Source organism: Roseibium aggregatum IAM 12614 (assembly GCF_000168975.1).
Classification (GTDB): domain Bacteria; phylum Pseudomonadota; class Alphaproteobacteria; order Rhizobiales; family Stappiaceae; genus Roseibium; species Roseibium aggregatum.
This window is the reverse complement of record NZ_AAUW01000023.1, coordinates 60,172-117,842: the sequence shown is the minus strand read 5'-3', so window position 1 is coordinate 117,842 and position 57,671 is coordinate 60,172. Positions and strand designations below refer to the sequence as shown.

Sequence of the window (57,671 nt, the reverse complement as noted above, 5' to 3'; positions counted from 1 at the left end):
TATACCGTGGTGACTGCCGAAGGCGGTATCACCGGCAGCTTCGGCAGCGTGACCGACAATTTTGTCTTTCTCGACTCCTATCTCGGTTACGACGCCACAAACGTCTATCTGACGCTTCGGCGAAACAATGTCGATTTCGTCGATGAGGCAAGAACGCCAAACCAGAAGGCGACGGCGGAAGGGCTGGACAGCCTGTCGCAGGACACCGCGCTTTATCGGACGATTCTTGGGCTTTACGAAAATGAAGCGCCGGAGATATTCGATGCGCTGTCCGGCGAAATCCATGCATCCGCCAATACCGTTTTGCGGGATGAGCCGAGACAGGTCGAGAGGGTAATCCTCTCCCGGATTGATGCCGCCTTTGCCGCGGGCGCGGCGCAGGAGGCTGCGCCAAACGGCGACGCCTTGGCGACGGGTGGGGTATTGTCGGTCTGGTTCGATGCTCTGGGCGGGTTCGGGAGCTATCGGGGCGATGGCAATGCACACACTGTAGACACTTCCGGCGGTGGAGCACTGTTGGGCGTTGACGCCCGCGTCGGTCAGGACTGGCTGTTCGGCCTTGCCGCAGGTTACATGAATTCCTCGATTGGCGAAAAGGGGTTCACGGCTTCAGCCGATACCGACAGCTACTATATCGGCGGATATGGCAGCACACAGACAGGTCCGTGCAGCCTCAGCTTCGGTGGCTCCTACGGCCATCACGCTATCTCCACCAAGCGCGCGGTTTCCTTTGTTGGGTTGAGCGAACAGCTGAACGCGGATTATGGCGCCCGCACGCTGCAGGCCTTCGCCGAGACAGGTTGGCGGTTCGGAGACGAGGATGGATATCTGCAACCGTTCGCCGCGGCATCCTATGTCAACCTGAAGACCGACGGTTTCTCCGAAACAGGCGGCATGGCAGCGCTGCACGCGGCATCGCAAACACAGGATATGTGGACCACGACGCTTGGGCTTCGCGCCAGCCGCGACATCCTGCTGGGCGAAACGGCGGCACGTCTTTCCGGCCACGCCGGCTGGCAGCATGCCTATGGCGATCTCACCGGAACCTCGGTGATGGCGTTCAATGGCGGCAGCGATTTCAGTATCGCCGGTGTTCCAACAGCCCGCGACGCTGCCCTGCTCGGTGTCGGACTGTCCTTCGCAGTCAGCGACGATGCAAGCCTCTCGCTTGGCTATGACGGACAGCTTGCCGAGGGCGTGAAAGATCATGACTTCAGCATGCGCTTCGACCTTCGCTTCTAGGTGTTCAGTCCCGGCCTTTGTCTCACGCTCCTGCAAGGGATGCCCGGCGCCGGAAGCGAAGCAGCAGGATCAGTGCAAGCAGCGCCAGGACAGGAGCGGACACAGCAGCCAGACCCGTCCAGCCTATCCCCGCAAACAGCATGCCGGAAAGAAGCGAGGCTCCGGAGGATGAAACCGCAAGAAGCGTATCGTTGACACCTTGCACCAGCGGCCTTTCCTCGTCGCTCAAGGCCGCCTGAAGCAAATGCGTTCCCCCGATGAAGCCGAAATTCCAACCCACACCCAACAGGACGAGCGCGCCGTAGAATTCGAGCAGGCCGATGCCGGACCATGCAGTCAGCGCGGAAGCGAACAGGAGAACGAGCCCCAGGACGGCGATCCTGGTTCCGCCGAAGCGGCGGATCAGAAACCCCGTAAAGAAACCGGGCGCGAACATTGCGACCACGTGCCAGCGAATGACATCCGCGGCCTGGCCTTCGGCAAAACCGCAACCGATCATCGCCAAGGGTGTCGGTGTCATCAAAAGAACCATTATCGCCTGTGATAAAGCCGCTAGCCCGATCGCTCCTGCTGCCCTGGGATTGCGGCTCAGGATTCGGACCGCGCTGTCCGCTCGCCTGTGGGCGGTCTTTCGCGGCGATGCTGGCATCTTTAACAACCAGACCGGCAACGCCCCCAGAACTCCCAGCGCGGCGATTGCAAGATATGCGCCTGCCAGCGGTGTTGGCGCCAGAGCATCCTTTGCTTCATTGAACAGTTGCGGCCCCAGCAACGCAGCCACCAGTCCGGAAGCCAGCGTGAAGGAAATCGCCTGAGCGCGATGTTCTGCGGAAACAGCCTCGGACGCGGCAAACCGGAAATAGTTCACGCTGATCAATGCAGCCCCAAGAGCCGCATGCGCCAGGCAGAGCAGGATGAAATTCTGCAGAACAAGCGCCAATGCCGCTACGATACCGCCGAAGCACAGCATAGCCGCGCCAAGCAGGAAACCTGCCCGCCTGCCGAACCGTCCCATGAAGAGAGATACCGGTGTTGCCACGATGATGCCAACCAGCATCTGCGTTGACGGTGGCGCGGTTGCGAGCCACACGTGGGGAGCCAGCCAGCCACCCGCCAGACCGCCCAGAATAATCAGCATCGGCATTGCCGAGCCGAGTACGATATTCGCAAGGAGGATGAGCAGAAAGTTTCTCGTGAGCATGAGGTCGTCCGTACCGGTTACGTGAGGGTGTAGATCCAAGGATCGCTCATGTTTACCGGTTGAACCGCTTGTCTATAATGACATAGTATCGTCAATTATGGACAAACCACCTCGCCAGATCGACATCCTGCTTTTCGACGGCCTGAACATCCTGGATGTGGCAGGTCCCGTGCAGGTTTTCAGTTCCGCAAATGAGGACGGCACCGAACGCTACCGGTTGCGCTTCGTGTCCATGGACGGGATGGGTGTCACCTCTTCCTGCGGGCTCAGACTGCAAGCGGATGTGGTTGCTTCGACAGACGGGGGACGGGACCTCCTGATACCGGGCGGGACCGGTGTCGATCACGCGATGCATGACCGGATGATCCTGGATTTTCTTGCAACATGGCCTTCGGAAATGGAGGACAGACGGGTTATCTCGATCTGCTCCGGTGCGCTGGTCCTGGCCAATGCGGGCCTTTTGAACGGCCGGAAAGCCACGACCCACTGGCGGCGCGCCCGACAGGTGCAGCAGCAATTTCCGCAGGTGCGCTGGTCCACCGACGAGCTGTATCACATCGACGGCAAGGTGATGACTTCCGCCGGCGTGGCCTCGGGCATCGATCTGGCGCTGGAAATCATCAAGAGGGACCATGGCGGAGCCCTGGCTCTTGCCGTTGCCCGCGAGTTGGTCGTCTATCTGAAAAGAGCCGGTGGCCAGACCCAGTTCGCCGACTTGCTTGAAGCGCAGTTTTCCGGCGACCGCGAACTTAGCCGGCTGCTTGACGCCTTGCAGGACAATCCTGGACGCGACTGGACACTGGAGTTGATGGCTGAGGTTGCCGGTCTAACCCCGCGGACCTTGAGCCGGCGGTTTTCGGCAAGCGCGGGACTAACGCCCGTGAAATATCTGGAACGCTACAGGCTCAAGCGGGCAGCGGATGTCCTGTCTGGCGGCGCGCCGGTGGGAAGCGCCATCCGCGTTTCCGGTTTTACCGATTTTCAGCAGATGCAGCGGGCGTTCAAGAGACATCTCAACACCACCGTCGGCGAGTACCGGGAAAAGTTTGCAGACAGCTGAGACCCCGTGGCAGCAAATCGCGGGTCGCCCCTGCCGGGCCTCAGCCGAGGAGGGCATCCGGAGCGCAGCAACAAGCGCCCCGGATGCTGTTCGCGTCAGACGAACAGGTTGACCAGGCTTTCCAGGTATTCCTGCTTCCCGGATTTCGGCTGCGGTTCCAGGTCGGCCTTGTGAACGCGCTCGGCCAGAGCCTCGAGCGAAGAGCCGCCCTTGAGGATGTCGGCGTTTTCCGGTTTCTGCCAGCCGGCGTAGCGGTCGTCGACGAAGCCTTTGAGACGGCCGTCCTCGATCATGGCGGCCGCAGCCTTCAGGCCGCGGGCAATCGCATCGGCGGAGCCGACATGCGCCTGGATCAGATCGACCGGATCGAGCGACTGACGGCGCAGCTTGGCGTCGAAGTTGGTGCCGCCGGTGGTGAAGCCACCTGCCATCAGGATCTCGTAATAGGCGAGCGCCAGTTCCGGCACGTTCATGCCGAAGTGGTCGGTATCCCAGCCGCACTGGTAGTCGTTGCGGTTCATGTCGACCGACCCGAAGATGCCGAGCGAACGGGCCATATGCAGCTCGTGCTCGAACGAGTGACCGGCCAGGATGGCGTGGCCCTGCTCGATGTTCATCTTGACGTCGTTTTCCAGCCCGTAGGCCTTCAGGAAGCCATAGACGGTGGCAACATCGTAGTCATACTGGTGCTTGGACGGTTCCTGCGGCTTCGGCTCGATCAGGATCGTGCCCTTGAAGCCGATCTTGTGCTTGTATTCGACCACCATGTTGAGGAAACGGCCGAACTGGTCCAGCTCCTGTTTGACATTGGTGTTGAGCAGGGTCTCATAACCTTCGCGGCCACCCCAGAGCACATAGTTCTCACCGCCGAGGCGATAGGTGACGTCCATCGCGTTCTTCACCTGTGCGGCGGCATAGGCAAAGACGTCCGGATCCGGGTTGGTGGCAGCCCCCGCCATGAAGCGGCGGTTGGAGAACATGTTGGCCGTGCCCCACAAGAGCTTGATGCCGGTATCGGCCATCTTCTTTTCGAAGATGTCGGCAATCGCGTTGACGTTGGCATTGCTTTCGGCAAGCGTCCGGCCTTCCGGCGCAATGTCGCGGTCGTGGAAGGTGAAGAACGGCATGCCCAGGATCTGGAACATCTCGAAGGCGACATCCGCTTTCAGTTTCGCCTGTTCCATCGGGTCGCCACCGGCAGCCATCCAGGAGCGGTTGAAGGTCTCGCCACCGAACGGGTCGGAACCCGGCCAGCAGAAGCTGTGCCAGTAACACACGGCAAGACGCAGGTGGTCTTCCATACGCTTGCCGAGCACAACTTCGTCCTTGTTGTAGTGTCGGTAGCTCAGCGGCTCGGTGCTGGAAGGACCGGCGTATTGGATCGGCTGCAGATCGCCGAAGAAACCAGTGCTCATATTGTCATCTCCTTGAAAGTGTTTTCTAAAAGCCGGCTTGTTTCAGCGCCGGATACAGCTTGCGCCAGCGCTCGTACCCTTCGGCATATCTTTGTGTGAGGGCCGGAACGGGATCGATGCTGGTCTTGAGAGCGGGTTTTGAGAAGATCCCCTCCGTGGTGCCGAGTGCAGCGGCTTGGCCGAGGCGTGCCGCCCCCAGCGAGCCCCCGAAATCGCCGTCGACCGGAACGTCGACCGGCACATTGAGCAGGCTGGCGATGATCTCCAGCCAGACCGTCGAACGCGATCCGCCGCCGACCGCCAGAACACGCTCGATCCTGGTGCCGGCAACGCTGAGCGCTTCCAGACAGTCCTTGAGCGCAAAGGCGACACCGTCCAGAACCGCGTGACAGAGTTCGGCATCGTCGGTTGCGTGCGAAATGCCGAAGAAACCGGCGCGGATGTCGACATCGTTGTGCGGTGTCCGTTCGCCGCCGAGATAGGGCATGAAGGACACCGGCGAAGGCCCTTCGACCTTGCCGACCAGACCCGTGAGTTCGCCCGGTCTGCGCTTCAGCACCTTTGCCAGCCAGTTGAGACTGTCCGTGGCCGACAGGATAACGCCCATCTGGTGCCATGTGTCCGGCACGGCATGGCAGAAGGCATGCACCGCGCTGTCCACGTTGGGCGAGAAACGATCGTTGGTCACGAACAGCACACCGGAGGTGCCGAGAGAGACGAAGGCCGACCCCGGATCGACCGCGCCGACACCGCAGGCCGAGGCGGCATTGTCGCCGCCACCGCCTGCCACCACCGGCGCGGCATCGAAGCCCCAGCGGCCGCAGAGTTCTGCCTTGAGCGTGCCCGAGCTTTCGGAGCCCTCGACAAGGCGCGGCATGTTCTGACGGGTCAGGCCGGTGGCGGCCAGAAGCGCGTCGCTCCAGTCGCGCCTGGCGACATCCAGCCACAGCGTTCCGGCGGCATCCGACATTTCGCCGACGTATTCGCCGGTCAGCTTGAAGCGGACGTAGTCCTTGGGCAGCAGGACCATTTTAGTCCTGGCGAAGATATCCGGCTCGTTTTCGCGCACCCATTGCAGCTTGGGCGCAGTGAACCCGGGCATGACCCGGTTGCCGCCGAGCGTCAGGAATTTCGGTTCGGCTGCTTCCAGCTCCGAGCACTGCTTGCCCGATCTGCCGTCGTTCCACAGGATGCACGGGCGCAGCGGCGTACCGGCCGCATCCAGAAGCGTGGCGCCGTGCATGTGGCCGGACAGGCCGATGCCGCGCACAGCCGCCATGGCTTTCGGCGCTTCCGCCTTCAGGGCATCAAGAACGGTTTCGCAAGCGCGCCACCAACTGTCGGGATCCTGCTCCGACCACCCCGGATGAGGCCGCTCGACCGTCAGTTCCGCGGTTGCCGATGCGATCAGGGACTGGTCCTCGCCTAGCAGAATGGCTTTGACCGAACTCGTACCGATATCGAGACCGATATACATGAGGTGCGTTCCTCAAAATGAACCAAAAAGAATGCCGATGACCCCTGAACGGGCTTCGGCATGAGGTTCCACACCGTCAGAACAGGGGCCAGGCCATCTGTTCAAACCATGAGGAAGCCCCGCGGGCAAGAGCCCGCGGGTCCGGCCGGTTTATCCGACCACGGTATCGTCCACAAGGGCACCTGGACCCGGGATCGCCCCTTCCGGGCATTTACCCAGGATGATCATGCCGAGCACGTCGTCGTCGGTGACGTCGGTCGTGCGGGCGGTGCCGACAAGCTGACCGTTCTTCATCACCGCGATACGGTCGCAAAGCTGGAAGACGTCGTGAATGTCGTGGCTGATCAGGAAGATGCCGAGACCCTGTTTCTTCAGTTCCTGGATGAGTTCGGCCACCATCTGCGTTTCATGCACGCCAAGCGCGGCGGTCGGTTCGTCCATGATCAGGATCTTGGCATTGAAGTAGACCGCGCGGGCAATGGCCACCGACTGGCGCTGACCGCCCGACAGGGCTTTCACCGGCGCATGGAACTTTTTGAAGTTCGGATTGAGCCGGCCCATGATCTTGCGAGTTTCCGCTTCCATGGCATCGTCGTCGACAAAGCCGAGCGGCGAGGTCAGTTCACGGCCGAGGAACAGGTTGGACGCCGCGTCGAGATTGTCCGCCAGAGCAAGCGTCTGGTAGATTGTCTCGATGTTCTGCGCCCGCGCGTCGCGCGGCGAGTGAATGTGCACTTCCTTGCCGTTGATGCGGATTTCGCCGCTGTCGGCCTTGTAGGCGCCGGAGAGGATCTTGATCAAGGTCGACTTGCCGGCGCCATTGTGGCCAAGCAGGCCCACAACTTCACCCGGGTAAAGATCGACCGAGACATGATCCACGGCCTGCACCCCGCCGAAGGAGATGCACATGTCTTTCATTTCTACGAGAGGCGCGTCCATGTCTCAGTCTCCCGTGCGCTTGCGATAGATGATGTCGACGAGGACGGCGATGACGAGCACCGTGCCGACGACGATGTTCTGCAACGGAGCGTCAACACCGACCATGGCCATGCCCGACTGCAGCGACTGCATGATCAGCGCGCCCAGGATAGCGCCGTAGATCGTGCCGACACCACCGGCAAGCGCCGTGCCGCCGATGACCGCCGCGGCGATGACCCTGAGTTCGTCCAGCGTGCCGATGTCGTTGGTCGAAAAGCCGAGGCGTGCGGCTGCGACAGCCGCAGCGAGCGCGCTGAGGCCGCCCATGATGGCAAACACCTTGACCGTCAGGAAACGAGTGTTGATGCCGGACAGTTCGGCTGCATCCGGATTGCCGCCGGTTGCGAAGATGTAGCGTCCGAGGCGGGTACGGCGGGCAACGATGGTCATGATCACGGTGACCACGATCAGAAGCAGCACCGAATAGGGAATGCCGTAGCCCATGACCAGGCCTTCCGGCATGGTTTCACCGCGGGCCTCGAAAATGCGTTCAAGGCGCGCTGAGGGAATGTCGTAGGCGTTCAGCACCCAGACGAACGCGAGAATGGCTGCAGTCGTGATGACACCCATGGTGACTTCCGCCCAGCCGGGTTTGACCGGGAAGCCGTGCGCGGCCTTGCGGCGACGCGAGGAGACCTGCAGCCAGAGAGCTGCTGCCACCGCCAGAACACCGAAGATCCAGGAGCCCGTTTCGCCCATGGTGCCGCCGATGCCACCGATCATGGTGAAGGTTTCATCGAGCGGGCCGATGGTCTGGCCGGAGGTGATGAACCAGGCAACGTTGCGCCAGACCAGGAGGCCACCGAGCGTTACGATGAAAGCGGGAATGCCGAGGTAACCGATCATCCAGCCCTGGAACGCGCCGATCAGCACACCGACGACCACGCCAACCAGAATGGCAAGGATCCAGATGAACGGATTGCCGAGGCCCAGAAGCGGCGGCAGGACATCGGTCTGGACAACCGCCATGACGGCCGCAACAGTCGCCAGCACGGAGCCGACCGACAGATCGATGTGGCGGGTGACGATGACGAACACCATGCCCGTGGCCATGATGGCGACGGAGACGGTCTGGATCGTGAGGTTGAAGATGTTGCGCGGCGTCAGGAACCGGCCATCCGTGAACACATTGAACACCAGGCACAGAACGATGAACGCCCCGATCATGCCGAGAAGCCGGGTGTCGAGCTGCAATGCGGCAAACAAGTTTCGTGCTGTCGGGCTTTTGGGCCCTGACAGTGCGGTGTCAGACATAGAGGTTACTCCTGCTTGGAGACCATTACGCTTACGCATCGGGTGGCCCATCCCGGGGTGCGGCTTCTTCAGCAGCTGTCCCTGTTATTACGGCCCCGGTTAAGAATAACCGGGGCCGTACATTAAGCGTAGTGTTATTAGTTACAGGGAGCCGGGCCGTTTTCAACGCCCTGGCACAGATCTGCCTTGGAGATCCAGCCTGCATCCACAACAGCGGTCAGGTTGTCCTTGGTAACCGGAAGCGGTGCCAGGAACTTGGCGGTCAGCTCGGTGCCGGACGGAGACGTCCAGGCTGCTGCGCCATCGACGCCGGACAGTTCGGTGCCACCAGCCAGGGTAACGGCGATTTCGCCGGCCGCCTTGCCGAGTTCACGTGCGTCTTTCCAGACGGAAACGGTCTGGGTGCCCTTTGCGACACGGTTCAGAGCGGCATGGTCGCCGTCCTGACCGGACACCGGAATGCCGTCCATGCCCTGCGCGGTCAGAGCGGCAACAACACCGCCTGCCGTGCCGTCGTTGGAGGCAACAACCGCGTCGACCTTGTTGTCGTTTGCGGTCAGAATCTGTTCCATGTTGCGCTGTGCGTTCGCCGGCAGCCAGCCATCGGTGTAGGCTTCGCCAACGATCTTGATGTCACCCGCGTCGATTGCGGACTGCAGGACTTCCTGCTGACCACCGCGGAGGAAGTCCGCGTTCGGGTCGGTCGGCGAGCCCTTGATCATGACGTAGTTGCCCTTCGGCGCGGCTTCCAGAACGGCACGGGCCTGCATGCGACCGACTTCGACGTTGTCGAAGGTCAGGTAGAAGGCGCGCGGATCGTCGATGAGACGGTCGTAACCGACGACCGGAATACCTTCGTCAGCGGCAGCCTGCACAGCCGGGCCGATTGCCTGGGAATCCTGAGCCAGGATGATAAGGGCGTTCGCACCCTGTGCGATCAGCGCCTCAACGTCGGAAAGCTGTTTTGCGGACGAGCTCTGGGCATCGGCGGAAATATACTTCGCGCCGGCAGCTTCCAGTGCGCCCTTGATGGCGGCTTCGTCGGTCTTCCAGCGTTCTTCCTGGAAGTTGGACCAGCTTACGCCGACAACGATGTCTTCTGCATGGGCAAGGTTCAGTGCGGTTGCGGACAGCAGGACGCCCGCCAGCAGAGTGGTGATTTTACGCATTGCGATGTTTCCTCCAGTTGGCACATCCCACGTCGGACGGGTGCGCCTGAAATGCGTCAGTGTCGAAGCGCCTTTTCGAGACGCCTTCAGATAGGACAGCCTTATTGTTATTTTTTTTAGTGTCCGAAAAAAAGTTGCAGGAAAGCGCTGCTCCTGTCAACATGGTTTTGCAAAACACTGTTCCGCGGGGTTTGAAACACCCGGTGAGAAGCAGGAAAACCGGGAGAAACCCGGGACAGAGGAAACACCTTGGGAAGAGCTGAGCGAGCATGACACGCAAGGCGGACCGGGATCAGATCCGGCGGCAAAACAGAAGTATTGTTCTACAGGCCCTGCGCCGGAACGGCCCTATGGCGCGGATAGATCTCGGCCAGATGACACGGCTGAGTCCGGCGACGGTGACGGCCATCACCTCCGATCTTCTGGACCAGGAATTGATCCTGAGCCTGGAAAGCGAGGAGCCGAAAGCACCGCAGGCGCGCGGACGGCCACGCACCCTTTTGAAACTTAATCCCGACGCGGTTTACACGATTGGCGTGCGTCTTTCGGTCAACAACATCGACCTTGCCCTGGTGAATTTCGCCGGCGAGGTGGTGCGCAGCGAGCGTAGCCATTTCGACAGTGCGACCGAAGATGCCGCAAGCTTTCCCGAAACGCTGATTGGCACGATCCGGCAGTTCCTCAATGACGCCGGAATTGTTCCGTCGCGGGTCCGGGAGATCGGCGTCGCGGCGCAGGGTGTCGTCGAAACGGAAACAGGTGTCGTGGCCTGGAGCCCCGCCTTTGCCGGGCGCAAGATTCCGATCGTCGGACCATTGCACGATGCCTTCGGGGCGGATTGCTACATTTCCAACGACACCAACATGATCACCGAAGCGCTGCACTGGTCGGACCCGAACCGCTACAGCGGAACCTTCGCCGTTATCATGCTCGATTATGGTGTCGGCATGGGGCTCTACCTCGACAACCGACTGTTTTCCGGCGCAAGCGGCACGGCCGCGGAATTCGGCCATGCCAACCATCTGCCCGGCGGGGCGCTCTGCCGCTGCGGCAAGAAAGGGTGTCTTGAGGCCTATCTGTCCGACTACGCGCTGGTGCGGGCCGCCTCGCACCTGCCGGAAAACACGGATCCGAGCACCATCAAGGCAGGGGTTGGCGGCCTTGCCCGGCTGATTGAACTCGCCGGCTCCGGAGACAAGGACGCCTGCAACGCCTTTCATGAGGCCGGCCGGGTTCTTGGCTACGGCCTTGCCCGGGTGATCGCGATGATCGACCCCAAGCGCATTGTGCTGACGGGTGCTGCCATGCGGGCCTTCTCCTTCATGGAAAAGGGCATGTGGGAAGGTCTGGAGGAAGCCCTGGTCGCCGACCTGAGAAACAATTTCTCCCTGGACGTGATGCCGTGGAATGAGGACTTCATCCGCAGCGGCCTGATCGCCCAGTCCATGGAGCGCCTCGACAAGGACTTTCTGGGCAACGCGACAGCGCCGTCAAGCCGCATCGCCCGGCTTGAGCGCAAGGAGGCGACCGCATGACCAGCCTGTTCCGCGCGGCGGTTTCCACCATTGCCCTCAGCCTTTCCCTGGGTCTCGCCCTGCCCGTCGCCACGCTCGCCGATCCGGCGCCGTGGAGTGAGCGGGCGATCAGGGAAGATGTCGATATCGACGCTCTGGCACAGTCCGGCGACGACGTGATCCCGGTGCTGCAGCCGATCGGCAAGGAGCTTTTCAAGGCCAAGTTCACCACATTGGATGGCGCGGGCCGTCCGGAGGCGACACGGGCCATCGTACCGACCAAGGTGCGCCGCAAGTCGCCACTGGCCTTCCAGCGCCTGGCGGGCATGGACGCCAATGCCTGCGCGTCATGCCACAACGAGCCAATCATCGGCGGCTCCGGCGCGTTCACCGCCAATGTGTTCGTGTCCGAGGGGTTTGAAAGCGCCGACTTCGACACGACCGATCCGCAGTTTTCCAACGAGCGCAACACGGTCGCGCTTCAGGGCGCCGGGCTGATCGAGCTGCTCGCCCGGGAAATGACCTCGGATCTGCGCCGCCAACGGACGGATCTGCTGGCCCGGGCAAGGGCGAGCGGCCAGGAAGAGACCGTCGACCTGAAGACGAAGGGTGTTTCCTTCGGCAGGCTGACCGCGTTTGCCGACGGAACGCTGGACGTTTCCCGCCTCGAGGGGATAGATGACGACCTGACCGTGCGGCCTTTCAGCCAGAAGGGTGTCTTTGCCTCCCTTCGCCAGTTCACCGTGAACGCCAGCAACGATCATCATGGCATGCAGGCCGCCGAGCGGTTCGGGGCCGTTTGGACAGGCACGGACGATTTCGACGGTGACGGCCACACGAACGAAATAACGCCCGGCCAGATCTCGGCCCTGGTTGCCTTTCAGGCGACCCTTCCCGCGCCGACCCGAAAACAGGACCTGCCGGACGTCTGGCAGGAGGCCGCGGCAAAGGGAGAGCAGCTCTTCGGTACGATCGGCTGCAGCGCCTGCCACATTCCAGAACTGCCGCTCGAAAGCCTGATCTTTCAGGATCCGGGCCCGTTCGACACCGCTGGAACCCTGCGCCAGAGCGACGTGACAGCGCCGCTTGAACTCGATCTCGGCACACTGGACTGGGTCAAGGCCCTGCCGCGGGACGACCAGGGACGTGTGCTGGTTCCGCTTTATGGCGACCTGAAGCGTCACACGATTGCCGACGCGGCCAACGACACCTTCGGCAACGAACTGCTCGCCCAACGCTTCGTTGCCCGGGACGTGTTCATCACCTCCGAGCTTTGGGGCATCGGCAGCACGGCGCCCTATGGGCACCGGGGGGATATCACCACGCTGGAAGAAGCCATTCTCGCCCATGGTGGCGCGGCGACCGACAGCCGCAAGGCCTATGCCGATCTGACGGAAACCGAGCAGCAGACAATCATCGCCTTCCTGCGCAGTCTGGAGATCGCGGAATGAACCGGTTCGCTCTTTCCGTATCCGGCGTGTTGCTGGGCGTGGCCTTTGCTGCGCCCGCCTTGGCAGAGGACACGCGGCAGGCATCCGTTGCGCCCGTCCCCACGTTCGTGGAGGAAGCCGCTGCCGCGGGCATCGAACACAGCTATGACGGCGCCTGGGAATTCTTCGTCGGTGGCGGCACCGCGATCTTCGATTGCGACGGCGACCGCAAGCCGGATCTGTTCTTTGCCGGAGGCAAGAACCCGGCGCAGCTTTACCGCAATGAAAGCCGCGTCGCGGGGCCGCTGAAGTTCACCGCGCTGGACACCGGTCTCAGCGACAAGCAGGCAACAGGCGTGCTTGGCGCCTATCCTCTGGACATCAACAACGACGGTCATATGGATCTTGTCGTCCTGCGTCTGGGGGAAAACCTGATCCTGGAAGGCAAGGGCGCCTGCACCTTCGAGGTTGCCAACCGCGCGCTCGGCTTTGACGGCGGCCGCGAGTGGAGCACGGCCTTTTCTGCAACCTATGAACCCGGCCTCGATTACCCCACGCTGGCCTTCGGCAATTATGTCGACCGCTCCGCTCCCGGCTCGCCCTGGGGCACCTGCCACGACAACTTCCTGTTCCGGCCGGAAACGGCGGAAGACGGCAGCGTGCGTTATCCTGAGGCCACCCGCCTCTCACCCGGCTATTGCAGCTTGTCGATGCTGTTTACCGACTGGAACCGGTCCGGCGAGCCGGCGCTTCGGATCTCCAACGACCGGCAATATTATCGTGGCGGCGAAGAGCAGCTCTGGGCCGTTCCACCCGGCCGCCCGCCCCGCCCCTATCGCAAGTCCGACGGCTGGCAACACCTGAAGATCTGGGGCATGGGCATTGCCTCCATCGACCTGGATGTGGATGGATTTCCCGAATATGCGCTTACCAGCATGGGCGACACAAAACTGCAGAAGCTCGATCCGGAATCGGACGAGACGGTGCCGGTCTATCAGGACATTGCCTTCGATCTCGGCGTGACCGCGCACAGGCCCTATGCGGGGGAAGACCTGAAACCTTCCACCGGCTGGCATTCGGAGTTTCAGGACGTCAACAACGACGGCCTCTGGGATCTGTTCATCGCCAAGGGCAACGTGGAAGCCATGCCCGATTTTGCCGCCTATGACCCTGACAATCTGCTGCTCGGCCAATGGGATGGCCGGTTTGTGGAGACGGGCGACACGGCCGGGATCGCGCTGAACCGGCGTGGCCGGGGCGCGGGCCTGGCGGACTTCAACGCCGACGGGCTGATGGATCTGGTGGTCGTGAACCGCTCCGGTCCGGTCAGCCTGTTCCGGAATGTTGGCCAGGGCACGGCTGAAACGCCAAAACAGCTCGGCAACTGGCTGGCTGTCGAAGTGCGCCAGCCGGGCAAGCCGAATGCCCGCGCGGTGGGTGCCAAGATCAGCGTGAAGACGGGCAACCGCACCGTGGTGAAAGACATCCAGGTGGGCGCCGGACACGCCTCCGGTCAGATGGGCTTTGTGCATTTCGGCCTCGGCGTGGCGGAACGCGCCAATGTGCGCATCAAGTGGCCAGACGGCGACTGGAGTCACGGCTACCGCGTCTTTGCCAACGGGCACGTGATCATCGAGCGCGGTGCGGAAAAGGCGAAGCTCTGGTATCCGGAATAGGTCCCGTGAGGAGATCTATCCGGTGCCCCGAAGGCTGAGACGCACGATCATCGCAAACTCAGAAAAGCTGCATTTTTTCAATGACTTTCCGGCCTTTTTGCCGGAACATGCATGACAAGATGCAACTTCCGGAGTTTCCGCGATCATGGCCGGTCCTACCGACAAGAAACCCTTCAATCCGTCTTCCGTGCGCACGCCCTTCGGGCAGTATAATCACGGCCTTTACGTGCCGCCGGGCGCCAGCCTGCTGGTGACCTCCGGCCAACTCGGCATCAGGCCGGACGATTCGATCCCGCCGGATGTGACCGGTCAGGCTGAAATCTGCTTCGAGGCCATTGCCGCCATCCTGAAGGAAGCGGACATGTGCTTTGACGATGTCATCCGCATTTCCGGCTTCGTCACACGGCGGGAAGATTTCGCGGACTATATGGCTGTCCGCGACCGCTACACCGGAACGCTGAAACCGGTCTCGACCCTTTTGGTGGTCGGCGGCTTCACGCGTCCGGAATTCCTGGTGGAAGTGGAAGTGACCGCGGCGAAGGTGTTCTAGCCCAGCCAGCCTGGAGCGGTGTCAGAACCGCTCCATTTCCCGGCCGACCTTTTCCAGAAAGGCGCCTGTCGAGGCCGGGGTGCAGTTGTTCATGTCGTAATGGGCCAGATATTTCACTGGCGCGCCGATCTTGATCTGGGCCCGGATAACCCGGTTGACGATCTTGCGCGGCGGATCGCCGACCAGAAACGCCCGCCATCGGCTGCCGCCATAGGTCATGACGGCCGCCATCTTGCGGATGTGGCGCAGGGTCGGCGTCAGGACGCCGTCCTCCAGACGAAACGAAACACCCGGCAGCCAGACCCGGTCGAAGTAGCCCTTCAGCATGGCGGGAAAGCCGAAGTTCCAGACCGGCGTGCAGATGACCAGACCTTCGGCCGCCAGCAGGCGCTCGCAGTAGCTGTCGACCAGCGCCCGGTTGTCGGGGACTGTGTGATAGATGTCCCTGTCGCGCGCGGAGAGAACCGGGTCGAAGCCTTCCTCATAGAGATTGCAGCCGTCGACCTCGTGCCCCGCCCTGGCAAGGCTTTCGCACGTCTTGTGATAAAGCGCCCGGCCGAAGCTCTGCTCCTGCGGATGGGAATGAAGAACCAGTACGCGCATCGGATCAGGCCTCGGCAAAGGCCTGGAGGCCCGGAAACAGGTAGTTCTTGCCCGCGTCGAAGTCGAAGTCCGGATTGTCCCAGGCGATCATCTTGCCCGGATTGAGCAGCCCCTTGGGATCTGTCTCCTTCTTGAAGGCAAGCTGAACCTGGTCGGTCTGCTTCATGCCGCCCTCTTCCAGCGTATAGCGGTGCGGGTTGAAGACCCTGCAGCCGTTTTCCTCGTGCAGGCGGATGATCTCGTCCAGCCGTTCTTCCGTCGTGTAGCGGACCAGCGGCAGGCCGGAACACTGGACCTGACCGTCAAAGCGCAGAAACTCCAGATGGCCGAAGATCTCGCCCGGGAACATTTCGGTGGTCTTGCGCACCAGCTCCACATGGTTCGGCCCCGGATACTGGGTCTGCAGATAGGTGAAGGAGCTGTCGAACTTCAGCGCCCGAAGCGTCGTGTGGTTCCAGGCAAGCTCGTAGGCATGGGGAATGCCCTTCATGTTGTCCACTTCGTCCGACCGGAAGCGGACTTCGCCCTTCATCCGTTCGGCAAGGGCAAGCATCGCCGACATGGAATGCGGTGCCACCATCAGCACGGTGACAGCCTCGCCTTCCTTCAGCCAGGGCTTGTGGCGGGTGAAATAGTCGAACGGGATCGGCGCGGCAATCGGCGCCACTTCCTTCAGGAGAAGCCCGTTGCTGCGCGCCAGCTTGTCGGAAAAGACCACCGCATCCATGAAGGTTTCATGGCCGACAATCACATCCACCCAGTCATGGGCCGTGGTCAGCGGCATTTCGACTTCGGTGATGATGCCGTTGGTGCCATAGGCATGGCTGACTTTCTGCAGGTCCCAGGTGGACAGTTCGATCACCCGAGGCTCCGCCTCCATGGTGACGATCCGCAGGCGCAGGATGTTGCCGAGATCACGCAAGCCGCCCCAGTGAACCGAACCGACACCGCCCGACCCGCCGGCGATGAAGCCGCCGATGGTCGCGGTTTGCGCGGTTGAAGGATGGAAGCGCAGTTCCTGGCCGGAATGCTCCCTGGTGATCTTGTCGAGCTTGGCAATGACGATGCCCGGACCGCAGACGACCCGGCCCGGTGCGATTTCCTTGACCTCGTCCATCTTCGACATGTCGAGAACGATGCCCCCGGAGAGCGGCATCGCCTGGCCGTAGTTGCCCGTGCCCGCGCCGCGCGGCGTGACCGGCACACCATGGGCGAACGCCGTCTTCAGGACCTTTATGACTTCGGCCTCGTTTTTCGGCGAGACCAGAAGATCGCCGGTGACATTGTCGAGTTGCGCCTTCAGGACCGGCGAATACCAGTAGAAATCGCGGCTCTTGGCCTGAACCAGACGCGGATTGTCCTCAACCGCAATGCCATCAAGTTCAGCCTTGATTGTCTCGTAATCGGCCATCGTCAGCCTTTCGTCAGAGGGTCAAGTTCAGAATAATCCGGCAGGCGGCGGTCGATGCCCATGCCATTCCGCATCACGATGCGGTCCGCCTGCGGACGGGACAGAAATTCGCTCCACGTGCGAGCATTGAAGATGACGAGATCGGCGCCCAGTCCCTCGGCAATGCGCCCGGCTTCGGGAACTTTCAGAATATCCGCCGGAAGGCTGGTGACCACCTTGGCGGCATCATCGAGCGGATGGTCCAGATGCGCAATGCGCACCGCTTCGCGGAACACTTCCACCATGTCGAGATCCCCATAGGCGTAGAAGGGATCGCGGGTATTGTCCGATGAAACGGCCACAGGCACACCTGCGGCGCGCAATTCATGCAGAAGGGTGACACCGCGTGAGCGCGGTGTGCGGCCCGGATGGCGGTCCTGCAGATACATGTTGCACATGGGCAGGGAAACGACGGACAGGCCCGCCTCGCGAACCTTGTCGATCGTCGCCTTGGCCTTGTCGTCATCCTGACGCGCCAGGGAACAGCAGTGGCCGACCGTGACGGCGCCTTCAAAGCCGTTGCGCAGCTTGGCCTCTGCGATGGAGAGAAGCGTCAGGACACTGGCATCCTGGGTTTCATCCACATGCAGGTCGATATCAAGGCCATGGTCGGCGGCCGTGCGAAACAGGATATCGAGCCTGCGGTCGAGATCCGGCAGCGGGAAGGTCACGCCGCCCAGCAGGCCGCGGCTTGCCACGACGACTTCCACCAGGTCGATGAAATAAGCTTCATCGTCGATGGCATCTATCGGAAACAGGGCCGCCGCCTGGAGGGTGATCCGGTCTTTCCAGCGCTCGCGCATGTCGGCGAAAACCTCGAAGGATATCCGGTGCTGCGGCGCCAGACTGTCGAGGTGAGTGCGCAGAAGGCTGGTGCCGTGGGCGTAGGCGCAGCGCAGGGAAAAGTCCATGCGCGTTTCCACGTCGCTTGCCGACCAGTTCGCTTCCCGGTCGGCCCGGACGGCGTTGAGCGCACCGTCGAAATTCCCGGTCGGGTTGGGTTGCCGGTCCCAGATGTGGCCCTTGTCGATGTGCGTGTGCATGTCGGCAAAACACGGCCAGACCATGCGTCTTTGCAGATCGACGCCTTCGATATCCGCAGGCGCTGAACCTGCTGGAAGAATGGCCTCGATCCGGCCGTCTGCAATGATCAGATCGGCCGAAGACAGGCCCTCGCGCGCAGGAAGCGCCGACCCCGGCGTGACTGCGGCGGGCAGGGTTGCGGTGCGCAGCGCGAACCGGCCGGCTTTGGGAAGATTGAGCGTCATCAGTTTTCCCGCTTCAGGCTGCTTTCGTGCCAGCGATGCAGCGTCCACCAGGAGATGAAGGACGTCAAAGCGAAGATCAGCACACCCAGGCTGGCAAGCAGGAACAGCGCCGCGAACAGACGCGAAATATTGAGCCGGAACTGGCTTTCCAGAAGACGGAAGGCAAGGCCCGAGCCGGCCCCCGCCGATCCGGCCGCGAATTCCGCAACGACCGCCGCAATCAGCGCCAGGCCGCCGCCGATGCGAAGACCGGTCATGAAATACGGCAGGGAGGCGGGCAGCTTCAGATAGATCAGCGTCTGCCAGCGCGAGGCGCCATAAAGCTCGAACAGGTTCAGGAGGTTATGATCGACGCTCTTCAGGCCCTGAACCATGTTGGACAGGATCGGGAAGAAAGCGACGACAAAGGCGCAAATCAGAAGCGCTGCCTGCGTCGACGGCGCGTAGATCAGGATCAGCGGCGCGATGGCGATGATCGGCGTAACCTGCAGAATGACCGTGATCGGATAAAGCGCCGTCTCGATCCAGCGGGACTGCACGAGCAGAATTGCCATGCCGCCACCGCCGATCAGCGCCAGAGCAAGGGAGGCAAGGGTGATCTTGGTCGTCACCCAGAGGGCAGGCAGAAGGACGTGCCAGTCCGACAGCAGCGATTGAACCACCAGTCCCGGGCCGGGAAGGATGTAGTGAGGAATATCATTCACGGTGACCATGATCTGCCAGAGGGCGATCAGGGTGGCGATGACGCAGATCGGCACCAGCACCGTCAGGGTGCGCTCCCGGCGTTTGGATGCTGCGGCGCTTTCCTTTGTCGGCAGTTTGACTGCTGATGACCGCCTTTTGCGGGAGGGCGGCGTTGAACCGTCCGTTTCCTGCGGCAGGTCGGCGGATGCCAGCGTTTCATTTGCCGTTGTGGTCATCAGTGCTCCTCGCCTCCCATGGCTTCCAGCAGCATGGCGGAAACTTCCGCGCAGGCCTGCCTGTATTCCTCGGAGGTGCGGTATTGCGCGTCCCGCTCCAGGCTGGTGTGCAGGGGGAAATCCGAATGAACGCGGCCTGGCCGCGCCTTCATCACCACGATGCGGTTTGCCAGATAGGCGGATTCATAGACGGAATGGGTCACGAAGATCACCGTGATGCCGGTGGCTTTCCAGAGCGCCAGCACGTCGTCATTGAGCTTCTGGCGCGTAATCTCGTCAAGGGCTGCGAAGGGTTCGTCCATCAGCAGCAGCTTGGGCTCCGTCACCAGCGCACGGGCAATGGAGACACGCATCTTCATGCCGCCGGAAAGTTCGCGCGGATAGGCGTCGGCAAAATCCTGAAGACCCACGCTTTCCAGTGCGGTCAGGATCCGCTCCGAGGCTACCTTTTTCGATACGCCCTTGAGGCGCAAGGGCAAATAGACGTTTCCGAACACTGTCTGCCAGGGCATCAGCGTCGGTTCCTGAAACACGAAGCTGATGTCGCCGTCCGGAAGGCCTCTGGAGTTGATCCGGAAACTCGGCCAGTCGATTTCGCCTTCAGAAACGTCACCAAGGCCCGCGATGATCCGGAGCGCGGTCGACTTGCCGCAACCGGACGGACCCAACAGGCTGATGAACTCTCCCGGGCGAACCGTCATCGACATGCCGGACAAGGCCAGCGTCCCGTTGGAGAAAACCTTCGAAACATTGTCCATCGCCACCAGCGGGCGAGACGATTTCAGACTGCGGGCCGACGGCGTCTTCGATTCTGCGCTGCCCTGTTCGGCGATGACCATACTCAACTCTGCATCTGGAGGCGGCCGCTCCGCACGGGGCCGTGCGAAGCGGAATGGATGAGCCGGAACCGGCTTATTTCTTCAGATCGAGGCCGACGCCCTTGCACACGAACTCGGTGGTGTAGGACTGCTTGTAATCAAGAGAGGCCTCCACAACGTCGATCGACGCGAGCGTATCGAAGAATTCCTTGAAATGCGCGTCCGTCATGCAGCCGATGCCTTTTTCTTCCGTGTCACCGGAATCGACGATCCCGTATTCCTTCATCTTCGCAAGGGAATAGGCGAGCTGACCGTCGGTCATCTCCGGATTGTCCTTCTTGATCAGCTCGTTTGCCGCGGCGTTGTCCCCGTAGAGGTAGTTGTACCAGCCTTCGATGGAGGCATCGACGAAGCGCTGAACCAGATCCGGGTTTTCCTCGACCAGCGCCTTGGAGGTGGTGATCATGGTCGAATAGGGCGTCCAGCCTTCATCTGCCAGAAGGAACACTTTCGGCGCCCATCCGGCCTGGTTTTCGATCTCGTACGGCTCGGAGGTCAGGTAGCCCTGCTGCGCGGACTTGGGGTCGACGATGAAGGGGGCCGGGTTGAAGGTGTAGGGCTTGAACTGAGCATCGGAGAAGCCCTCGAAGTTCTTCTTCATCCACTCGAAATAGGTGACGTAGCCGTCCTTGCCCATGTAGATGGTTTCGAGCTTGGCAAGGTCGGCGAACGTGTCGATGCCCTGGTCCGGATGGGCGACCAGGATCTGCGGATCCTTCTGGAAGATGCTGGCGACGTTGATCAGCGGAATGCCTTCCTTGACGTAGTCGAAGCCTTTCAGCGTTCCGCCCATGTAGAAATCGATCTTGCCCGAGATCAGCAGCGCATCGTTGGCAGCCTGCGGGCCGCCCGGCGCGATGGTGACCTTCAGGCCGTATTTCTCGTAGGTGCCGTCAGCCACGGCCTGGTAGAAGCCGCCGTGCTCCGCCTGGGCCAGCCAGTTGGTGCCGTAGCTCACCTCATCCAGCGCCAAAGCCTGGTGCGTGGCGGTTCCGGTGAGAAGAACCGCCGCGAGAAGCGTCTTCGCAGATGGGAAAACTGTCATTTCGTACCCTCCAGTAAAACAAAACTGCCGTGAAACCGCACATTTCCGGAAATATTTGAGCCCTTGCAGCGCACGTTGAAAAGCATCAAAATTCGCCTGCAGCGATGCCTTATTGTCATCGCTCGCATTTATGGCGATCAATTGTGCCGCATGCACAAAAAGGAGGCACAAGTTGGCCCAGCTGCATTCCCGCAAACTGCTGTATCTGGATGAAATCGCGCGCTGTGGGTCCATCCGGAAGGCGGCTGACCGGCTCAACGTCTCGTCTTCCGCCATCAACCGGCAAATCCTTGCCCTGGAAGAGGAATTCGGCGTGCCGCTGTTCGAGCGACTGCCGCGTGGACTGCGGCTGACCGCGGCCGGAGAGCTGTGCGTGGAACATATCCGCGGCGTCCTGAAAGACTATGCCCGGCTTGAAACCAGGATCAGGGCGCTGAAGATGCCGCAGGCCGGCCAGGTCTCGCTGGTGACGACTGTCGGCCTTGCCTCCGGGCCCTTGTCGGAGATCATTGCCAAGTTCATCGAGAAGAACCCGCGCGTTCACATCAAGCTGCGCAGCGATGGCGGCACGACCACGATCAATCCGGTCCTGACGGGCGAAGTCGACATCGGCCTCGGCTTCAACATCGCCGCAACGCCGGGTCTGAGGACGCTGGCCACCTTCGACATTCCCATTGGGGCGGTGGTTCCGCCCGACCACAAGCTGGCGCAGGAAACCGGGCCGGTCGATCTGGTGGATGTGGTTCAGGAGCGGCTGGTGCTGGCCCAGTCGGGCACAAGCCTGCGGGACGTGATCAATCTGGTGCTGTCATCCGTGCCGATCCCGGTCGAGCCGATCCTGGAAACGAATTCCTCGGAGACGGTTCGCCAGCTTGTCCGGCGCGGTATCGGCATCAGCCTGCTCAATCCGCTCGATGTCCTTGCCGAATGCAGGCGGGGCGAGCTTGTCTTCCGCCCGCTGAACGTCGCGCGAACGCACCATCAGCCGATGAAGCTGTTCACCCGGGCAAGAGCCTCGATGGACGCGGCAACGAGCCTTTTTGTCGAGTTCCTGCTTCAGGAACTCGTTGCACAGGTGGAGGAATTGCAGCGGGAAGGCAACCTGCCGGTTTAAGATCTCAAGATCGTTATGGCTTATACAGGTTGGCCAGCGGATAGGCGGCGAAGTCGCGCAGCATCTCAATGAAACCGGCGGCTTGATGGGCGCTGATCGCCGCCCCTTTTTCCGCCGTTCCCTTTGAGGCATCGCCGACAACGCCTGCCGGGTTGAGATCATGCGCGATCCAGGCCAGGGCGTGAGGCGGCGTCGGCTGGATGTACTTCGAGTTCTCCAGCATTTCTTCTGCCCTGGAGACGAAGTTCTCGGCCTTGTCCATACGCACAAGCTCTGGCCGGAAGTGCAGCATCAACGAGGTTTCAACCTCGCCTCCGTGGATGCCGAATTTGGACTCATGCGCGGAAATCATGCCTTCCGGGTGGCCGAAGCGGCTCCAATGGGTCACAAGGACAGCCATCTCGTAGCGGACGCGCAGTTCACGCGAGACAATGCTGATGATGTCGGTGTTGCCGCCATGAGAATTGACGATCACCATCTTGCGGATGCCGGCTTCCGAGACCTTCTGCCCAATGGCGGTCCAGACCGGTATCAGCAGCTCGGCGCCGAGGGAGAGCGTTCCCGGGCCGTAAATGTGCTCATTCGCCTTGCCGATCTCCTGCACAGGCAGAACCAGGATATCGACATCGTCCGGCAACTGTTTGCGCGTTTCGGCCAGCATGCCCACTGCAATGACGACATCGGTCGCTATCGGCAGATGCGGCCCATGCTGCTCTGTCGAGGCGGTCGGCAGAATGGCAATGACCCGGTCGGGATCGAGCGCCGCAAAATCGGAGGCATTCAATTCGTTCCAGAAGAAATGCTTGGCCATCGGCGCTGCCCCAATTCTGTTGCCGTGATGCGTTCCATTTTGGGTAGGCAAGTCCGCTGCACTTGAAAAGCATCATTATGTCTTCAGCCCGCTGCCTTTTTGTGTGCAGTGGGCCTGCACTTCCTTGCCCACCTACCAAGACGCATGCCCGTCGTTATTGGCCTGTTCGCCCCGAAAGCGCAGACCGGGCATCGTTATCTCCACAGATCTACCCACAGGCGTCACTCGCGATGCGGCGGTGGCATGAAGGGACGTATCGCCACTGCTCCAAGAACCAAGACTTGAGAAAAATCAGATGATTAAGCCTGTTTTCAAGCGCGTTGCACGCCTGACTAACATGTCCACCCCGTTCAAAACGCCAAAAGTTTGAGCAAAGTTTTATCTACCCAGAGGCGAGGTCGCCACATTTACACCAAATATTTACCCTGTGATGTAGGCGGTAGGACGCTGCATTGAGGCTCGGGATGCGGCATTGGGTTAATGTTAAGGTGGGTAACCGACATGTATCTCCTGTTCTTCTTTGGAGCCATCGTTTATGGTGCCATCACGCTGTTGTTTCTGATCCTGTCGTCTTCGGAACTGCTCGATAGCGGCGTGAGCACACCCGGCAGGCTGTTCGGGGTTCTCGTAACTTCAGTCTTCTGGCCGGCGACCCTGATTGCAGTCAGCCTCGCGCTCGGTTTCCAGAATGTGTCTGGACGTCTTCACGGCACCCGGCAGACCGTGCCGCTGCGCCTGTCGCATCGGTCGCACTGAACCGGACACCGTTCGCGAAATACTGGATTTCAGTCCACTCGGCTGACACTTCAGCCCCGGCGCATGCCTATGCGCCGGGGCTTTTTGCGCGTGCACTCCCGTTGATCCGCTCACCTGTTTTCCCGTGGCGCCACCGTAGGTCTCGGCGAACAGGCCGGATTATGCGCCATGGCGAAAATTTCATCACAGGCCGTTTTTCACCTTAAGCTGCTGTTTTCCCGGTAATTTTATTGCTGATTTTTTAGCTCAAGTTTTTAATCATTCCAAAAAAAATTTGACTAACTGTTCAAATTTTCTTCCAATGCATTCCTGAGCCTCCTCACCAAACGAAGGAAGCCGCCTTGAAAACGATCGCCAACCTTCCGGAGATCTCCATGACCCAGACCAAAGCCAGCCCGGACATCGCCGCCGGGCGCTTGCCTGAGGACGCATACGCTGAGAATTTCAGCGACCTGCACCCGCTGCTGGACCAGCACGAAGCGCAGGTCGAGGCCGACCGCTGCTATTTCTGCTACGACGCTCCTTGCATGCAGGCCTGCCCGACCAGTATCGACATACCCCAGTTCATTCGCCAGATCTCGACCGGGAACCCGACCGGGGCGGCGAAGACCATTTTCGCGCAGAATATTCTGGGCGGCATGTGCGCCCGCGTCTGCCCGACCGAGACCTTGTGCGAACAGGTCTGCGTGCGCGAGGTTGCCGAAGGCAAGCCGGTGAAGATCGGCCAGCTTCAGCGGTATTCGACAGATCACTTCATGTCGGAATTCAGCTCGACGCCGTTCACGCGCGCTGCCGCAACCGGCAAGAAGGTTGCCGTCGTCGGCGCCGGACCTGCCGGCCTTTCCTGCGCACACCGGCTGGCAGTGCATGGGCACGAGGTTACCCTGTTCGACGCCCGCGAGAAGGCCGGCGGCCTGAACGAATACGGCATTGCCTCCTACAAGTCGGTCGACGACTTCGCCGCAAAGGAAGTGGATTTCATCCTGTCCATCGGCGGCATCGAAGTGCGCACCGGCACGCGGCTTGGTACCAATCTGGATCTGGCCAGCCTGCGCGCCGAATATGATGCCGTTTTCCTCGGCATCGGACTTGGCGGGGTCAACGCGCTTGGCATTGAAGGCGAGGACAAGAGCGGCGCTATCGACGCTGTCGACTACATTGCCGACCTGCGCCAGGCGAAAGATCTTTCCAAACTGCCGGTGGGCCGGCGCATCATCGTGATCGGCGGCGGCATGACCGCGGTCGACATCGCGGTCCAGACCAAGCTGCTGGGTGCGGAAGACGTCACGATCGCCTATCGCCGCGGCCAGGACCGTATGAATGCCTCCGAATACGAACAGCAACTGGCCCAGACCAGTGGTGTCCGCATCATGACCTGGGCCCAGCCCAAGGGGCTTGTCGGAGAAAATGGTGCGATAACCGCGATTGAACTGGAACGGACCCAGGAGCAAAATGGTGCCCTGACCGGCACCGGCGAGGTCATCACCCTGCCTGCGGACATGGTGTTCAAGGCCGTCGGACAGACGCTGGTGCAAGCGGATCTCGGCGATGCCCTGACCCTGGAAAGGGGCCGGATCGTGGTCGATGCGGACCGCAAGACCAGCCTTGCCGATGTGTGGGCGGGCGGCGACTGCGTGCTGGGCGGCGAAGACCTGACGGTCGCAGCCGTCGAGGACGGCAAGATTGCCGCCGAGAGCATCAACGCTGCCCTGACCGCCTGAGGACTTGCGCGCCTGAGACCTGCGCGCCCGAGACCTTCGCACCTGAAAGGGGCAGACGCTCGGCGCCACCGATTTGAGGGAGAGCCACCATGGCTGACTTGCGTACTGATTTTATCGGCATCAAATCGCCGAACCCGTTCTGGCTGGCGTCCGCGCCGCCGACGGACAAGGAATACAACGTCGTGCGGGCCTTCAAGGCCGGTTGGGGCGGTGTCGTCTGGAAGACGCTTGGGGAAGACCCGGCAGTGGTCAACGTCAACGGTCCGCGCTACGGCGCGATCCACGGCAAGGACCGGCAGCTGATCGGCCTCAACAACATCGAACTGATCACCGACCGTCCGCTGGAAGTGAACCTGCGCGAAATCAAGCAGGTGAAGCGCGACTGGCCGGACCGGGCGCTTGTCGTTTCGCTGATGGTGCCCTGCGAAGAGCAGAACTGGATCGACATCCTGAAGAAGGTCGAAGAGACCGAAGCCGATGGTGTCGAGCTGAACTTCGGCTGCCCGCACGGCATGAGCGAACGCGGCATGGGCTCCGCCGTCGGCCAGGTGCCGGAATATATCGAGATGGTCACCCGCTGGGTGAAGCAGCATTCGCGCATGCCCTGTATCGTCAAGCTGACGCCGAACATCACCGATGTCCGCAAGCCGGCACAGGCCGCCAAGGCGGGCGGTGCTGACGCCGTTTCGCTGATCAACACCATCAACTCGATCATGGGTGTCGATCTCGACATCATGTCGCCGTCCCCCTCCGTCGACGGCAAGGGAGCTCATGGCGGCTATTGCGGCCCGGCGGTCAAGCCGATCGCGCTCAACATGGTCGCCGAAATCGCCCGCGACCCGGCAACCCACGGCCTGCCGATCTCCGGCATCGGCGGCGTGACCACCTGGCGTGACGCGGCCGAGTTCATGGCGCTCGGCGCAGGCTCGGTGCAGGTCTGCACTGCCGCAATGACCTACGGCTTCCGGGTTGTCGAGGACATGATCGAAGGCCTCAGCGACTGGATGGACACCAAGGGCTATACGTCCGTCGACCAGTTCGTCGGCAGCGCGGTGCCGAATGTGTCCGACTGGCAGTATCTCAACCTCAACTACATCGCCAAGGCCAAGATCGATCAGGATCTGTGCATCGAATGCGGCCGCTGTCACATCGCCTGCGAGGATACCTCTCACCAGGCGATCACCAACATGGTGGACGGCGTGCGCAAGTTCGAGGTGATCGACGAGGAATGCGTCGGCTGCAATCTGTGCGTCAATGTCTGCCCGATCGAGGGCTGCATCACCATGGAGCCCATGGCCGCCGGCAGCATCGACCCGCGGACCAAGAAGCCGGTCGAAAAGGACTACGCCAACTGGACCACGCATCCGAACAACCCGATGGCCGTCAAGGAAGCAGCCGAATAGGCAAGCCTCCGGCGGTCACCTTCAACGCGGGCAGGATCCTCCCCTGCCCGCGTTTTTTTGTTCAGGGGGGCCTTGCAAGGCGCCGCGCCAAGACGCGGCTCAGCCTCCTGCGGAGCGCATCGCCTTTGGCAGCCGCAAGGACTCCGGCGGCGACAACTCCGAAAGGGGCAGCGGTCTGTCGAACAGATAGCCCTGGAGAAAGTCGCAGCCCGCTTCCACCAGGAAATCCCGCTGCGCTTCCGTTTCCACGCCCTCGCCGACACTTTGCATGCGCATCACCCTGGCAAGGCTTAGCATCGAGCGGACCACCATATCGGCCTCTTCATCCTCGCCAATGCGGGAGATGAAACTGCGGTCGATCTTCATCTTGTCGAAGCTGTATTTGTGCAGGTAGCTCAGGCTGGAAAAGCCGGTGCCGAAATCGTCTATGGCAAGGCCGACCCCCAGGTCGCGCAGCCTGACAATGGTCTCCCGTGTCTGCGCGCTTTCTTCCAGCATCAGGTCTTCCGTGATTTCCAGAATGAGGCGGTCCGGCGGAAAATCGTATTCCTGCAACAGCAAGCTGACCTTCTTCGCAAACCCCGGCATCTGGATCTGGCTTGAACAGACATTGACGGACACGCCGGTCTGCATCCAACTGCAGGCATCGCACAGCGCCCGCTCCAGTACCCAGGCCCCGATTGCAGGCATAAGCCCGGCGTCCTGGGCAATCGGCAGGAACAGGTCCGGCGGCACCAGCCCCCGGAACGGATGCCGCCAGCGGATCAGGGCCTCGTAGAATGCCAATTGACCTGACCGGGCATCGATGATCGGCTGGTAAAACAGGTCGAACTGCGCTTCGCGCAGCGCTGAATCGAGCTCCACCCGGATTTCGCGCCTCTGGCGCAGATGATCGTCCATCCGCTTGTCGTAAATACGAAACGAGCTTTTCTGCTCCATCTTGCAGCGCTGAAGGGCGATGTCGGCAGCCCGGATGAGACCCGTCAAGGCCTGGCCGTGATCCGGGAAGCGGGCAATCCCCGCGCTGACGGACGTCTCGATGCGCTTGCCTTCATAGTCGAACGGCTGACTCAGCTTTTCGAACAGCTTCTCGGCTTCCCGCACAGCTTGTTCCGGCGTTTCCCAGCGATCCGTCAAGATCAGGAATTCGTCGCCACCGCTGCGCGCAACAAGATCGGAAGGGCCGATGACGGATCTGATGCGTTCCGCCTGCGCAACCACCAGACTGTCACCGACGGTATGACCGTGAATGTCGTTCACCTGCTTGAGATTGTCGACATCGAGATAAACCAGCCAGGCATCACGCTGCTGGTGCGCGCGCAAGATCAGCCTTTTCGTGGCAGTGGTGTGGAAAAATCCCCGTGTGACGAAGCCCGTCAGAGAATCGTGATCAGCCGAATATCTGGCTTCCTGCTCGCGCGCTGCCAGCCGCGCCTTGGCGTTGGCGTTCTGCCGCAGAGCGATCAGCGCAACGGTCAGAATGACCCCGAGAGACAAGAGCAGGACCGGTATCGAGGACAGGATGATCCTTGAAGCCTGGCTCATCGGATACCAGACAAGATAGCCAAGTACCGATCCGGCCCCGTTTTCCACCGGCGTGCCGATCATGCTCACGGGAATATCGGAGGCGAATTTCAGATTGTCGAGCGCGAGACTGGACAGAAGATTGCTGAGATGCGCGGCATCGATCTCAAACGCGCTCACAAGAACGTTCGGCGGCCCGAAGGACATTTCGATGCCGCCCGGATCGGGCACGATCGCAAAAGCCGTTACGATGTAGGGACGCTTGTTGATCTCGACGATATCGATGGCAGAGATGTCGGTCAGGTTGCCGGCGAAGCGGACCTCATCCGTGCCGGAGCGGATCAATGCGTCGACGTAGTTGCGGCGAATGGTGTCCAGCGTCCCGGAAATGCTGGTCCCGACCTTCGCGGAAAAAGCCTCGGCGGTTTCCGTGCCGTGGACCGTCGAGGAAAAGAGAACCTTGCCGTCGCGCCCGAGCAGCACCGTATAGTCATGCGCGAAATCCAGTGCCATATCGACGCCGAACCGCGTCTTGATCCAGTCGGGCGAGAGATTGGTATCGATGTTCTGGTAGGCGGCGTTGGAGGCGGCGTAACGCTCCATTTCACGCAGCAGCACCTGCTTGTGGTTCTCAAAGACGCGCGCAACGGACCGTGTTTCCCGCGCAGCCGCTTCTCGCTCGGCAACCAGGACCTTGAACAGCACGGCGCCGAAAGAAAAAATGACGGCGCAGAACATCAGCAGGATTACAACGCCGGAAGACACGCCGAACAGGCTGGAATTTGCCGGGCGCGGTTCGTCGGACGCGGCATGCGCGACTGAAGGAACCAACTCTAATTTGTCTGTTTTTCCAGACAGATCCGGCATCTCGCGTTCAAAATCCCAAGCTTTTGTCAGCGATGCAGTCTGGATTCAAAAATTTAATTTTTAGTGCCCTGGCAGGCACAATGTCCCGGCAGCCGGAACGGTGGACCGCCCCGGCTGCCCTCGGACATCACATTTTGTCGGTGACAACCGTGGTCGTTGCGCCTTCCGGCTCCTTGGTGATGACCGGATCGGACCCACCGGAGAGCAGGGACTTCACGGTGCGCTCATAGGCGGCCATGTCGAGCTCGCCGTCAGAGCCATCAACCAGCTTGTTGATTTCGCCGACCATGCGGATCTGGTGCTTTTCGGTCTGTGCGCCCGTGGCGTCGTTTTCCAGAACGATTTCAGCAGCTTCTTCCGGGTGTTCCGCGGAATAGGCCCAACCCTTCATGGAGGCCTTCACGAAGCGGGCGAGCTTGTCGACCATTGCCGGGTCGTCCAGGCTCGACTCCAGAACGTAGAGACCGTCTTCCAGCGTGGCGACGCCCTGATCTTCGTATTTGAAGACGATCAGGTCTTCCGCCGGAATGCCGGCGTCGATGACCTGCCAGTATTCATTGTAGGTCATGGTGGAAATGCAGTCGGCCTGTTTCTGCAGCAGCGGATCAACGTTGAAGCCCTGCTTCAGGACGGTCACACCTTCCTCACCGCCATCGGTCGGAATACCGAGCTGGCTCATCCAGGACAGGAACGGATACTCGTTGCCGAAGAACCAAACGCCAAGTGTCCGGCCCTTGAAGTCTTCCGGCGAAGTGATGCCGGTTTCTTTCAGGCAGGTCAGCATCATGCCGGACTTCTTGAACGGCTGAGCGATGTTGACGAGCGGCACACCCTTTTCGCGTGATGCGAGAGCGGACGGCATCCAGTCGATGATCACATCGGCACCGCCACCGGCGATAACCTGCGGCGGCGCAATGTCCGGACCACCCGGCTTGATCGTTACGTCCAGGCCTTCTTCGTCGTAGAAGCCCTTGTCCTTGGCCACGTAATAGCCGGCAAACTGGCCCTGGGTGACCCACTTAAGCTGCAGTGTCAGCTCGTCCGCGGCGTTGGCCGCGCCCGACGCCAGGCTTACGCCCAGGACGGACGCGAGCGCCAGACTTTTCAATGCCTTCATTGCCATTCCCCTACTGGTTATGGGCGAACCGATATCGGTCTCGCCCTTCTCTGGAACATTAAACCCTTGCCAACGCGGACCTTCGAGCGGTTCCCGGCCGCTTTTTCCGCCACCGGCAGTTTGGCCGCATCCGAACGCTGGGGCATTTTGCCTTCTCAGCGAACAGCGCTGACCAATTGGTCAAGAAAATCTAGAAAGGTGCCCCGTCTCTGGTCAAGGTTATTTTTTCATCAAGGCCATTTGGTGTTTTCAAGGTGAGCATAGGCACCCCCGGTTCCAGTTGTGAAGCCGGTCGACCGGTTTTTTAGTTGCCTGACGCGCGGGTAGCCGGTCCATACTTCCCGCCGCGTAGTGGGAGGAGATTGCGCGGCCCGGCTTCCTGAGTGTCCGCCGGCCGGCAATGCGAATGGATGCGAAAACATGATTTCCAAATCAGCCCTGGATTACCAACCGTTGCCGCTGCCCGACCGGCGGCTGTTCGACGACACCGAAATGCTGGTGCGAGCGCAGGACTTTTATGACGACGTGCGCACCCGTCACACGGTGCGGGATTTTTCCGACCGGCCCGTAGACCGTTCCGTCATAGAACTCTGCATCCGGGCAGCTGGAACGGCGCCGAGCGGTGCCAATCACCAGCCGTGGCATTTCGTGGCGATTTCCAATGCCGACTTGAAGCACCGGATACGTCTGGCCGCCGAGGAGGAGGAGCGCAAGTTCTATGACGGCGGCGCGGGCGATGAATGGATCAAGGCGCTGGAGCCAATCGGCACCAATGCGGACAAGCCGCATCTGGATATCGCGCCCTGGCTGATCGTGATCTTCGCGCAGCGATGGGGCACCTTTGAAGACGGCACCCGCTACAAGCACTACTATGTGCCGGAAAGTGTCGGCATCGCCACCGGCCTCTTGATCAACGCGTTTCACCATGCGGGCCTGTCGGCCCTGACGCATACACCCAACCCGATGAAGTTTCTGAACGGGATCCTGAAACGTCCGGAAGCTGAGAAACCCGTGATGATCCTGGCCGTCGGCCACCCGGCCGAAGACGCCACGGTTCCGGCGGTCGCCAAGATCAAGAAGCCGCTGGAGGAGATCATGAGCGTGTTCGAGGATCAGGAATAACGACGCCGAGGCGGCCTTCCAGGATGTCACCCTCGGGTGAGCGGCATGAGCCCCGGGACCTGCTCATTTCCAGATTGCTGATGTGGCGGCGAGCCTCACGTCGCAAATCCCCTGCTCCAACAAGCGACACTGCGAGTAGGGCCGGATCGGCGCTTTGCTTCTCCGAGGTGACATTGGTGCGCGTCGCCAGGCCCTATCGTCTGATGGCCCCGGCTTCACCACGGCAGGGACATTCGACGCGCTGCCCCTTGCTTCAATGCGAACCCAAAGCACAGCAATCCTCATCCTGAGGAGGACCGGCAGGTCCGTCTCTCAGGATGTGGGGTATGTATAGAAACGGCTTGCCCGAAACCTCGCAATTCACCCCGTCACATGCGTCGGGGCGGTGCTGACATTGGCCTTTATCTTCTCTAGCAGCTCCTTGCGGTCAGGGCTGCCATCGGCGGCGTAATTGAGGTTCTTGAAGAGGGCCGTCTGTTCGGTGAAGAACTTGCGCACGGCCTCCTTGTCGTGAAAGGCGAAGTCGGTGCGGGCGATGCGGTAGACGAGGTCGAAGGTTTCCTGCTGGCGCTTGAGCGGAGCCGACACATCGACATCGTCAAAGGCATCCTGCTGCAGATAGACCATATCCAGGAACAGCGCCTTCTGCTGAAGGACGAAATCCTCGGTGGAGACGCCTTCTTCGCCCGTCACCTGCATCATTCGGGTGATCTCGTCACCCTTGCGCAGGAGTTCGATCATCTCGGAAACGCGGGGCACCCAGTCCGGGCCAATGTTCTTGTGGTACCAGTCGTTGAGCTGAATGTGATACCGCGACCAGGACAAAAGCGGGTCGACCGCCGGATAAAAGCGTTTGTAGGCCCGCTCGGACGAGAGGCCCAGGAAGGTCTTGACCGTGCCAAGGGTCGACTGGGTGACCGGTTCCTCGAAATTGCCACCGGCCGGAGACACGGTGCCGATCATGGTGAGGCTGCCGGTCTCGCCGCTGGCGGTGCGCAACACGCCCGCGCGCTCGTAAATGCCCTTGATGGCGCTGTCGAGATACGCGGGAAACGCTTCCTCTCCGGGAATTTCCTCCAGACGGCCGGAGGTTTCCCGCATGGCCTGAGCCCAGCGGGAGGTGCTGTCGGCGATCAGGAGCACGTCATAGCCCATCTGCCGGTAATATTCCCCAAGAGTGATGCCGGTGTAGATCGAGGCCTCGCGGGCTGCCACGGGCATGGACGAGGTGTTGCAGATGATGACCGTGCGGTCCATCAGCGTGCCGTCACCGGAGGGATCCGGCTGGTGCGGAAACTCTGTGATCGTTTCCACCACCTCACCGGCGCGCTCGCCGCAGGCGACCACGATCACGATGTTGACCGCCGAAAAGCGCGAGATCAGCGATTGCAGCACCGTCTTGCCCGCGCCGAAGGGACCCGGAATGCAGCCCATGCCGCCGCGGGCAATGGGGAAGAACGTGTCGATCAGGCGCAAGGTGGTGATCAGGGGCTCACTCGGGTAAAGCCGCTCGCTCTGACCGGCCTTCACCATCGCTTCCGGAATAGCCCGGCGAACCGGCCAATGCTGAACCATGGTCAGGTCGCGGGTTTCGCCGCGCTCGTTCTTGAGCGTTGCCACCACCTCGTTGATGGTGAAAGTCCCCTCACGGATCCGGTCCACCGTCCAGGACCCGGCGGTGACGAAAGGAACCATGATCCGGTGTTCGAACCGGCCTTCGGGAACCGTGCCGAGCGTATCCCCGGCTTTCACCACGTCACCGGATTTCACCTTTGGTTCGAACGACCATTTGCGGTTCTGGTCGAGCGCGTTGGTGAGAACCCCGCGCGGCAGGAAGAAGCCGTGCTCGGCGGCAATATCGGCAAGCGGGTTCTGCAAGCCATCGAAGACGGTGCTGAGCAGGCCCGGCCCGAGCGCAACCGACAGCATCTCGCCGCTCTGGATCACCTTGTCGCCGACCCGCACGCCCGCGGTGCTTTCGAACACCTGCGCTTCCGCCGACTTGCCGCGCACACGCAGAACTTCTGCCTTCAGGTATTCACGCGGCTTGCCGTCCCGCTCCGGCCCATGCGGAATGATATAGACCACCTCGTTCTTGATGAGGGGGGCAGAGCCGAGCGGCGACAGCGTGACGAGATCGTCCTGAACGGCAACAATTTCCGCGGTCGGTTCGGGCAACTGAACATGGCTCGTCATGAAAAGGCTCCCTCAAGGGCAGACGTGAAGTCTGAGAAAAGGTCCTGCCGGCCGGCTAGCCCGCCGGCATCGGTCTTGCCGGCAAGAGCGGCCGCCACAAGCGTTTCCAACCGGGCGCGGGCATCGGCCTCGTTGTAGCGCGACCAGCGTTCGACGATCACCCAGCGCAGCACATAGATCGCCACGGCTTCGAAATCGAACTCATGCAGATTGCCGTAATGACCCAGTTGGTCGAACACCTGGGTCAGCACAAGGCGTTCCATGGCGATGTGATCGCCTGCCAGCATCAGTCGGTGCGCCTCCCCCACCCAGGGCATGAAGTGTCCCAGACCAAAGGCCGGATCGTTCCAGTTCGCCCTGATCTGGTTGCACCATCGGCCGAGGCCCCAGTTTTCGATGTCGGCGGCGCTTTCCTGTCCGTCCCGGCGGCGGCGCAACGCCGCAATCAGCGTCCGGGTTTCCATGCGCGCACCGACAAGATGTTGCAGATCCGGATAGGCCTGAAGATCGGCGAGGACCTTATTTGCCCGCCGGATCACGTCGATGTCCCGGTCGAACCCGGCAACGCCAGCCCAGGCCGTGACTTCCACCATTTCGCGCAACAGGCTCGCGTGCGCCGGTTCCAGCATCGACAGCCGCTGCTTCAGCCGGAACCCGGAGATCGGCACGTCCTTGCGCGAGAACAGCTTGCCGAGATGGGGCAGACTGGAGACCAGCGCGATATATTGGTGCGGCCGGCTCATGTCAGCGCAGCACCCCTTCCATCACTGCCCTGAGGCGCGGTTGCAGGTGCCGCTTCAACAGTGTCGCGATGGCCTCTTCGGTCAGGTCGATGGAAACGTCCCTGTCGGTCAGCTTCACCTTGATGCCGTCGAAGCCTGGCGCGGTGGAGAAGGTAACCCCTTCCCGCAGGACCTCGCCCGCCAGCGCGATGACGAAGTGGGTGAGCGTTCCCGGTTCGACCGCCTCGGGCGATTGTTTCAGCTCCTCGAAGGTGACGACCTTCTCCGGCAGGACGATCTCCATCGGTTCCGCATCGCCGACCGAGGCATTATCCTTCGCATTGGCGGCCATCGCCAGAATGAGGTTTTTCAAGAATTCCTCGTCGGCAAGGGTGGTTGCCACCAGCCGTCCGGCTTCCTGCTGGATACGGTCGCCAAGCTCGTTGCGCAGGCTGAGGACAAGGTCGCGCGCGGCAACCTTCAGCCCGTCTTCCGTCGCCGCCTTTTCGCGGGCCGCCTCCGCCCTTGCCTCGGCCAGCAGGCTGTCCGCCTTCAGCCTTGCCTCCTCGACAATCGCTTCCGCCTTTTCCCTGGCCTTGGCCAGGATGGCATCCCCCTCCGACAGGCCAGCGGCCACGCCTTCGGACTTCAGCCGTTCGATCAGGGCCTGGACACCGGCGCCGGCGGCGTTTTCCAGGTCGTCTGCTGCGTCATGTTTGGACATTACCGCCTCCTGTTCCTTCTGGCCCTAAGCGGGGATCGAGCCGGACAGGACCAGCGCGAAGACGAGAGCAAAGACCGAGAACCCCTCCAGCACCGCTGCCGGAGCGAGCGAAATGCCGAAAATTTCCGGTTTGGCCTTGGAGGCATGGATGGCAGAGGCGAGCACCTCGCCCTGGCGGATTCCGGTGTAGAGCATGGTGACGCCGGACAGGAGGCCAATGCCGAACAGTGCTGCGCCATTGGCCGCATCGATGGTGGGCTGCTGCAGCGAGAACATGATCACGATGCCGTAGATCACCTGGGAAGACGGCATCAGCGAAACACCGATGAACCGGCCATAGCCGCCGTCGCTGTCCAGCATGGCGCCTATGGCTGCGCTGCCGCCAAGGGCGCAGCCCCAGGCACTGCCTATGGCGCCGAGGGCGACCGGTGCGAACAGCCCAAACCAGCCGAGAGCCACAACAAATTCGTTCACAGGCGTGTCTCCTCTTTCCTGAAGGGACGGAAGGGTGTGCCTTCGTCCTTCAAACCCCAATTGAAAAATTCAATGACATTCAGGCGCAGGCCGTGCACACAGCCGGCGATCAGCCCGAGCCCGATATTGATGGCGTGCCCGAGCACCAGAACCGCGATGGCAATCAAAAGGCCCACGCCCGGGACCGCGTTATTGAGTTGGCCCGACAGCGAATTGATGGTTTCGGCGAGCGAGGCGGCCGCAAGCCCCAGAGCAAACAGACGCATGTAGCTGAGAACGTCGGAGAAGATGTTGACGACACGCGCGAGCGACGCGAGCCCGTCGAACACCCTGAGGCCGCCGGTCTTGAGCGATGTCACCTTGCGGTCGCTGCCGAAGATGCCGACCAGAAGAAGCCCGGCAACCACCGCGACCGGACCGGCAACGGCCATGGGGGTGCCCTGCCCCAGGAAAGTCGCCAGACCGCCCAGCGCCACCAGACACCAGCCGGCAGGCTGCATGCGTCCGCTCAGGGTCTGTTCGTGCCAGGCGCGCATCAGGTTTGCGATGACGATATGGACCACGCCGATGGTCAGTGTGATCTTCATCATCGTGTCGACGTCCTTCAGGTGAAGCACCTTCAGGTGCGCCAGGAACGTGCCGTCGGGAGGCGTGACGCCGAAATAGCTGCCTGTCGCCACACCGAAGGCTGCCGTGGAGATCATCAGCCAGACCGACATGCGGAACATGCGGCGGCCCAGCGCGGACCCCGTGAAGCGCCCCCGGAACAGGAACAACAGGAGAAGAAGGAGCAGGCCATAGCCCGCGTCCGTCATGATCATGCCGAAGAAGATCACGAAGGAAACATAGACAATTGCCGAGGGGTCCCACCCTCTGTAGCCGGGGGTCTGATAGAATTCGACCAGATCCTCCCCCGCTTCCAGCGCCGGGCTGTTGTCAAGAAGCGTGGGCGGCGCATCGGCGTCGTCGACGTCCGTTACCAGCAGGGCGATGCCGAGACTCTCCGCAAGCCTGCTGATCTCCGGCACCTGATCCCGCCGCGCCCAGGCCTGAAGCACGAACACCCGATCCGTATCCGCGGTTTCGAGCGATGCCCTGTGCCGGGCGGAATGGTCCCGGGCCGCGGCGAGGTTACGGGCAAGCACGAACCGCCATTTGGTGAGCGCCTGACGCTGCAGCTCCAGCTCTTCCAGTTGAATGGCCGCATCTTCATATTGACGCCGCAGCACCGAAAGCGCCTCGGCGCCCACGTGAACACGCGGCACCGGCATGGCATTTGCCGCCGGCTCTTCCGGCGACAGCAGCACGATATAGCTGCGATACTTGTCGCGGTGGACGATCTCCAGGATCTTGCCGGTCGGATCGACCTGCTTGAGCTTGGCGTTGGGCACCACATAGAACCAAAGCCGGTAGTCGCCAATCTCGGCCAGGTCGGAAAAGCTGAATTCGCCCCAGGGCTCCACGTCCTCAATGCGCTGGTCGAGACGTGCCACCCGGTCTTCGCAGTCGCGAAGCGCCTTGCGGTTGGCAAGGGTCTGCTCGATGACCGCTTCCAGGTCGAAGTCGTCGGGGTGAGTGATGGGGCGGCGCTGTGCGTTGCTGTCCATGAGCCAGCGCAGGGCTTCGCTCGCCTCACGCCCCCGGCCCGCCGGCACGGCTTCCAGTTCCTTTTGCGCCGATGTCAGGGGGATCAGATGGAAAGCGCCGAATTCCTGCGCGGCTTCCAGCACCTTGTCCTTGTCTTCAAGGATGCCGACCAGGTTCACCTTGACGAGCGGGACGATGGTCATAGTTCGGCCACCGAGGTTTCGGCGCCGCGGGCGGCCGTCTTGCGTTTGGAGATCTTGGCACGGACCACGGCATCGCGTTCCGCATCGGCAAGGGCCATGCGGATCTTCTTGATGTTGCGTTCCGCCTGCGGGATCAGCACCTTCTCGAACAGGTTGACCCGGCGCGATATAACCGCTTCGGCCTCGATCAGCCGAGCGATGCGCTCCCTGGCGATGTCGCGTTCCTTGTTGAGCCGCAGAAGCTCTCGCATGCCTTCGACATAGGGATCGACCCAATGCGGCCGTGCCAGACGGGAATAGGGTTGCGTCTCGACCTCGAGATCTTCCAGCACCGGCAGACGGGTGCCGGAGAGGTTCTGTTCGCCCACAACGGCCTGCTTCAGCACCACCAGCCCCTCCAGCGGGACATGTTTGTTGGCGAGCATCGGCAAGGACCGCGCAAGAGCGTTGAAGCGCTCTTCATATTCTGCCTCGAGCCGGGTGACCGCTTCCTTCGCCTTGGCGCGCTCTGCCATGATCTGGAGCCGCTTCAGCTCAAGAGACGGCAGGAAGCGCCTGTATTCCGAGAGCTGTCCGCTTTCCCGGGCCAGAGACGACTTGTTGAGCGCGAGCCTTGCCATCAGGCAGCCTCCTCGTCAGAGGTTCCGCCGGCAGGTTTCTTTTTCGGGAAATACTTGTCGATCAGCCCCTGTTTCATCAGAAGCTGTTCCGGCTGGAAACATTCGGCAAGCGTCTGCCAGCACAGATCGAGCGCCTCCTCCAGGGGCATGGCGACGTTGATATCCATGAAGCGCTGCCGGAAAAGACCACCGAACTTCAGGAGCTGGCGGTCGTATTCCGACAATTCGAACGCCATCGACAGTTTCTGCTCCGCATCGCGGGCTCCGGAATAGAAACGGATCATGGTGTTCATGATCTGGTTGTGATCCTCGCGCGTCACCTTGCCGATCACATGCTGCTTCAATCGCGACAGCGAGCCGAAGGGATCCAGCACCCCGCTGTGCAGATAGAACTGGCCTTCGGTGATGTAGCCGGTGTTGTCCGGCACCGGGTGGGTGACGTCATTGCCCGGCATCGTGGTGACCGTCAGAATGGTGACCGAGCCGGAGCCTTTGAAATCGCAAGCCTTTTCATAGCGGCGGGCCAACTGGGAATAAAGATCGCCCGGATAACCCCGGTTCGCGGGCACCCGCTCCATGGCGATGGAGACTTCCTTCATGGCATCGGCGAAGGCTGTCATGTCGGTGAGCAGCACCAGCACCCGCTTGCCTTCCTCAACAGCGAATTTTTCCGCAACCGCAAGCGCCATGTCCGGAACCTGCAGACGCTCCACCACCGGATCGGACGCCTGGTTGATGAACATCACGGTGCGCGGGAAAACGCCGGCATCCTCGAACTGCTGCCGGAAGAAGGCATAGTCGTCGAAGATCAGACCCAGGCCGCCGAACACCACGATATCCGCATCTGCCTGAATGCCGATACGGGCCAGAAACGGGTTATAGGGTTCGCCGGAAACCGAGAAGATCGGAATCTTCTGACTTTCCACGAGGCAGTTGAAGATGTCGATCATCGGCACGTCGGTGCGGATCATGCGTGAGGCAAGCACGCGCTTCATCGGGTTTGCCGAGGGGCCGCCGATTGGCACGGAAGGATCACTGGACAGATCCGGTCCCCGGTCAATCGGCTGACCGGCGCCATCGAACACGCGGCCCAGGATATTGTCAGAATAGGTGACCTTGGCCGGCTCGCCCAGGAAGCGCACGGATGCGTTGTTTGCCAGGCCCTTGGTACCGGAGTTGACCTGCAGCGAGACCATGTCCCGGTCGATGTTGATGACCTGCGCGAGAGACGTCGCACCATTGCCCGCATCGACCAGTGCCAGATCGCCCAGGCACGGCCTTCCTTCCGACTCGCTCTTCGTCGAAGACACCTGGATGCGAATGATATCGCCAACGATATCGACAATCCGCGTATGGGAGACCAGCATCTACGCCCCCTTTTAGAATGAAGGTCATTCAAACCGGGCCGGACCCGTCTGTTGCAACGCACACCATCTTAGGCGGTTTTTTCAAACGCGCACAACCGATACCTTCGTGCCGCTCCGGTCTCGCCTCAACTGGAATGACGTTAAGAGAGAAATGACCACAGTCGTATGACCTGCATCAAAATCGCGACGAACAGGTCAGGCGTCTCCCTCTCGCGATTTCACTCGAAGGGTTAACCACAGTTGACGGCGGCCAGATGCCACAGCCTCGCGAGACAGGCAAAAGACTTCCGAAAGGCAAGATTAGGACAGATAGGCGAGGATCAAATCGCGCGAACACGCAAGCATAACTTGAAACACAACTCGAAGTTTAGTTTATTTATCAAAATATTATTCTCATATATTTTTACAAATTTCCTGATTCAAATTCATAATCGCGGAAAATTGAGAAAACTTCAAACTAATTCAAAATATTTTTCTCATATTCTTCCCTTGAGTAATTTACTAATGCATGCACCGCGCTGCGCGGATAGGTTTTAAGCTAGTTGTATCTGCCATTTTTTCTTCACTTTTGTTAAAATGTGTTATTTTTTGGGCGCAGAGCTTTGAATTGCCCGGCATCCGGTTGCACAACCTATGCCGGTAACCCGGTCGCAACGCTGGCGGCCCTGGAGGAAACGTTGACGGACCAAGTGACAGATCACGCCCTCGAACTGCCCTCATCGTCCAAAACCAACGGTAAAGCCCGTTCCGGCCAGCCCGGCAATCCATCGGAAAGCACGCCCAGGCGGCCAGAAGACCGTACCCCGCCAGTGCGTAGCGACATCGGAACGATCCTCCTGCACTGGACGCTGGTCGTTGCGATTGTCACCAGCCTGCTCACCGGCATACGCCTGTCGGCCGATGCGGAAAACGCCTGGTTCTCGAAACTGTTCGAACCGATCCTGCCACAGGGCGAAATCTGGACCTGGCACTATGTGTCGGCCGTCTTCGTGTTGGCGCTCATCTTCGCCTATGCGGCCTATATGACGCTTGGCCGCCTGAAACGGCGCATTTCTTCCAAGAAAATTATCGTGCTGACGCTGCCCGCAAGCACGAAGCTGCGCCTGGCCGCCGTCAACGTCATTGCCTATTGGGTTCTTTTCGGCGCCGTGCTCACCCTGTCGGCAACCGGTGTGCTGCTCTATCTCGGACATGGCGGCATCTGGGTGACGGTGCATTACACCGCCGCCCTCGTGGTGCTGACCTATATCGTTGCCCATGTGGTGCTGCACTACTGTTATGGCGGCGTTGCCCAGTTGCTGCGGCTGTTCCGTCCGCAGTCCCTGCGCCGGTTCCCGGGCATGAGCCGCCATCCGCTTGCCCTTGCCCTTGCCCTTGGCGCGATCGTTCTGGTTGGCGCCGTCAGCCTCGATTTTGCTACACGTGACAGCCTTTTCGTCGCTGAAGGCGCCACGCTGCCCGTGCTTGACGGCAAACTGGACGATGCGGCCTGGCAGTCCGCGCCTCCGGTTTTCATCAGGACCCAGCAAGGCTCGAACCTGAATGGAACGGGCGAGTCGACGGTCGAAGTCCGTGCCGTGCAAGTGGGTGACAAGATTGCCTTCGCCTTCCGCTGGGAGGACAAGAACCGCTCCTTGAAACGGCATCCGCTGGTCAAGCGTGAAGACGGTTGGCACATGCTGAACAACCGGGCCGATATTTCGGACGAGACCGCCTATTACGAGGACAAGTTCTCGGTCGCCTTTTCGACCACCGACACCTTTGGCGGCGGCGGCGCGACCCACATGGGGCCGAAGCCCCTGGGCGACAAACCGGCGGCCTTCAACAGCCGTGGCCTTCATTACACCACCGACGGCAGCCTCGTTGACGTGTGGCAGTGGAAAGCCTCGCGCGGCGGCATGCTGGGACGTGTCGACGACATGCACTTCTCGACACCGGTGGAACCGAATGAAGCCCAGGCCGCCGGCAAAAGCCGGTACAGCGCAGGCTACAATCCCGATGAAGGCAAGGCGTTCTACGTCTACAACTACATCGGCGATCCCGTGACCCATTACCACGGCACGGTGGGCGTGCACCGGCTTCCGAACGACTACAAGAAAATGAGCGCGCTGATGGGAACCGTCGATCTGGCCACCGACGCGATCTCGGACGAGGGGTCGCAGTGGTGGATGTTCGAAGAAGAAAGCGTGCCTTACTCGCCGGAAAAAGACGCGGAAATTCCCGTTGGAACCGTTATTCCCGGCGTTCTCATCCAGGGTGAATATTCGGGCAGCCGGGCGGATCTCCTGGGCGGCTCCAAATGGCAGGACGGCTATTGGACGCTTGAAGTCGTCCGGGACATGGACACCGGCCAAAGCCAGGACCTTGCCATGAAGGACGGGCTGTTCATGTGGGTCTCCGTGTTCGACCACAACCAGACCCGTCACACCCGTCATTCTCGGCCCGTTCGGCTGACCTTCAATTGAGCCCCGCCTTTTCCGTCCTCCCCTGACGTTTTTTCAACGGATGTAATCAGACATGTCGAAAAGCACCTGCACGGTCACCATCAACGGGAAGGCCATCAAGGCCAATGTCGGCGACACGCTGATCGACGCTGGCCTCGGCGGGCGTCTTGTCATTCCGCACGACTGTTGTTCCGGCCAATGCGAAACCTGCCGCGTACGTGTCTTGAGCGGCCAGATCGACGACATGGGGACGAGGGAAAAGGACACGGTGCTCGGGTGCTTGTCGGTTCTGGAAGGGGATGCGGAGATTGCGTTCGATCCGGTACCGCTCGTGAAGACGACCAAGGGCACGGTGGAAAGCATCCGGTCGATCAAGGACGACTACCTGGAAGTCCGCATCAGGACAGCGCGGCCGGTTCCCTGGCTCCCGGGCCAATATCTGCGCGCAACCTTTGCCGGTTATCCGCCGCGCGACTACAGCCCGACGACGCCGCTCAACCTGGATGCGGAAGAAAATGTCCTTGTGTTTCACGTCAAGGTGTATCCGGACAGCGTCGTGTCCTCGAAACTGGGCAAGGAGATTGCCAAGGGTCATGCCGTGAAACTGCGCGGGCCCTTCGGCAACGCGTTCCTGCGGCGGCAGCCGAACCCGATCCTGCTCACCTCGACCGGCACCGGTTTTGCGCCGATCTGGTCGATTGCCGTTGCGGCGAGCCTCGGGCAGCCCGACCGTGAAATCCGGATCATCGCCGGATCGAGGACGCGGGACGGGATCTATATGCGCGACGCAGTCCGCTGGCTGCAGAGCCGGGGCATTCCCATCACCCTGACGGCAAGCGACGGGGATGGCGAGACGGTCAGCGCTGCCCGCCCGCACGAACTTGCCGGCCCGCTGACGTCCGATCATGTCGTCTATTCAGCTGGTGCACCGTCCCATGTCGACGCCATGCGGGAGATCGCGCTGAACGCCGGGGCGACTTTCTACGCCGATCCGTTCTTCGTGGCGGAAGAAGACAGCGGCCTGCTGGCCCTTGCCGGGAACCTCCTCCGCAAGGCTTCCGCCCCGTTCAACTCGGCCTCGGCCGGCTGAAACCCGCGATAGTGCCAGAGCCCACAAAGAGCCTTCGGCCAGGGCCCGGTCAAAGCGTACCGGCAACCGGTGGCCGGTCTTCGGCCACGCTGCCATTTTGACTGCTGTCAGGAGAAGGCGTAAGGGGTTGGAACAACGCTGCCGGGAAGCTGTTGGAACCCTACTGGGCGGCCGTTGTCAGCGACCGCTCTCCGGCAAAAATCAGGTCTTCGGTGCTGTCGACCGGCATGGGCCTGCCCAGATAATAGCCCTGCGCCTCGGTGCAGCCGATTTCGGTCAGCATGTCGAGAAGCTGTCTCGTTTCTACACCTTCGGCAGTGGTGGTCATGTTGAGATTGTTGGCGAGTTCGATGACCGCCTTCACGATCGAAATGGAATCGTCCGAATATGCCATCGACCGGACGAAGGATTGGTCGATCTTGATCTTGTCGAACGGGAACCGGCGCAGGTAGCTGAGCGAGGAATAGCCGGTGCCGAAATCGTCCATGGACACCTTCACGCCCAGCGACTTGGCCTGATGCAGCGAGTCCAGAACGTCTTCGGAGTCCGTCAGAAGCACACTTTCGGTCACTTCCAGCTCCAGCCGATCTGCCTTGAGGCCCGTTTGCACCAGGGCATCTATCAACACCGGGCCGAAGGCATGGCCGCGTAGCTGCCGGGGGGACAGATTGACCGCGACCCGCAAATGATCCGGCCATTTGGCCGCAATCCGGCAGGCTTCCATCAGCACCCACTCGCCCAGTTGGCTGATCAGGCCCGTATCCTCGGCAAGCGGAATGAAATCCGCAGGGGAGACCATGCCCCGCTTCGGATGGTTCCAGCGCACAAGCGCTTCGAAACCGGAAATCCGGTCATCGGCGAGCGTGTATTGCGGCTGGAAGTAAAGCTCCAGTTCGCCATTGGCGACTGCGGTTCTGAGATCGGTAATGAGTTCACGCCTGTCGTTGACGGCCGTGCCCATGTCCGTCTCGAAGAAGCGATAGGTGTTGCGGCCGTCTTCCTTGGCCCGGTAAAGCGCAAGATCCGCCTGCTTGAACAGTTCGTCTCCCGCGGTGCCGTCGGCCCTGGCAATGGTAATGCCGATACTGACGCCGATGACGATTTCATGGTCCGTAATCTGGAACGGCTGGGAAATCTCCCAGATGACGGACTGGGCCAGTTCCTCGACATCCTTTAGCCTGGACGGCAGACCGGTGAGGATCGCGAATTCGTCGCCCCCCAGGCGAACCACAACATCCTTGCGGCCGATCAACTTGCGCAGACGCTCTGCCACCTGACGCAGCAATTCGTCGCCAATGGGATGGCCAAGGCTGTCGTTGACTGTCTTGAACTCGTCCAGATCGAGGCAAAGAATCGCGAACTCACCGCCCTTGACCATCTGCTGGTTCAACAGCATGTCCAACTGGTCGCGGAACTCGATACGGTTCGGCAACTGGGTCAGAAGGTCGTGACGCGCCAGGAACGCCAGCCGGTCACGCGCTTCCTGCCTCTCGGTGATATCCTCGGAAATCGCAACCCAGCCACCTTCCGCCAGAGGCTGGCGGGTGGTCAGAACGATCCGGCCGGAGCTGATCTTCACCATTTCCGTGCTTTGCGAGCCGCTTGCATACCTGTGATCCGGCAGCCGGGACTCGTAGAGCGCGCTGTCCCCGGTTTCGACGGCCTCCACCTTCTGCAGCGTGGCAAGCTGGGCGGCCGTCATGCCCGGCTTTACCTTGCCTGGCTCAAGCTGGAACAATTCCGCGTACCGCTGGTTCGAGACGATCAGCCGGCCATTTGCATCGTACATGCACAGGCCATGCGACATGTTGTTGAGCGCTGCGTCAAACAGGACGTTCTGCTCCCGCAACTGGGCTTCCTGAGAACGCAGGATAGAGTTTTTCTCGTGCACGTGCTCGCGCAAGGCGTCGCGCTCTTTCACCGACCGCTGCAGCGAAACGACGGAGCGAGCAATGTCGCCGACTTCATCCTGACGTCCCGTCCCCACGACCTCGCTTTCGAAGTCGCCCGCGGCAATGCCGGTCAGGACCCGGGTAATCTTGGTCAGCGGCCGGGTAATCTGCCGGGACATCAGATAGGCGACCCCGGCAAAGGCCACCAGCGCAATCAGACCGAACAGAAACAGCCGCCTGAGCAGCTTGGCTTCTTCTTCCGTACCGATGCGCGTCAGTTTGTTCTGAACTTCGGTCAGCGCCTCGATGGGCGTCATCGCACAGACAGTGACTGGAACGACAGGAACGCCGCATTCGATCACGTGGGCACCGTCGACGGTGATATTCGGTGTTTCCGGAGACCGCGCCAGGTCAGGCAGATCGCCGCTGAAATTCGCGGTGGAGATTATCTTGCCGTCGAAGACGATCGCCATTTCAAAGGAATTGATCTTGGCAAGATCCGCCAGAAGCGGTTCTTCGGGCCGCAGCCAGCGCTGCGCAACCAGACCGCCGATCACATAGCCGAAGTCGTCAAAAACGGGGACGAAGGCGATCTGTGAAACTTCGTTGACCTTGTCTCCGGGTACGAACACGCCCGTTTCGGTCCGTGGCAAGATGCCGGAGTAGGTCAATTTCTGTCCTGGAAAACTTTCTTTCAGCGATTTTGAAACCTCGCCGAAGAAGCTCAGGCTCTGCATCTTCGAGCCCAGCTCGACGAGATCCGCCGAATAAGAGGAAGCACCGATCACATGGCCTTCCTCGTCCAGTATGACGATGCCGTCCACATCCGCCAGTTTCGCCGCCGGACCGAGGAGTTCCGACATAGCGACCACATTGCGGGATTCAACGGCCTTGGCGGTGTCGACCCTTTCGGACAGGGCATCTATCCGGCGCAGTCTGTCCTGGAACAGGAACTCCATGCGGGTGCCGGCAAGTTTCACATCAGCATTCAGGGTTTCCACAAGCCGGACCCGGGAAAGCTCGAGCAACTCGGATTCCTGCCGCTGCATGCTGTCTTCAAGCTGAAACGCAACCAGCCCGATAAGACCGGCAAAAGCACACACCGCCGTGAAAACGGCGCCGTATGTGTAATGCCAGAGGAGGGACGAGTGACGTATCATGTGAACCAATTGCGTTAGTTTCCGATGGGAACACCACCGTAGTTGCTGATCAATGTGTGAGCCTGACCGGACTGCGCGTAGTCGATGAAGGCTTTCATGTCCTCATCGAGCGTGCCTTCCTTGTAGATCAGCGCAAGGGTCACCGAACTCGGGTATTCGGGGTCGGTCGGATGGTGACCGTCAATTTTCAAGACGGTCAGGCCGTCTTCGAGCGGTTTCGAATACGGGCCGAAGGCAATCGCCCCCTCGACTTCCCGGGCACTGGAAATTGAGTCCTGGGTGGTCAGGGCCGTTTTCGAGCGTGGCGAGAATTCCAGGTCTGTCCAGCCCAGCATGGTCGCCCGCAACACCTGCAAGGTGCTGTCCGCATCTTCGCGCCGGACAAGGCGAACGCGCAGGTCTGCACCACCCAATTCGGACCAGTTCGTGATCTCACCCGTATACAGCCTGACGAGTTCATCACTGGTCACAGCTTCGACGCCGGTGGAGGGATGCGTGAAGATTGCGCTGGGGATTTTTGCAATCGGCAGATAAACGAGGCCGTATTCCACCTCGCTGTCCTTCAGCGCGCGCGCGACCCGGCCAAGGCGTTCCGTGCCCGAGCTGACGGCTGCGATGCCGCCACCAGAGCCGATGCTCGGCGGAATTTCAAGATTGATATCGGGGTATTTTTCGGTGAAGCCAACCCCAATTTCCTGAAGCATTTCAAGGCCGTCGCCTGTACCAACAACATTGAGCGAAGATTGCGCCGAAGAAGGATCACTCTGTAGGAAGAACGTGCAAAGGGACAATGCCAAGGCAAATGCCAGTCTACGCATTTTTATCACCCAAAAATTGACGGTACTATCTAGAGTGACATGTTCAAGTTAACTAATTGCTAAACCCCCGCCATAAATTACAATAAACATGTAAGCAAAATTACTTTTTCAAATAGAAATATAATAATACCGAAATCAAACGAAGCGCATCTCCAGGAAATATTTGCCTAGCATGCATATTTTACCGGCATGGCTTATTCGTTCGACTAGCAAAGTGAAGGGTTCAGGTGACCCGACTGCGAGCTGGAAAGATGTAATCAGCCAGCCCCTAGTGTTCCTTCCCACATCGACGTAAAGTTGTATCAATTAAACTTTGACCCGGCTTCAAGTTGCGCCGTTTCACTGATCAACTTGCCAGGCATCGCATCGGCACAACCGGCACTGGTTCGTAAGCCACGGAATTGTCTCACCTTTTCGCGAGTGTCCCACGAAGAGACCGGGTTTCACCAATTGGGAGCTGCCGCGCTGGCGCGTACAACCAGATTCACGTCGACGATGACCGGTTCGGTTGTAGCGGCCTGTTCGGTATGGGAAGCGTCGATACAGTCCAGAAGCAGGGAGACGGCCCTGGCGCCGAGCGCCCGCCTGTCCTGACGAACGGTTGTAAGAGCCGGGACATAAAACTCCGACAGCTCGATGTCATCGAAGCCGACGACCGAGATGTCCTCCGGCACGCGCAAGCCGTTCGCGGTCAGGGTCGACATCAACCCGAAAGCGACCTGGTCCGAGCAGCAGAAGACCGCAGTGGGACGATCATTCATCGCCAGGATCTGCTCGCCTGCCCTCCGGCCGGATTCCAGCGAAAAGTCGCCACGAATGATCCATTCTTCCCGTGCGGGCAGCTCCAGTCGGGCCCGCTCGGCCATCATGCCTTCGCGCCGGGCGTGGGTGAGGACGTTTTCCTGCGGCCCCGTGATATGGGCGATCTTGCGGTGGCCGAGATCATAAAGATGCCGGACGGCCAGCTGCGCCCCGCGAACGTTGTCGCTGCGTACGGACGGCAACGCGACGTCGTGCGCCCATTCACAGGCAAAGACGATCTTTCCCGAAACGCCGTTGTCCTCGAAAAGCTGCAATTCCTGGGGCGAGATGGCACCGTCCAGACAGATCATCCCGTCGATCTGGGCATCCAGAAAGTAGTCGACCACGTGTTTTCCACCCGTGGTGTGATCCTTCGTGTCGGCAATGAGGACGGAATAGTCCCGGCTGCCGAAGGCAGCGCTGATGCCGGCCAGGATCTGGGAAAAGAAGGGATTCCCGAGGTTGGGCACCAGAACGAGAATAGCGCCTGCCTGCTGGGTGCGCAGGTTGCGTGCCGCCCGGTTGACCCGGTATCCCGTGGACCGAATGGCCGCAAACACGGTTTGGCGGGTTGCCTCGGTCAAAAGTTCGGGATTGCTGAGCGCCCGGCTGACAGTCGCCGTCGATACGCCCGCCTCGCGGGCAACATCCTGAATTCTTGCAATTTTCTGGGCCAAGGCCTGCTCCGGTTTTTCTCACACAGGCGCCTGGACTGTTGCCGCCGCCCTGTCTTGTTCGTCCTTGTGGGTGTCAGGCCCTACATTCCGGGTTGACTCAAGACCATTTCCCGAGAATGATGAAATGTAATCGATTACATATAGCACACAATAAGATGTAATCGATTACAAAAATGCGGTGGAGGCCGCATAGTGAGGACAATCGGACAAACCACGTTCGATGGGAGGAAATGATGAAAGCACTACGTGCAGTTTTTGCAGCTACCACCGCCCTTTGCGCAGCCACGGCCGCAAATGCGACTGACCTGGAAGTCACCCACTGGTGGACATCCGGCGGCGAAGCGGCTGCGGTCGCTGAATTCGCCAAGGCATTCGACGCCACCGGCAACAAGTGGGTCGACGGCGCCATTGCCGGCTCCGGCGGCACAGCCCGGCCGATCATGATCAGCCGCATCACTGGCGGCGACCCGATGGGCGCCACCCAGTTCAACCATGGCCGCCAGGCCGAGGAACTGGTGGAAGCCGGCCTGATGCGCGACCTCACGGACATTGCGGAGGAAGGCAACTGGAAAGAAGTCATCCATCCCTCCAGTCTGCTCGATAGCTGCACGCTGGACGGCCGGATCTATTGCGTGCCGGTCAACATCCATTCGCAGCAGTGGCTGTGGCTCAACAACAAGGTGTTCGAGGACAACGGACTGGCGGTTCCGACCAACTGGGACGAATACGCAGCTGCCGCACCGAAGCTTGAAGCGGCGGGCATCGTGCCGCTGGCGATGGGCCAGCAACCCTGGCAGACGACCCTGGCGTTCCAGGTGCTTCTGACCGCGCTCGCCGGACCGGAAGCCTATACAAAGATTTTCGGCGAGAAGGATGCCGAGCTTGCCGCCAGCGATGAACTGGCAAAGGTTTTCCAGGCCGCCGCGACCGCTCGCGACATGTCCAAGGACTCCAACGTCCAGGGCTGGAACGATGCCACCACCATGGTCATCACCGGCAAGGCTGCAGGCCAGATCATGGGTGACTGGGCGCAGGGCGAGTTCCAGGTCGCCAATCAGGTTGCCGGCGAGGACTACACCTGCCTGCCCGGCCTCGGCGTCAACGAGGTCATCATGACCGGCGGTGACGCGTTCTACTTCCCGAAAGTGGACGACCCGGCCATCACCGAAGCCCAGGGCGAACTGGCGAAGGTCATGCTCTCCCCGGAAACGCAGGTTGCCTTCAACCTCAAGAAGGGCTCGCTGCCCGTGCGCGGCGACGTCGATCTGGCGGCTGCAAACGACTGCATGAAGAAGGGCCTCGATATCCTGGCCAAGGGCAATGTCATCCAGTCTCCGGACCAGCTGATGTCCGCCGACAGCCTGACCCAGGTCAACGACCTGTTCGTCGAGTTCTTCAACAACCCGTCCATGACTGCTGAAGACGCACAGGCAACGTTCGCGTCGATCGTCGGCAACGCCGACTAAAGGCAGCAAGAGCCCGCCACCTGCCAAAGCCGCATCCTGTCACGTGTTGAGAGATTGCGGCGGCAGGTGGTGTCCTCCGGCCCTGCGCGCTCCGGTGCGCAGGGAACATCCGACCTTACCCTGGACGACGTCTCGACAAGGAAGTTTTCGGCATGTCCGCAGCTACACGCCCCGCGAGGTGGCATCGGAACATCAGCGCCAAGGTGGCCGCGATTCCGATGATCATCACCGCCGTGGTGGTCTTCATCGGAGGAACCGCCTGGACGGTTCTTTATTCCTTCACCAATTCCAAGCTCCTGCCGCGTGAGAAATTCGTCGGCCTTGCCCAGTACGAACGGCTGTGGAGCAGCAGCAAGTGGCTGATTTCCATCGAGAACCTGGCCATCTACGGCGCTTTCTCGCTGGTTTTCTCGCTGCTGATCGGCTTCATGCTGGCGGCTCTCCTCGACCAGAAGATCCGCTTCGAGGACACGTTCAGGACAATCCTGCTCTATCCCTTCGCGCTCAGCTTCATCGTCACGGGTCTTGCCTGGCAGTGGATTCTCAACCCCGACTTCGGCATTCAGCACGTGGTGCGCAGTCTCGGCTGGGAGAGTTTCAACTTCGACCCGCTCTACAATCCCGAGATCGTCATCTATGGCATCCTCATCGCCGGCCTCTGGCAGGGAACCGGGCTGATCATGTGCCTGATGCTGGCGGGCCTGCGCGGGATTGACGAAGACATCTGGAAGGCCGCCAAGATCGACGGCATCCCGATGTGGAAGACCTATCTCTTCATCGTCATTCCGATGATGCGCGGCATCTTCATCACCGCAATCGTGCTGATCGCCTCCGGCATCATCAAGGTCTACGACCTGGTCGTTGCCCAGACAGGCGGCGGCCCCGGCATCTCCTCCGAAGTTCCGGCCAAATACGTCTATGACGCCATGTTCCTGTCGCAGAACCTCGGCCAGGGTTTTGCCGCCTCCACCATGATGCTGCTCACGGTCATCATCATCGTCGTGCCCTGGGCCTATCTCGAATTCGGAGGCAAGCGGAAATGACCAAGGCGCCCCACCTCCTGAAAGGTTCCATGACATACGATACCGCGATGGAAACCGGTCCCGACCGGGCCCTCCGGCACGGCGACGGCTCCTCGTCCGGCAACCGCATGGTTGAAGGCCCCGCCGGTCGCAAGCCGCGCAAGGCGCTGTCCCGCCGGAACATCCTGATCTACGGCACGCTGATCGTCGTCTGTCTTTATTACCTGTTGCCGCTCTACGTGATGATCGTCACCTCATTGAAAGGCATGCCGGAAATCCGGCTGGGCAATATCTTCGCACCGCCGGTCGAGGTCACGTTCCAGCCATGGGTGAAAGCCTGGGCGGAAGCCTGTACCGGCCTGAACTGCGATGGCCTGTCACGCGGCTTCTTCAATTCGGTGAAGATCCTGATCCCATCGGTGATCCTGTCGATCGCGATCGCCTCGGTGAACGGCTACGCGCTTGCCAACTGGCGCTTCAAGGGATCGGAAACCTTCTTCGCCATCCTGATCGTCGGAGCCTTCATTCCCTATCAGGTGATGATCTATCCGATCGTCATCATGCTGCGGGAAATCGGCCTTTACGGCAGCCTCACCGGGCTGGTGATCGTGCACACCATCTTTGGCATGCCCATCCTGACGCTGCTGTTCCGAAACTACTTCGCTTCCGTGCCGCAGGAACTGTTCAAGGCGGCGCGCGTCGATGGGGCCGGGTTCTGGGCGATCTATTTCCAGATCATGGTGCCGATGAGCCTGCCGATCTTCGTCGTTGCCATGATCCTTCAGGTGACCGGCATCTGGAACGACTTCCTGTTCGGCGTGATCTACACCAAGCCGGACCTCTATCCGATGACGGTACAGCTCAACAACATCGTCAATTCCACGCAAGGGGTGAAGGAATACAACGTCAACATGGCCGCGACGATCCTGACCGGCCTCGTTCCCCTCACCATCTACTTCATCTCCGGAAAACTCTTCGTGCGCGGCATCGCCGCCGGTGCGGTGAAAGGCTAACGAGACGACCCATGGAACCAAGCATCTCCATCAAGAACCTTTCCCTGAGTTTCGGAAGCCTCGACGTTCTGAAAGATCTCAATCTCGATGTCGGCCAGGGCGAGTTTCTCGTGCTGCTCGGCTCGTCGGGCTGCGGAAAATCCACCCTGCTGAACTGCATTGCCGGATTGCTGGATGTCACCGGCGGTCAGATCTTCATCGGCGGGCGTAACGTGACCTGGGCGGAGCCCTCCCAGCGCGGCATCGGCATGGTGTTCCAGTCCTATGCGCTCTATCCGCAGATGACCGTTGCCGGGAACCTGAGCTTCGGTCTGAAGAATGCGGGCCTGCCCAAGGCGGAAATCGAGGAACGGGTGAACCGGGCCGCAAAGGTCCTGCAGATCGAACCGCTGCTTAGCCGCAAGCCGGCCGCCCTTTCCGGCGGCCAGCGCCAGCGCGCCGCCATCGGCCGGGCGCTGGTGCGCGACGCCAACGTGTTCCTGTTCGACGAACCGCTTTCCAACCTGGATGCCAAGCTCCGGGCAGACCTGCGGGTCGAGATCAAGCAGCTTCACCAGAAGCTTTCCAACACCATGATCTACGTCACCCACGACCAGATCGAGGCCATGACGCTGGCAGACCGGATCGCCATCATGCGCGGCGGTCAGATCCTGCAGTTGGCCTCGCCCAACGAAATCTATAACCGGCCCGCCAGCAAATATGTGGCCGAGTTCATCGGCTCGCCGACCATGAATTTCTTTGAAGGCGATCTGGAAGAAACCGGCGGGACATACCGCTTCACCACCGGCGGAAAGACCTTCTCGCTTGACGGTTATGCCTTCCAGGACGGCCCTCCGGCAGCAGGCGCTGCCTGGTTCGGTATCCGGCCCGAGCATATGGTCAGCGGCGCGGAGGCGGAAGCGTCCCCTGTGCGGTTCGACGGCCACGTGGAACTGGTGGAACCGCTCGGCTCGGACACACTTGTCCGCTTCACCATCGGCGACAGGACGCTCTGGGTTCGCATGGACGGTCAGGCAACTGTCCGGCACGGCGATGCCATCTCCGTCGGATTCGATCCCGCCCGCGCCAATCTTTTCGACAAAACAACGGAATCCCGGCTCTAGACCGACGCGCTCTCACTTCAGGCCCCCAATTCAGGCCCCCAATTCAGGACACTCAAGATGGATATTTCCTTCCAGCTCTATTCCGCTCGCGAATTCACTCCCTGGGACGGCGTTCTCAAGCGGCTTGCAGACCTCGGCTATACCCAGGTCGAAGGCTTCGGCGGCAATTACGAGAACCCGGCAGCCTTCCGCGAGATGCTTGACGCAAACGGGCTCAAGATGCCGTCGGGCCACTTCTTTCCGATGGAGCAATTTGAAGACGACCTCGCCAACGTGATCGACACCGCAAAGACCCTGGGCATGGAGCGGATCTTCGTTCCCGCCGTGCCGCCGGAGCAGCGCATTCCGGACGCGGCCATGTGGCAGTCCATCGCCGGACGCCTGGAAACCATCGGCGAAAAGATCCGCGACGCCGGGCTGCGCTTCGGCTGGCACAACCATGATTTCGAGTTCAAGGCCTGCCCTGATGGCCGTCTGCCGATGGATATCCTGATGGAGGCTGCCCCTTCCATCGAATGGGAAGCCGATATTGCCTGGATCGTGCGCGGCAACCAGGACCCGCTCGACTGGATCGAGAAATACGCCAGCCGTATCACTACCGCCCACGTGAAGGACATTGCGCCCGAGGGTGAATGTGCCGACGAAGACGGCTGGGCGGATGTCGGCCAGGGAACGATGGACTGGCAGGGGATCATGAAGGCGCTCAAGGGCGCCGGGGTCGATCTGTTCGTGATGGAACACGACAAACCATCGGACTTCGACCGTTTCGCAACCCGCTCCATCGCGGCCTTCCGCGCCTATTGAGGTAATCCCATGAGCAAGACACTTGGCATCGGCATCCTTGGATGCGGAAACATTTCGGCCGCCTACATGCGCCTCTCGCCGCTCTTCAGGGGCATCGAGGTGCGCGCCTGCGCCGATATCAACGAAGCGGCGGCGAAAGCCCGCGCCGAGGAATTCGGCCTCAGAGCCGAAACCGTCGACGGCCTTCTGGCGGCGAGCGATATCGACATCATCGTCAACCTGACGGTGCCGGCGGTGCACTATGAAGTCTCCAGACGCGTTCTGGAGGCCGGCAAGCATGTCTATTCTGAAAAACCGTTCGTGCTCAGCCTCGAAGAGGGCGAAGCCCTGGCCGCGATCGCAAAGGAAAAAGGCCTCCGGGTCGGCTCGGCGCCGGATACGTTCCTGGGTGGCGCGCACCAGCTTGTACGGCATCTGATCGACAGTGACGCCATCGGCAAGGTCACTTCGGGAACCTGTTTCGTGCAGAGCCCGGGCATGGAAATGTGGCATCCGAATCCGGACTTCTTCTTTCAGCCCGGCGGCGGCCCGATCCTCGACCTCGGACCCTATTATGTTTCCAACCTGGTGCAGCTTCTGGGGCCGGTGAAGCGGGTCTGCGCCATGAGCTCCTCGGGCTCCGAGTACCGCACCATCACCTCGCAGCCGCGTTACGGCGACAAGATCAAGGTGGAAACGCCGACGACCATTCACGCGGTGATGCAGTTCCAGTCCGGTGCCCAGATCACCTATTGCGCAAGCTGGGACGTCTGGCAGCACGGCCATTCCAACATGGAGCTTTACGGCCGCGAAGGCACGCTCCATGTGCCGGATCCGAATTTCTTCGGCGGCGAAGTGCGCATGACCGACAAGGGCAGCTTCGTAACGCTGTCGGAAGCCTGGCAGCATCCGTTCTCCAAGGCAAATGACCGCGGACACGCCAACTACCGGACGGCGGGGCTGGCGGATATGGCCCTCGGCATCCTGGAAAACCGGCCGCACCGTTGCTCTTTGGAGTTTGCTCTGCATGTTGTCGATGTGATGACGTCGATTCTCGCCTCCGGCGAGAGCGGGACGTTCATTGACATCAAAACCACCTGCGAGCGCCCGGAAGCCCTGGACCCGCAGGCGGCGAAGGCCCTTCTAGTCTAACGGGATAGCAAATGACCTGGACAGCAGCGGATACGCGCTACGACACCATGGAATACCGCCGATGCGGGAAATCCGGCCTGAAATTGCCGGTGATCTCGCTCGGCCTGTGGCACAATTTCGGCGACGATACGCCGCTCGACAAGAAACGGGAGATTGCCCGGACCGCCTTCGATCTCGGCATCACCCATTTCGATCTTGCCAACAATTACGGCCCGAAACCGGGTTCTGCGGAAACCGCCTTCGGTGAACTGCTGCGGACGGATTTTGCACCTTACCGGGACGAGATGATCATTTCGTCCAAGGCCGGTTATGAAATGTGGCCCGGGCCTTATGGCGAGTGGGGCAGCCGCAAATACCTGATCGCGTCCTGCGACCAGTCCTTGAAGCGGATGGGGCTCGACTATGTCGATATCTTCTATTCGCACCGCTTCGACCCGGAGACACCGCTGGAAGAGACCATGATGGCCCTCGACCACATCGTGCGGTCCGGTCGAGCGCTTTATGTCGGCCTCTCGTCCTACAATTCCAAACGGACCCGGGAAGCCGCCGCCATCCTGAAGGAGCTGGGCACGCCGTGCCTGATCCATCAGCCGAGTTATTCCATGATCAACCGGTGGGTCGAGGACGACGGCCTGCTGGACACTCTCGACGACCTCGGCATCGGCTCCATTGCCTTTTCGCCGCTCGCCCAGGGCATGCTGACCAGCAAATATCTGAAGGGCATTCCGGAAGACAGCCGGGCGAACCAGGGCAAATCGCTGAAGACCCAATTCCTGAGCGAAGAGAACCTGGCCACCATCCGGGCGCTTAACGACATTGCCGAGAAACGAGGCCAGACTCTGGCGCAGATGGCGCTGGCATGGGTACTGCGCAACGGCCGGGTGACCTCGGCCCTCATCGGTGCAAGCCGCGCCAGCCAGGTGAAGGACTGTGTCGGCGCGGTTGCCAACCTGCAGTTCTCCGAAGACGAGCTGAAGTTGATCGGTGAAACCACCCGCGAGGCCGATATCAACCTGTGGGCTGCCTCGGCGGAACGGAAAGGACCAAGCCGGAAATGATCCGAAATCCCATCCTGCCGGGCTTCAACCCGGACCCCTCGATCTGCCGGGCGGGCGATGACTACTTCATCGCCACCTCGACCTTCGAATGGTATCCGGGCGTCCAGATCCACCGGTCGAAAGACCTGGTCAACTGGGATCTGGCGTGCCGGCCGCTGAACCGGGCGAGCCAGCTCGACATGCGCGGCAATCCGGACAGCGGCGGCATCTGGGCGCCGTGCCTTTCCTACGCGGACGGGCGGTTCTGGCTGGTCTACACGGACGTCAAACGGCTGGATGGGAATTTCAAGGACGCGCATAACTACATCGTTACGGCCCCTTCCATCGAGGGGCCGTGGAGCGACCCGATCTACGTCAGTTCACACGGGTTCGACCCATCACTGTTTCACGATGACGATGGCCGCAAATGGTTCCTGGTGCTGCAATGGAACCACATCTCCAACTCCGTTGGCGGACATCCGCGCCATCCGGCCTTCGATGGCATCCTTCTGCAGGAATGGTCGGAAACCGAAGGGCTGAAAGGCGAGATCCGCAAGATCTTCTCCGGCAGTCCGCACGGCCTGACAGAAGGCCCGCATCTTCATAAGCGGGACGGCTGGTACTATCTGACCGTTGCCGAAGGTGGCACCGGCTACGGTCACGCCGTCACGATGGCCCGGTCCCGATCGATCGAAGGGCCATATGAGCTTCATCCGCAGACGCATCTCATTACCGCCAAGGACACCCCGGACGCACCGCTGCAGCGGGCCGGCCATGGCCAGATCGTCGAAACGCCGGACGGCAAGGTCTACCATACCCATCTGTGCTCCCGGCCGCTGCCCGGACGGTTCTCGCCGCTGGGGCGGGAAACCGCGATCCAGAAATGCGAGTGGCGGGACGATGGCTGGCTTTACCTGGAAGACGGCGGCACGGTTCCAAAGGTCGAGGTGCCGGGCCTGACTGCGGCAGAACCGCGTCCACTTCAACGGGTGGAACGCAGTTTCACCGGCGACAGCTTGCCGCCGGAATTTCAGTGGCTGCGCACGCCTTATCCGGAGCGTCTGTTAACGCTGACCGGAACGGCCCTGCGGCTGACCGGACGGGAAAGCATCGGCAGCTGGTATGAGCAGTCGCTGGTGGCCCGGCGCCAGGAACACCTCAGCTACCGCGTGGAAACCACCCTGACGGATTTCGCACCGACGACTTATCAGCAGGCCGCCGGATTGACGACCTATTACAACCGGCACAAGTTCCATTTTCTGGCTGTCAGCTGGACGGAACAGCTCGGCCGCTGCCTGACGCTCCTCTCCTGCCCCGGCGACTGGCCAGACGGGCGCATGTCGTTTCCGGCAGATCCGGTCGCGCTTGCCGACGGGCCGGTGGAACTTGCTGTCAACGTCGATGGCGCTCGCCAACAGTTCTTCTGGCGTCAAGAGGGCCGCGACTGGACGCCCTTCGGGCCGGATCTCGATGCCAGTGTGATTTCGGATGAAGGCGGACGCGGTGAACATGGCTCCTTTACCGGTGCCTTTGTCGGTATGCTGGCCTTCGACATCACCGGTCAGGGAAAGACCGCCGATTTCAGCAGGTTTTCATATGCACCAGAGGGAACGTGAGGCAGCAGCCTCGCGCCCCCGTTTCGTCTTCATCTATGAGGCCACACCCTAAGGAGATATTCATGGCTGGACTGATCAAGGGGCCCGCAATTTTCCTGGCCCAGTTTGCCGGAGACGATGCTCCGTTCAATTCGCTGCC

Annotated in this window: 47 protein-coding genes (2 of these 47 only partly in view); 22 read left to right on the top strand and 25 right to left on the bottom strand. The window is 60.9% G+C overall.

The genetic code is table 11. The annotated features are described in order from the left end of the window. Positions 1-1,242: the 3' end of an autotransporter outer membrane beta-barrel domain-containing protein gene (locus SIAM614_RS25770; RefSeq protein WP_198137409.1), read on the top strand. Its footprint begins 1,242 nt before the window's first position; only the last 1,242 of its 2,484 coding nucleotides appear in the window; its start codon lies off the left edge, out of view; it ends in the stop codon at positions 1,240-1,242. Between the two features lie 22 nt (positions 1,243-1,264). Here SIAM614_RS25770 and SIAM614_RS25765 read toward each other — a convergent pair whose 3' ends face one another. After that, a complete protein-coding gene (locus SIAM614_RS25765) occupies positions 1,265-2,443 on the bottom strand; it encodes an MFS transporter (protein WP_006939090.1) in 1,179 nt (392 codons plus the stop codon). Positions 2,444-2,540: 97 nt separating this feature from the next. Here SIAM614_RS25765 and SIAM614_RS25760 point away from each other — a divergent pair, with 97 nt between their 5' ends. Next, positions 2,541-3,503, top strand: a complete 963-nt coding sequence (locus tag SIAM614_RS25760; protein ID WP_006939089.1) for a GlxA family transcriptional regulator — start codon at positions 2,541-2,543, stop codon at positions 3,501-3,503. Positions 3,504-3,598: 95 nt separating this feature from the next. Here the strand turns inward: SIAM614_RS25760 and xylA are convergent, their stop codons facing one another. The 5 genes from xylA to xylF all read right to left on the bottom strand — a co-directional run bounded on the left by xylA (position 3,599) and on the right by xylF (position 9,796). Continuing rightward, a complete protein-coding gene (gene xylA / locus SIAM614_RS25755; protein WP_006939088.1) occupies positions 3,599-4,918 on the bottom strand; it encodes a xylose isomerase in 1,320 nt (439 codons plus the stop codon). Positions 4,919-4,943: 25 nt separating this feature from the next. Continuing rightward, positions 4,944-6,395 carry a xylulokinase gene (xylB, locus tag SIAM614_RS25750; protein ID WP_006939087.1) on the bottom strand — a complete coding sequence of 484 codons (1,452 nt, stop codon included), beginning with the start codon at positions 6,393-6,395 and terminating at the stop codon, positions 4,944-4,946. A 150-nt stretch (positions 6,396-6,545) separates the two neighbouring features. Further along, positions 6,546-7,313: an ATP-binding cassette domain-containing protein gene (locus tag SIAM614_RS25745; RefSeq protein ID WP_006939086.1), complete on the bottom strand. Its 768-nt coding sequence runs from the start codon at positions 7,311-7,313 to the stop codon at positions 6,546-6,548. A gap of 24 nt (positions 7,314-7,337) precedes the next feature. Then, on the bottom strand, positions 7,338-8,627 hold the full coding sequence (locus tag SIAM614_RS25740; RefSeq protein WP_040441132.1) for a sugar ABC transporter permease: 1,290 nt from the start codon (positions 8,625-8,627) through the stop codon (positions 7,338-7,340). Between the two features lie 137 nt (positions 8,628-8,764). Next, a complete protein-coding gene (gene xylF, locus SIAM614_RS25735; protein WP_006939084.1) occupies positions 8,765-9,796 on the bottom strand; it encodes a D-xylose ABC transporter substrate-binding protein in 1,032 nt (343 codons plus the stop codon). 350 nt (positions 9,797-10,146) lie between these two features. Between xylF and SIAM614_RS25730 the strand changes: the two genes are divergently transcribed. The 4 genes from SIAM614_RS25730 (at position 10,147) to SIAM614_RS25715 (ending at position 14,966) form a co-directional block, all read left to right on the top strand. Beyond that, positions 10,147-11,331, top strand: coding sequence for an ROK family protein (locus SIAM614_RS25730; RefSeq protein WP_208984100.1), 1,185 nt, complete (start codon positions 10,147-10,149; stop codon positions 11,329-11,331). Further along, on the top strand, positions 11,328-12,761 hold the full coding sequence (locus SIAM614_RS25725; RefSeq protein WP_006939081.1) for a di-heme oxidoredictase family protein: 1,434 nt from the start codon (positions 11,328-11,330) through the stop codon (positions 12,759-12,761). Before SIAM614_RS25730 ends, SIAM614_RS25725 begins: the two co-directional genes overlap by 4 nt. Then, complete coding sequence (locus SIAM614_RS25720; RefSeq protein WP_006939080.1) at positions 12,758-14,416, top strand: CRTAC1 family protein; 1,659 nt, start codon at positions 12,758-12,760, stop codon at positions 14,414-14,416. The genes SIAM614_RS25725 and SIAM614_RS25720 overlap by 4 nt, the downstream gene beginning before the upstream one ends. Positions 14,417-14,561: 145 nt before the next feature. Further along, the gene (locus SIAM614_RS25715) at positions 14,562-14,966 is read left to right on the top strand and encodes a RidA family protein (RefSeq protein ID WP_006939079.1); all 405 of its coding nucleotides are present in this window, start codon (positions 14,562-14,564) and stop codon (positions 14,964-14,966) included. Positions 14,967-14,987: 21 nt separating this feature from the next. Here SIAM614_RS25715 and SIAM614_RS25710 read toward each other — a convergent pair whose 3' ends face one another. From SIAM614_RS25710 to SIAM614_RS25685, 6 genes are all read right to left on the bottom strand, one after another. Further along, positions 14,988-15,569, bottom strand: coding sequence for an NAD(P)H-dependent oxidoreductase (locus SIAM614_RS25710; RefSeq protein ID WP_006939078.1), 582 nt, complete (start codon positions 15,567-15,569; stop codon positions 14,988-14,990). Between the two features lie 4 nt (positions 15,570-15,573). After that, on the bottom strand, positions 15,574-16,980 hold the full coding sequence (locus tag SIAM614_RS25705; protein WP_006939077.1) for an FAD-binding oxidoreductase: 1,407 nt from the start codon (positions 16,978-16,980) through the stop codon (positions 15,574-15,576). Positions 16,981-16,982: 2 nt separating this feature from the next. After that, positions 16,983-18,287 carry a cytosine deaminase gene (locus SIAM614_RS25700; RefSeq protein ID WP_040441131.1) on the bottom strand — a complete coding sequence of 435 codons (1,305 nt, stop codon included), beginning with the start codon at positions 18,285-18,287 and terminating at the stop codon, positions 16,983-16,985. Then, complete coding sequence (locus tag SIAM614_RS25695; RefSeq protein WP_006939075.1) at positions 18,287-19,207, bottom strand: ABC transporter permease; 921 nt, start codon at positions 19,205-19,207, stop codon at positions 18,287-18,289. The genes SIAM614_RS25700 and SIAM614_RS25695 overlap by 1 nt, the downstream gene beginning before the upstream one ends. After that, entirely contained in the window at positions 19,207-20,046 is an 840-nt protein-coding gene (locus SIAM614_RS25690) for an ABC transporter ATP-binding protein (RefSeq protein WP_006939074.1), read from the bottom strand. Before SIAM614_RS25690 ends, SIAM614_RS25695 begins: the two co-directional genes overlap by 1 nt. 73 nt (positions 20,047-20,119) lie before the next feature. Further along, positions 20,120-21,130 (bottom strand): ABC transporter substrate-binding protein, encoded by a 1,011-nt coding sequence (locus SIAM614_RS25685; protein WP_006939073.1) that lies wholly within the window; start codon positions 21,128-21,130, stop codon positions 20,120-20,122. A 172-nt stretch (positions 21,131-21,302) separates the two neighbouring features. Here SIAM614_RS25685 and SIAM614_RS25680 point away from each other — a divergent pair, with 172 nt between their 5' ends. Continuing rightward, positions 21,303-22,244, top strand: a complete 942-nt coding sequence (locus SIAM614_RS25680) for a LysR family transcriptional regulator (protein WP_006939071.1) — start codon at positions 21,303-21,305, stop codon at positions 22,242-22,244. Between the two features lie 13 nt (positions 22,245-22,257). Here the strand turns inward: SIAM614_RS25680 and SIAM614_RS25675 are convergent, their stop codons facing one another. After that, entirely contained in the window at positions 22,258-23,055 is a 798-nt protein-coding gene (locus SIAM614_RS25675; RefSeq protein WP_006939068.1) for a creatininase family protein, read from the bottom strand. Positions 23,056-23,556: 501 nt separating this feature from the next. Between SIAM614_RS25675 and SIAM614_RS25670 the strand changes: the two genes are divergently transcribed. From SIAM614_RS25670 to preA, 3 genes are all read left to right on the top strand, one after another. Beyond that, positions 23,557-23,811 (top strand): hypothetical protein, encoded by a 255-nt coding sequence (locus tag SIAM614_RS25670; protein WP_006939067.1) that lies wholly within the window; start codon positions 23,557-23,559, stop codon positions 23,809-23,811. Between the two features lie 374 nt (positions 23,812-24,185). After that, positions 24,186-25,532, top strand: coding sequence for an NAD(P)-dependent oxidoreductase (locus SIAM614_RS25665; RefSeq protein ID WP_040441157.1), 1,347 nt, complete (start codon positions 24,186-24,188; stop codon positions 25,530-25,532). A gap of 89 nt (positions 25,533-25,621) precedes the next feature. Continuing rightward, the gene (gene preA, locus SIAM614_RS25660) at positions 25,622-26,935 is read left to right on the top strand and encodes an NAD-dependent dihydropyrimidine dehydrogenase subunit PreA (RefSeq protein ID WP_006939065.1); all 1,314 of its coding nucleotides are present in this window, start codon (positions 25,622-25,624) and stop codon (positions 26,933-26,935) included. Positions 26,936-27,034: 99 nt separating this feature from the next. Here the strand turns inward: preA and SIAM614_RS25655 are convergent, their stop codons facing one another. Beyond that, positions 27,035-29,290, bottom strand: coding sequence for a putative bifunctional diguanylate cyclase/phosphodiesterase (locus tag SIAM614_RS25655; RefSeq protein WP_208984099.1), 2,256 nt, complete (start codon positions 29,288-29,290; stop codon positions 27,035-27,037). Between the two features lie 163 nt (positions 29,291-29,453). Continuing rightward, positions 29,454-30,443 (bottom strand): ABC transporter substrate-binding protein, encoded by a 990-nt coding sequence (locus SIAM614_RS25650; RefSeq protein ID WP_040441130.1) that lies wholly within the window; start codon positions 30,441-30,443, stop codon positions 29,454-29,456. 420 nt (positions 30,444-30,863) lie between these two features. Here SIAM614_RS25650 and SIAM614_RS25645 point away from each other — a divergent pair, with 420 nt between their 5' ends. Next, positions 30,864-31,565, top strand: coding sequence for a nitroreductase family protein (locus tag SIAM614_RS25645; RefSeq protein ID WP_040441128.1), 702 nt, complete (start codon positions 30,864-30,866; stop codon positions 31,563-31,565). A 360-nt stretch (positions 31,566-31,925) separates the two neighbouring features. Here SIAM614_RS25645 and SIAM614_RS25640 read toward each other — a convergent pair whose 3' ends face one another. From SIAM614_RS25640 to SIAM614_RS25610, 7 genes are read right to left on the bottom strand one after another with little or no spacing between them, the layout of a single operon-like run. Next, entirely contained in the window at positions 31,926-33,761 is a 1,836-nt protein-coding gene (locus tag SIAM614_RS25640) for a V-type ATP synthase subunit A (RefSeq protein ID WP_006939061.1), read from the bottom strand. Further along, positions 33,758-34,504 (bottom strand): hypothetical protein, encoded by a 747-nt coding sequence (locus tag SIAM614_RS25635; protein ID WP_006939060.1) that lies wholly within the window; start codon positions 34,502-34,504, stop codon positions 33,758-33,760. Before SIAM614_RS25635 ends, SIAM614_RS25640 begins: the two co-directional genes overlap by 4 nt. 1 nt (position 34,505) lies before the next feature. Continuing rightward, positions 34,506-35,207 carry a hypothetical protein gene (locus SIAM614_RS25630; RefSeq protein WP_006939056.1) on the bottom strand — a complete coding sequence of 234 codons (702 nt, stop codon included), beginning with the start codon at positions 35,205-35,207 and terminating at the stop codon, positions 34,506-34,508. 24 nt (positions 35,208-35,231) lie between these two features. After that, positions 35,232-35,681: an ATP synthase subunit C gene (locus SIAM614_RS25625; RefSeq protein ID WP_006939055.1), complete on the bottom strand. Its 450-nt coding sequence runs from the start codon at positions 35,679-35,681 to the stop codon at positions 35,232-35,234. Then, positions 35,678-37,471, bottom strand: a complete 1,794-nt coding sequence (locus SIAM614_RS25620) for a V-type ATP synthase subunit I (RefSeq protein ID WP_006939054.1) — start codon at positions 37,469-37,471, stop codon at positions 35,678-35,680. Before SIAM614_RS25620 ends, SIAM614_RS25625 begins: the two co-directional genes overlap by 4 nt. Then, positions 37,468-38,091 carry a V-type ATP synthase subunit D gene (locus SIAM614_RS25615; RefSeq protein WP_006939053.1) on the bottom strand — a complete coding sequence of 208 codons (624 nt, stop codon included), beginning with the start codon at positions 38,089-38,091 and terminating at the stop codon, positions 37,468-37,470. Before SIAM614_RS25615 ends, SIAM614_RS25620 begins: the two co-directional genes overlap by 4 nt. Continuing rightward, entirely contained in the window at positions 38,091-39,458 is a 1,368-nt protein-coding gene (locus tag SIAM614_RS25610) for a V-type ATP synthase subunit B (RefSeq protein WP_006939052.1), read from the bottom strand. Before SIAM614_RS25610 ends, SIAM614_RS25615 begins: the two co-directional genes overlap by 1 nt. A 677-nt stretch (positions 39,459-40,135) precedes the next feature. Between SIAM614_RS25610 and SIAM614_RS25605 the strand changes: the two genes are divergently transcribed. Together SIAM614_RS25605 and SIAM614_RS25600 are read left to right on the top strand one after the other, a co-directional pair. Continuing rightward, complete coding sequence (locus tag SIAM614_RS25605; RefSeq protein WP_229598014.1) at positions 40,136-41,923, top strand: ethylbenzene dehydrogenase-related protein; 1,788 nt, start codon at positions 40,136-40,138, stop codon at positions 41,921-41,923. A gap of 52 nt (positions 41,924-41,975) precedes the next feature. Next, positions 41,976-42,992: a 2Fe-2S iron-sulfur cluster-binding protein gene (locus tag SIAM614_RS25600; protein ID WP_006939050.1), complete on the top strand. Its 1,017-nt coding sequence runs from the start codon at positions 41,976-41,978 to the stop codon at positions 42,990-42,992. A gap of 160 nt (positions 42,993-43,152) precedes the next feature. Here SIAM614_RS25600 and SIAM614_RS25595 read toward each other — a convergent pair whose 3' ends face one another. The 3 genes from SIAM614_RS25595 to SIAM614_RS25585 all read right to left on the bottom strand — a co-directional run bounded on the left by SIAM614_RS25595 (position 43,153) and on the right by SIAM614_RS25585 (position 48,340). Further along, positions 43,153-46,044 carry a bifunctional diguanylate cyclase/phosphodiesterase gene (locus SIAM614_RS25595; RefSeq protein WP_050789491.1) on the bottom strand — a complete coding sequence of 964 codons (2,892 nt, stop codon included), beginning with the start codon at positions 46,042-46,044 and terminating at the stop codon, positions 43,153-43,155. Positions 46,045-46,058: 14 nt separating this feature from the next. Beyond that, on the bottom strand, positions 46,059-46,862 hold the full coding sequence (locus SIAM614_RS25590; RefSeq protein ID WP_040441126.1) for a substrate-binding domain-containing protein: 804 nt from the start codon (positions 46,860-46,862) through the stop codon (positions 46,059-46,061). A 443-nt stretch (positions 46,863-47,305) separates the two neighbouring features. Beyond that, entirely contained in the window at positions 47,306-48,340 is a 1,035-nt protein-coding gene (locus SIAM614_RS25585) for a LacI family DNA-binding transcriptional regulator (protein ID WP_006939047.1), read from the bottom strand. 230 nt (positions 48,341-48,570) lie between these two features. On the opposite strand from SIAM614_RS25585, the gene SIAM614_RS25580 reads away from it, so the two are divergent. The 9 genes from SIAM614_RS25580 to SIAM614_RS25540 form a co-directional block, all read left to right on the top strand. After that, entirely contained in the window at positions 48,571-49,806 is a 1,236-nt protein-coding gene (locus SIAM614_RS25580) for an ABC transporter substrate-binding protein (protein WP_006939046.1), read from the top strand. Between the two features lie 152 nt (positions 49,807-49,958). After that, on the top strand, positions 49,959-50,849 hold the full coding sequence (locus SIAM614_RS25575) for a carbohydrate ABC transporter permease (RefSeq protein WP_006939045.1): 891 nt from the start codon (positions 49,959-49,961) through the stop codon (positions 50,847-50,849). 107 nt (positions 50,850-50,956) lie between these two features. After that, on the top strand, positions 50,957-51,841 hold the full coding sequence (locus SIAM614_RS25570; protein WP_085956418.1) for a carbohydrate ABC transporter permease: 885 nt from the start codon (positions 50,957-50,959) through the stop codon (positions 51,839-51,841). Between the two features lie 11 nt (positions 51,842-51,852). Further along, entirely contained in the window at positions 51,853-52,944 is a 1,092-nt protein-coding gene (locus SIAM614_RS25565; RefSeq protein ID WP_006939043.1) for an ABC transporter ATP-binding protein, read from the top strand. A 57-nt stretch (positions 52,945-53,001) separates the two neighbouring features. Next, positions 53,002-53,748, top strand: a complete 747-nt coding sequence (locus SIAM614_RS25560) for a sugar phosphate isomerase/epimerase family protein (RefSeq protein WP_006939042.1) — start codon at positions 53,002-53,004, stop codon at positions 53,746-53,748. 9 nt (positions 53,749-53,757) lie between these two features. Then, positions 53,758-54,879 (top strand): Gfo/Idh/MocA family protein, encoded by a 1,122-nt coding sequence (locus SIAM614_RS25555; protein ID WP_006939041.1) that lies wholly within the window; start codon positions 53,758-53,760, stop codon positions 54,877-54,879. 11 nt (positions 54,880-54,890) lie between these two features. Continuing rightward, a complete protein-coding gene (gene mgrA, locus SIAM614_RS25550; protein WP_006939040.1) occupies positions 54,891-55,937 on the top strand; it encodes an L-glyceraldehyde 3-phosphate reductase in 1,047 nt (348 codons plus the stop codon). Continuing rightward, positions 55,934-57,532 carry a glycoside hydrolase family 43 protein gene (locus tag SIAM614_RS25545; RefSeq protein ID WP_040441151.1) on the top strand — a complete coding sequence of 533 codons (1,599 nt, stop codon included), beginning with the start codon at positions 55,934-55,936 and terminating at the stop codon, positions 57,530-57,532. Before mgrA ends, SIAM614_RS25545 begins: the two co-directional genes overlap by 4 nt. Positions 57,533-57,594: 62 nt before the next feature. Continuing rightward, positions 57,595-57,671: the start of a sugar phosphate isomerase/epimerase family protein gene (locus SIAM614_RS25540; protein WP_006939038.1), read on the top strand. It continues 982 nt past the right edge of the window; the window shows 77 of its 1,059 coding nt (coding positions 1-77); it begins with the start codon at positions 57,595-57,597; its stop codon lies off the right edge, out of view.

Bases quoted from the DNA above. Each gene is read 5' to 3' on its own strand.
- SIAM614_RS25635 (WP_006939060.1), bottom strand. From the start codon at position 34,504: ATGAGCCGGCCGCACCAATATATCGCGCTGGTCTCCAGTCTGCCCCAT.
- SIAM614_RS25595 (WP_050789491.1), bottom strand. From the start codon at position 46,044: ATGATACGTCACTCGTCCCTCCTCTGGCATTACACATACGGCGCCGTT.
- SIAM614_RS25715 (WP_006939079.1), top strand. From the start codon at position 14,562: ATGGCCGGTCCTACCGACAAGAAACCCTTCAATCCGTCTTCCGTGCGC.
- SIAM614_RS25705 (WP_006939077.1), bottom strand. From the start codon at position 16,980: ATGGCCGATTACGAGACAATCAAGGCTGAACTTGATGGCATTGCGGTT.
- SIAM614_RS25720 (WP_006939080.1), top strand. From the start codon at position 12,758: ATGAACCGGTTCGCTCTTTCCGTATCCGGCGTGTTGCTGGGCGTGGCC.
- SIAM614_RS25615 (WP_006939053.1), bottom strand. From the start codon at position 38,091: ATGGCAAGGCTCGCGCTCAACAAGTCGTCTCTGGCCCGGGAAAGCGGA.
- SIAM614_RS25555 (WP_006939041.1), top strand. From the start codon at position 53,758: ATGAGCAAGACACTTGGCATCGGCATCCTTGGATGCGGAAACATTTCG.
- SIAM614_RS25740 (WP_040441132.1), bottom strand. From the start codon at position 8,627: ATGTCTGACACCGCACTGTCAGGGCCCAAAAGCCCGACAGCACGAAAC.
- SIAM614_RS25565 (WP_006939043.1), top strand. From the start codon at position 51,853: ATGGAACCAAGCATCTCCATCAAGAACCTTTCCCTGAGTTTCGGAAGC.
- mgrA (WP_006939040.1), top strand. From the start codon at position 54,891: ATGACCTGGACAGCAGCGGATACGCGCTACGACACCATGGAATACCGC.
- SIAM614_RS25640 (WP_006939061.1), bottom strand. From the start codon at position 33,761: ATGACGAGCCATGTTCAGTTGCCCGAACCGACCGCGGAAATTGTTGCC.
- SIAM614_RS25725 (WP_006939081.1), top strand. From the start codon at position 11,328: ATGACCAGCCTGTTCCGCGCGGCGGTTTCCACCATTGCCCTCAGCCTT.
- SIAM614_RS25580 (WP_006939046.1), top strand. From the start codon at position 48,571: ATGATGAAAGCACTACGTGCAGTTTTTGCAGCTACCACCGCCCTTTGC.
- xylF (WP_006939084.1), bottom strand. From the start codon at position 9,796: ATGCGTAAAATCACCACTCTGCTGGCGGGCGTCCTGCTGTCCGCAACC.
- SIAM614_RS25700 (WP_040441131.1), bottom strand. From the start codon at position 18,287: ATGACGCTCAATCTTCCCAAAGCCGGCCGGTTCGCGCTGCGCACCGCA.
- SIAM614_RS25730 (WP_208984100.1), top strand. From the start codon at position 10,147: ATGGCGCGGATAGATCTCGGCCAGATGACACGGCTGAGTCCGGCGACG.
- SIAM614_RS25760 (WP_006939089.1), top strand. From the start codon at position 2,541: ATGGACAAACCACCTCGCCAGATCGACATCCTGCTTTTCGACGGCCTG.
- SIAM614_RS25650 (WP_040441130.1), bottom strand. From the start codon at position 30,443: ATGAAGGCATTGAAAAGTCTGGCGCTCGCGTCCGTCCTGGGCGTAAGC.
- SIAM614_RS25675 (WP_006939068.1), bottom strand. From the start codon at position 23,055: ATGGCCAAGCATTTCTTCTGGAACGAATTGAATGCCTCCGATTTTGCG.
- SIAM614_RS25545 (WP_040441151.1), top strand. From the start codon at position 55,934: ATGATCCGAAATCCCATCCTGCCGGGCTTCAACCCGGACCCCTCGATC.
- SIAM614_RS25765 (WP_006939090.1), bottom strand. From the start codon at position 2,443: ATGCTCACGAGAAACTTTCTGCTCATCCTCCTTGCGAATATCGTACTC.
- SIAM614_RS25710 (WP_006939078.1), bottom strand. From the start codon at position 15,569: ATGCGCGTACTGGTTCTTCATTCCCATCCGCAGGAGCAGAGCTTCGGC.
- preA (WP_006939065.1), top strand. From the start codon at position 25,622: ATGGCTGACTTGCGTACTGATTTTATCGGCATCAAATCGCCGAACCCG.
- SIAM614_RS25690 (WP_006939074.1), bottom strand. From the start codon at position 20,046: ATGGTCATCGCCGAACAGGGCAGCGCAGAATCGAAGACGCCGTCGGCC.
- xylB (WP_006939087.1), bottom strand. From the start codon at position 6,395: ATGTATATCGGTCTCGATATCGGTACGAGTTCGGTCAAAGCCATTCTG.
- SIAM614_RS25590 (WP_040441126.1), bottom strand. From the start codon at position 46,862: ATGCGTAGACTGGCATTTGCCTTGGCATTGTCCCTTTGCACGTTCTTC.
- SIAM614_RS25745 (WP_006939086.1), bottom strand. From the start codon at position 7,313: ATGAAAGACATGTGCATCTCCTTCGGCGGGGTGCAGGCCGTGGATCAT.
- SIAM614_RS25575 (WP_006939045.1), top strand. From the start codon at position 49,959: ATGTCCGCAGCTACACGCCCCGCGAGGTGGCATCGGAACATCAGCGCC.
- SIAM614_RS25630 (WP_006939056.1), bottom strand. From the start codon at position 35,207: ATGTCCAAACATGACGCAGCAGACGACCTGGAAAACGCCGCCGGCGCC.
- SIAM614_RS25600 (WP_006939050.1), top strand. From the start codon at position 41,976: ATGTCGAAAAGCACCTGCACGGTCACCATCAACGGGAAGGCCATCAAG.
- SIAM614_RS25645 (WP_040441128.1), top strand. From the start codon at position 30,864: ATGATTTCCAAATCAGCCCTGGATTACCAACCGTTGCCGCTGCCCGAC.
- SIAM614_RS25665 (WP_040441157.1), top strand. From the start codon at position 24,186: ATGACCCAGACCAAAGCCAGCCCGGACATCGCCGCCGGGCGCTTGCCT.
- SIAM614_RS25695 (WP_006939075.1), bottom strand. From the start codon at position 19,207: ATGACCACAACGGCAAATGAAACGCTGGCATCCGCCGACCTGCCGCAG.
- SIAM614_RS25570 (WP_085956418.1), top strand. From the start codon at position 50,957: ATGGTTGAAGGCCCCGCCGGTCGCAAGCCGCGCAAGGCGCTGTCCCGC.
- SIAM614_RS25560 (WP_006939042.1), top strand. From the start codon at position 53,002: ATGGATATTTCCTTCCAGCTCTATTCCGCTCGCGAATTCACTCCCTGG.
- SIAM614_RS25670 (WP_006939067.1), top strand. From the start codon at position 23,557: ATGTATCTCCTGTTCTTCTTTGGAGCCATCGTTTATGGTGCCATCACG.
- xylA (WP_006939088.1), bottom strand. From the start codon at position 4,918: ATGAGCACTGGTTTCTTCGGCGATCTGCAGCCGATCCAATACGCCGGT.
- SIAM614_RS25620 (WP_006939054.1), bottom strand. From the start codon at position 37,471: ATGACCATCGTCCCGCTCGTCAAGGTGAACCTGGTCGGCATCCTTGAA.
- SIAM614_RS25610 (WP_006939052.1), bottom strand. From the start codon at position 39,458: ATGCTGGTCTCCCATACGCGGATTGTCGATATCGTTGGCGATATCATT.
- SIAM614_RS25685 (WP_006939073.1), bottom strand. From the start codon at position 21,130: ATGACAGTTTTCCCATCTGCGAAGACGCTTCTCGCGGCGGTTCTTCTC.